The sequence below is a fragment of the Thermoactinomyces vulgaris genome (assembly GCF_003688725.1).
Lineage (GTDB): Bacteria > Bacillota > Bacilli > Thermoactinomycetales > Thermoactinomycetaceae > Thermoactinomyces > Thermoactinomyces vulgaris.
In genome coordinates this window covers 173,015-229,659 of the sequence record NZ_REFP01000007.1, presented here as the reverse complement: position 1 = coordinate 229,659, position 56,645 = coordinate 173,015, and the positions used below count along the sequence as shown (strand labels likewise).

Below are 56,645 nucleotides of genomic sequence, written 5' to 3'. Positions count from 1 at the left end.
AAATAGTAATTTTCTCTGGCATCCAACTTCCGCACAAACTCTTCGATGGAATCCGCAATGATTATCCCGGCATAGTCCACCGGATGAATTCCAGCCCTTGTTTCTTGACTCAAATCCAAAAAGATCAGGCTGTCATTGCCCAACTCAAAAAAAGGGAACCGGTGTGGTCGCTCCGCAATTTCATCCACCAAATCATAATCTTCCCAGAAGTCTTCTCCCAAGATCAAATCTGCAATGGAATGGAGATCCATGATCCGAGTTGTAAAACTAACTTGGTTATTACACAGAAAGCCGTAGCCAATCTGGAAATAAAATTCCCTCAACTCTTTTGGAAACGTTCGATTGAGCCTTTGTTCCGCTTCTTCCACTTCACGTTTATTAAGGGGATAAAATACATGCTTTTGCCCTGGTGGTGCTTCCACATGTTCAGATGGAAGGACATACTTTTTCAAAAAAGAAAAGTCATTCATTGCTCTGATCACCTCCTTAGGATTTATATAGCTCAAAAAAAGGATTCCCCTTCAAGGTGATCAAGCCAAAACGAAAACCCGCTCCTTTTTACCGGTGCGGGCCGTTTTATCATCGAAACAATGTCCATGGATTTATGAAATCAACTTCAACAATTCATCTCTTTTGATCTTCTTGTCACTTCCGGTCGGGTGATTTTCCAACAGGTACTCTTTTAAGCGTTCGGACCATTCTTCTTTATACCCATTTACCTTTTTTATTTTCTGGTTAAACTCTTCATCCATAAATTCATCATCATTAATTCCAACGGGTTGCGGGAATGCTTCCCCTCTCATTTCATACGCCTGTCGAGCGGTATATAACACAGCATCGACCGCACAGGACCAAATTAGTTCTGCTTGAGGACCGTATGCATCATCACCTACAAAAGACAATCCTTCAATATAAATCAATCCATCTTCCTCTTCATTATCTACTGTTTCATAAAGATCATCGCCACTGTACTGTTTTTCCTCTACCCACTTCCAACACATATCAATTGCCTCTCTGACCATCATAAACCAATCATATTTTTCAATCTCAATCATATATTTTTCCACCAAAGCTAAAGCATAAGCTGCCTTAGCATCTGAACTAACATTATTCACCCATTCTATCCATTTCATTAAAATATACCTCCTAAATCACTTATTGTATTTGTATTCATATTGTTTACCATTTTTTATAATAAAAAAATGCTTTTTAGTAACCTTATTTCCTTCTTTTATTTCACTTGACACTACAATTTCTAGATTGGGATATTTCTTGCTAAATTGATATAATATTCCTTTTCTTGGGCTTTTCCCAAAACCTGACTTACACGCTGCACATACACCAGTCGTATTAGATTGATGGATAAAAAATTTTCCCTTCACATCTTCAGGATTTGCATATTTTTTTAGTTTTTCAATACGGGCAATAAATTTGTTGATAACCATTTCTTCAGCGTGATTTTTAAATTGAGATGATTTGAATGGAGCCTTAATTGGTCTGTCAGGCATTTCCTCATCCAAGGATTTCAATCCAGCTTCTTTTTTTGCTGCTTTTATTACCTCCGGAGACGCACCTTTAAACACTTCACCTTCCAAACCTTCAATATCCGTTCTGGCAACAGCAATCGTATCCAAATCATTTCCTACTTCTTCTCTCCACTTTTTTAAATCACTTTTCAGAATGTCTGTTATGCCTGAATAATCACATTTAATATTTGTCGCCAAGAACAAAGCATGGTACCCTCTGGTTGGCTGTACAGCAAAACAATCGTCAACTTTGTTGAAAATATTTTTGACAATCGGGGTTTTGGCCAGAACCGGTTCCAATTGCTGAACGGCTTTATTGATCGCTGGTTGGGCAAAGTGAACCACGGCGACGGAGCCGGCTCCAAAAACTCCTGCCAAAATGGCATTTTTCCAATTGATCTTCCGCCCATGCAGGATATCGTCTGTCACACTGGTTCCGGCACCCTCAACCGATCCGAGGAATCCGCCTTTGCCAAACACTTTTTGCAGAGGTGCCGGCAATTTGGAGACCAGTTTCTGTCCTCCTTGCAGAACAGACCCCAATACTTTGGAATTCTTAGCACCCATGACCAGCTTTTGCCCGATGCCGCTCGTCAATGCCCGGGAAGCTCCTGCCGTGATACCTCCTCCAACCAATCCCAAAATGCCGCCAATGGCCGCCTCCAAGAAAGTGTTCTTATTAATCCCGCCATTTAAAACGGCACTGACTAAGAAGGATATACCCATTCCCCACAGAATGGCCGCACCCAATCCAGACGTGAGCGGAAAAAGACATAATACAACACCAACCACTAAAACGACGGAAAAAGCAATATATTCTTTATATTTTTTCACCCATTCCCAAGCCGATGACAGCGTATCAATCACAACTTCTGCCATTTTGGAGCAAATCTTGGTGAACCAATCCCAAAAGGCAGCCGCTTTCTCTTTGGTCCATTCCCATGCTCCTGAAATTTTGCCCTTGAACCAATCTCCAACCTTTGACAATGATTCGGTAAACTTATCCACAATTCCTTTCTTTTTTTCAACCGGAGGGGATGAGACCGGTTGTTCCTTCTGAACCGGGTCTTTTTGTTCGAATTGATCGAAATCTTCGTTAATTTCAGGAATATTAATTCCCCCGTCAGCATAAACAAGGGTATGAACCCAGAAGGCTGTTCCCACCGAGACGATCAGCAACAAAAGGAGAAACCGTACAAAATATTTTCCCATATCTTCGACGGGTACGAAAATCCGTAACCCCGTTTCCTCCTTTCTTATTTCTCTAAATATATTGTACAGGAAACAATTAATAATTTTAAAAAATATTAGTCTATTTGGCAATTGTATTTATAAATAATTTTTTATAAATAGTGCATGAATTTGTTTATGACAATTGCGATAAAAAATAAACCTGCTTGATGCAGGCCAGTTCAATCATTGGGCAAAATTTCCATTACACGATTTAAAGGTCACTTCTGTAAAACAAAAATCCGTCATTCTAAAACCTTAGAAAAAAATAAATTCCGCTCCGGTTAAGAGAACGGGATTCTTTTCATTTATGCAATCAACTTCAACAATTCTTCTTTTTGGATCTTCTTGTCACTGCCTGCCGGGTGATTTTTCAGCAGGTACTCAATCCACTTAAAAATTAATGATGTTGTGGATAACGAGGAATTCATCAAATTTATCAAAAAACTGTCTATTGATGATCGAATAAGCGTGGAAAACGCGAAATTAATTATCGATAAATATAAACAAGAAAAGGATGGGAATTAATGGACATTGGATTTTATGGAGTTTTTATTATTGCTGGTGTTTTAGCCGTTCAATTCTTCTTTTCAACCAGGAATAAAGCATATTGGGGAGCAATTCTACCAGTTGCTTATATTGTGTTATTAACATGGATGTTAATATCAAATCGAATTGAAAGTACTATTGGTTATGTCCTTTATTTATTGCCAGGTTTGCTTTTTCTGATTGCGGAATGGAACGGTGGCCGAAAATATTTTCATGAGAAAAGAAAAAAGAATTAGATAAAATGAAAACTCGTGATATAAAATAAAAATAAAGATAATTCACGTATATTCTAAAGGAGCATTCCTGTAATGAAGAAATCAGGGCGGATTGACAACTAGTTGGATCGTTATTTTCCGGAATTCCGTACCATCTTTCAAGACTGGGATGGCAAGACGGATTTGTACACGCTCACCCATTTTCCGCTGCCGGAGAAGATCACCGCGATGTCGACTGAAGATCTGTTGAACAAGTGGAAAGATGTCGTAAAGCGAGGCGTCGGAATCAAGAGAGCAAACGAGCTGCGACAAGCAGCCGAACGCTCTGTCTGACTGACCGTGGGGACACGCATGGCCAAACGCGTACTCCTAAGCCTGCTCAAGCAATATGAGCATCTTCAAGCCAGAATCATGGAGATTGATGACGAGATTGAGAGGCTAGTCAAACCGATTCCGGGGAACGAAGAGATGATCGCGATGAAAGGTCAGCGTGCTAACCGTGGTGACCTTCTTCGGTGTATCACAAACTATGAGCATCCGCGTCAGATCCAAAACCTTGCCGGGCTGGTTGACCCACAAAGTCGTTCGACACTCAATGACATGGGAAGACAATCGAAGCGCAGAGCCGACCAAATTTTATCCATCAGGGCATAGCCCCCGCAAAGGAGCATTTTCGGCTTCTATCTCATGGACACGCCGGACGCAGGAATGTGAGGAAATGTGAGGAAACGAACCCGCGAGACATGGGAGGGGAAGCGGCCATGAATCGTGTGGAGAAAAAAACGCACGATCATAAAAAAAATTCAGAAATCCCCCCCGGAGGAGGTTTGAATCGCCGTCCCCCATTATATTGAAAAATTCCGAAAGAAAGGGTTCTGTCCAAAAGGTGCGTGAAGAAGCTTCGAACAAATGACCATGAAATTTTGATAAAGAACAAACTTGTTGAAGAAAATCATTTATTTCAAGAGGGAGATAAAATAACATACTATCGATTCTAATTACAGAACTGAAGTATTTATCTTAGACAAGTTAAGGGGGGTATAAATTATAATGTTTACTGTGAGACTTGAAGCAAATAAAGTCATATTAAAAAGAGCTAGTTATTTTTTAATATTAACAGCTGCTATAACCTTTATTGCGACAATAATAACCTACATGGTTAATCCAGATTTAAAAGTAGTAATGGAAAGGATAGGGAATAGTTCACCAAGCCAAATAAAAGAATCTACAGGTATTGATAAAGTATGGTCGTATATTGTTCATAATGGTTTTGCAGTACCTTTGCAAATGTTTATCTTAGCTTTAGTGCCAATACAATATCTATATTTAGTAAATATTATTTCAACAAATTCTTTGCTTGGTGTAGTCTTTGGGATTGCATTACAAGTTGATTTTAACAAAGGCTGTGAGCTAATAATTTCTTCCATCCCTCATTCTATTTTCGAAATTTCCGCCTATTGTTTACTAGCGGGCGTCCTATTTGAATTAAATCAGGTTATTAGAACGAAAATTATAAATATGTTTAAAAAAGATAGAGAAGGAGACTCCATTATTAAAAAAATTCTAAAAGTATTAAGAACTTATATTGCTTTTGTTTTGCCACTAATCATTATAGCCGCGTTACTTGAAACATACGTAGCTGATATTATACTCAATTTATTTCAATAGCAAATGAAGTGCCTTTATCAGTCCAAATGAAACAATAATTGTTAAGGATTGTTCTTAAGAGATTGTCGGATACCAATTTTCACGATTTTGTCGTACAGAAGAGCTGCTTTTGGCTGTTGACCAGGCTTTAAACAACCGATTTCCTTTTGGTACAAAAGACAAGGGTCTGACTATTCCGGAGTGACAATGGGTGCCAAATGACGAGCCGCTGCTATATGAAAGCACTAAAAGATGCAGGCATCAAGCAAGAAAGAACGGGATACAACAATCCTGACGCAGATGCTTATATTGAGCGATGGTTTCGCACCCTGAAAGAAGAAACGGTTTGGGCTTCAGGAATATTCTTCTTTCTTGGAAGCTAAAAACAACATTGATCAATATATAAAATTCTACAATGATGAGAGGCGCCACATTCTGCTTTGGGCTATTGATCCCCTAAAGAGTTTCGCAAATCTATAACTTCAATTGTTGCTTAAATGTCTGGACAATGAGTTCATTAAGTCGGCACACCCATTCCCAACACATCTTCAATAATCTCCGAATAAGTCTGTACCATTCATAATCTTTTGTTTGTTCCGCAATCTCTTCTGTCAAAGACAATACATAAGCCACTTTGGCATCGTCAGTTATGTTTTCATACCAAATCATCATAAGCCCCTCCTCAACCAGCATTATAAAAACAAATTCCGCTCCGGTTAAGAGAGCGGAATTCTTTTTATTTATGCAATCAACTTCAAGAACTCTTCTCTTTGGATCTCTTTGTCACTGCCTGCCGTGTGATTTTTCAACAGGTACTCTTTTAAACGTTCGGCCCATTCTTCTTGATAGCCGTTTATTTTTCGGACATTTTGCATAAATGCTTTCTCCATATATTCATCATCAATGGGTTGTATTTCCCGAGGGGTTTCATGTTCTTTTTTTCAAAGAGAAGTGCTTGCTTTACGGTATAAGAAACAGCAAAAAACAGGCACCAATAGACAAAATCTTCCTGTGAGCCTTCTTCGAGATCGTCATATTCCAGTCCGATGATATAAAATCCCTCATCTTCGTCAGCCAATTCCAAGTACATGTGATAGGAATCACCCTTTTTATTCTCTGTCCACTCCCAACACATATCCATGGATTTTCTCACAGTGGAAAACCAGTCATATCCGGCTAATTTATCGAGGACCTTCTCAGATAAGGCCAAATAATAAGCCGCTTTCGCATCCATATTTACTTTCTTATACCATTTCGCCATTGTTTATCCTCCGATTTATTAAAAACCCGTCGTTTGTTCTCTGCTTCTCACCTTGAGATTCCCATGATCTTCTTCACTTGTTCCATGTCCATGTGTTCACGGATCCATTGCGCCAGAAAAGCGTAAATCTTTTCCCTTTCTTCCCTTCTTCGTTTCATCGTTCGTTTCCGTTTTGGCAACCCTTTTTTCAAGCGGAGATGGCAGATCCAATGCCCAGTAAAGGAAGGATTGTCAAAAACGCCGTGAAGTCCGGTTCCCCACACTTCTCCGTCTTCGGAAACCGCGCCGTCGAACCGGCCGTCGGACAGCTCAAACAGCGGAGAAACTCCCGCGGCTTTCCGGGGGCGGACTGAATGAATCTCATATCCTTCCACCGGGTCCGGTCCTCCCCAACCGGCCAAAGGTTTTGCTTGGCTCCGGCTGGTTGGTGTGTTGAAATTCCATTGTATTTCCATGGGAAGAAGCCCCAAACCGGCCTCTTCGCGTTCGGACTCACAATCAGGATAAACCCATTTCGTCCCCAAAATGGGAAAGCCTCCGCCGATCCCGACAACCGAACTTCCTTGTTTTTTTAACACCCGGATTTTTTCTCCCAGTCCGGTCTTTTTCAGCCAAGCAAAATCTTCTTTCGGATTTTCTGTCCCGGGCAGAATGATGACATCCGGTCTTCCCAGTTCCCGGGCCGCTCTTACAAACCGGACCGACAAATCCGGATAATCCATGAGCGGGGAAAAATCCGTGAAGTTGGCAATACGGGGAAAACGGATCACGGCCACATCCAGATCAGCCGCTTCTTTTTGGTTTCCTTTTAACGCCAGTTCGGTGAGCGACAGGGAATCTTCCGGATCGATGCCAACCTCCATAAAAGGAAGGATACCCAAAACCGGAATCCCGGTTCGCTGTTCCAGCCATCGGATTCCCGGCTCCAATAATGCTTTGTCTCCACGAAACTTATTGATGATGATGCCTTTCACCCGCCGCCGCTCGTCCGGTTCCAGCAATTCCAAGGTGCCCACAACCGAAGCGAACATACCCCCGCGGTCAATGTCGGCGATCAGCAAAACCGGCGCATCCGCCATCCGGGCCGTCCACATGTTCGCGATATCCCGTTCTTTCAAATTGATCTCCGCCGGACTCCCCGCTCCTTCTATCACCAGAACGTCATATTCCCAGGATAACCGGTTCAAAGACTGTTGCACGGAGGCCAGAATCGAATCGCTTGCGTGATGGAACGAACCGGCACGAAGTTCAGCAAAAAGGTGCCCGTGCAAAATCACTTCCGACACCATTTCCCCTGTGGGCTTCAAAAGCATTGGGTTCATATCGACCGTGGGTTCAATTCCCGCTGCCTCCGCCTGAACGCCCTGCGCCCGGCCGATTTCCCCTCCATCCCGTGTCACATACGAATTTAGAGCCATGTTTTGCGACTTAAACGGAGCCACCCTGAAACCTTCTTCAAAAAAATAACGGCAAAAAGCCGTGCATATTACACTTTTCCCGACATCGGAAGCCGTTCCTTGCAGCATGATGGCCTTCATCTTGTTACACCTCTCTTTTGCGATCCTGTTTCGTTTCATTATTGCACATTTTCATTCTTTTTCCCTTTTATAAAACGATGCTCTCTTCGCTCCCGCCAATGAAAACAGACAGAAAATGCTGTGACGGCACTGAATGTGCAAAGAAAAAAATTCCCCCAACGCAAGCCGGCATATTGATCCGAAAATCCGTAAACGGCCGAGAAAACCGGCTGCAGAAAAAAAGCATTTCCTCAACCTTGTTGAAGAAATGCTTTTTAATGTTACTCCTATGGAAGGCACTTGATTGCCATGGATTCAACGGGCAAGCCCTTTTGATATCGTTCGATAAAGGCTTCATATCCGGAAACTCCTTCAGGCTCCGGAGATAAGATGGTGCTTTCAAGGTTCGCAAAAACTTCCCGGTCCAAAAAGTCCTCCAAATTTTGATACTGATCTTTTCGTTTGGCGTAAATCGCCAGCAAAGCCATCCCCCAAGCTCCGCCTTCCCCCGCTGTACTCATTACCGCAATAGGTGTATTTAAGGCGTTGGCCAGAACTTGCTGGGCAATGCCCGGCGTTTTAAACAGACCTCCTTGGGCAATAAAGAATTCTGTTTCGATTTGCTCTTCCTTTTTCAGAATATCCATCCCGATTTTTAACGGGGCCAAGGCTGCATACAACTGAGCCAGAACAAAATTTGGCAAGGTAAACGTGCTGTCGGGATTCCTGACAAAAAGCGGGCGTCCGGCAGGCATTCTGGTAATATTCTCCCCCGACAAATAACTGTAATTGACCAATCCCCCTGCATCGCAATCCGCCTTGGCTGCAGCCTGAAACAATGTTTCATATAATTTATCCGTATTTATATCCACACCCAAGCATTCTGCAAACTCTTTAAACAGATTGGCCCAAGCATCAATATCCGATGAGCAATTGTTCGTATGGACCATCGCCACAGGGGTGCCATCGGGTGTCATGACGATGTCGACATCTCTGTAAACTTTTTTCAATGGTTTATTCAATACAATCATGGAAAAAGCAGAGGTTCCGACTGATATATTTCCTGTCCGTTTACGAACACTGTTGGTGCTGACCATCCCGGTTCCGGCATCCCCCTCCGGAGGAACCATCAAGCTGCCTTCTTGAAGCTTGCCGCCGGCATCCAGCAACCGGGCCCCTTCCTTGGTCAATCTCCCTGCGCACTCACCTGCTTTTAAAACTTCCGGCAAAATCTCTTTTATCTTCCATGGATAAGACGCCACATTTTCCAGACTCTCAAACCGTTTTAAAAGGCCGGCAGAATAAGTTCCGGTCACTTCGTCGATGGGGAAAACCCCTGAAGCATCTCCGATTCCCAACACCTTTTTTCCGGACAGCCTCCAGTGAACATAACCAGCCAAGGTGGTAATAAAATGAATGTCTTTTACATGGGGCTCTTGGTTTAAGATGGCTTGATACAGATGGGCAATGCTCCATCGTTCCGGAATATTAAATTGAAACAAGTCGGTTAATTGGCTGGCGGCTCGTTCTGTGATGTTATTACGCCAGGTTCGAAACGGGGTTAACAAATCTCCGTTTTTCGAAAAAGCCAAATATCCGTGCATCATGGCACTGACACCGATGGCGCCGATCTTGGTGAGAGGGACCTGGTACTTGCTTCGGACTTCTTTGGCAAGTTGCGCATAACTGCTTTGAATCCCTTCCCATACTTCATCCAATGCATACGTCCATATTCCATTTTCAAATTTATTCTCCCAGACATAACTTCCCGTCGCAATTGTATGAAAATCATCCGTTACCAATACAGCTTTGATACGCGTCGATCCCAATTCAATGCCTAACGTGACATCCCCCTGTTTAACGGCCTCTGAAACTTTAACCAAATCCACTTCATTCACCCCAATCTATTCGTACCCTTCTCAAATTTCTCAATTTCTTCCAAAGTATGGCCACGTGTTTCCGGAACGCGTGTGCGGATAAACAAAACACCGAGTAAACAAATAATACCGAAGATTGCAAATACTGCTTCTTGAGACATTGAAGCCGTCATAATCGGGAACAACAGTCCCACCAAAAAAGAACCGATCCAGTTAAAAGACGAAGCCAATCCGGACGCCCGCCCACGGATTAACAGCGGGAAAATTTCCCCTACGATTACCCAGGTCAACGGAGCCCAAGTAAATGAATAAAAAGCGACATAAATACTCAAAAAAACAACGATCATCATCGGGCTTGCATCTGGAATCAACACATTCATCACAGCCGGGAAAATAAAAGACAATCCCATGATGGTTCCGCCTATGGTCAATAAAGCCCGGCGGTTAAATCTATCCGCAATCAACAGGAACACAAGGGAACCCAACACCAGAATGATCCCTTGAATTATCGGCCACATCAATGCGGATTTTGCCGCATGCCCTGTTGCTTTTTCCACAATCAAGGGAATGTAATAGAAAATGGCGTTCGCTCCCTGAAATTGTTGAAAAGCGGCAATCCCGACACCGGCAATGACCAAATAGCGATATTTGCTCTGAAAAAGCGTACTCCATGATGCTTTTTGATTTGCCTTTTTTTCCTCGATCACGGTTTCTTGAATTTGTTTTATTTCGGATTCGATTTGTTCCGGGTCCTGACGAATATAGCCCAATACTTTGCGGGCTTCATTCAGTTTGTTGTTTTTTATCAGAAAACGGGGAGACTCCGGCAGCCGCAAAACACCGATAAACAGAATCAAAGCGGGCAGGGCGGCCATTCCCAACATCATACGCCAAGCCATGGTTACGGATAAATCTTTCAATAAATAATCAACAATATATGATAGCAACATTCCGGAAACGATCATGGTTTGGTTAATTCCTGACAAACGGCCGCGCAATTTTGCCGGTGCCATTTCCGACATATAAGCCGGGACCAGCGCTGAAGCGGCTCCGACAGCCAGTCCCAATAAAATCCGGACACCGGCCAAAAAATAGATTCCATTGTGCGGGGCAATCCCTGACAAAACAGAACCAACAACAAAAATCAGGGAAGCAATTAAAATCATTTTTCGTCGTCCCAAACGGTCTGAAAGTTGTCCGGCCAAAGCCCCTCCGAAAATCGCCCCAAACATCAGAGAAGAAGTGATCCAACCAATTGCACCGGCATTGTTCTGCAGATTCCAATCATGTTCCAAAAAAGGCAATGCCCCCGTCATCACACCGATATCATAGCCAAAGAGGATACCGCCAAAAGCCCCGAAAAAATAGATAAATCCACTGGGAATTTTCTTATCATTAGCCATTCCTGTCCCTCCTCGTGTTGACAGCTTACTGACTTGCCCTTCTTTCATGTAACAATATCGGACAAACAAATAAAACGTTTTCAAAAATGTGTTTGGCCCTGTTTTCCCTGAAACCATGAACGGGAAAGTGACCAAGATCCCCTTTTCCAAGAAGGATCCCTTCCGGGGAATCCGATTCCCCGGAAGCTGTGATTACTTGATCACCACGTATTCTGCACCGACAAGTTTTGCGTAAGTGACGATCTGATCCGTTGACAAATCCAATGAAACCACGGTATGATGACCGCCTCCGTTCTCAATCCAGGCCTGAACCCCGTCATGAAAATTCGGCTTGACGCGCCAAAGCACACGGGCCACCGGAAGTTTTGGCGCAGGAACGGTCGGCTCAAATGCGGAAACTTCATTGATCAACAATTTGAAATGCGTACCGAAGTCCGCCATTGAAACAACAACGCCATCCCCCGCCTTTCCGTCAAACACCAAGCGGGCCGGATCCTCACGATTGCCTATCCCCAAGGGAGATACAACAATTTTCGGTTTGTTCTTTGCCAGCGCGGGATCCACTTCCAGCATATGGGATTGAAGCACATACTCTTGACCACTCGCCAATTCATACGTGTAATCTTCCATGAAACCGGTTGAACCGTTGCGGCTCATGATTTTGAGCAACCGGTTGAGTGCCGCCGTCTTCCAATCCCCTTCGGCGGCAAAGCCGTATCCTTGGGCTGTCAAACGCTGCACGGCAAGCCCCGGGAGTTGTTTCATGCCGTGCAAATCTTCGAAATTTGTTGTGAAAGCATTGTAACCCCGCTCATCCAAAAAGCGCTTGATGGCGATTTCATAACGCGCCTGAACTTTCACGCTTTTCTCCCAATCTTCCTTGCTGTACGTCCCGTAATCAAATTCATAAAGGTTTGCATACTCTTCAAATAAGGCATCAACTTCCTCATCTTTGACGGCATTCACCTCTTGAACAAGATCGCCGATGCCATAGTAATCAACAGTCCACCCAAATTGAATCTGCGCTTCGATTTTATCCCCTTCGGTTACCGCAACATTGCGCATGTTGTCGCCAAAACGGGCTACTTTAATCTGGAAGCTTTCGTTATAAGCAACTGCCACATCCATCCATTCCGCAATTTGCTTCTGTACTTCCTCGCGTTTCCAGTATCCGACAACCACTTTATTTTGTTTTTTCAAGCGGGCATTAATGAAACCATATTCACGGTCGCCATGCGCCGCCTGATTCAGGTTCATAAAATCCATGTCAATCGTTTCCCAAGGAATGCTTTCATTGAATTGTGTTGCTAAATGAAGCAATGGTTTTTGCAATAATTTTGTCCCGCGAATCCACATTTTTGCGGGCGAAAACGTATGCATCCATGTGATGACTCCGCAAACTTCGTCCCGATAATTGACTTCTTTCATGATGTTCGTGATTTTGTCGGCACTCACGGCCAGGTCTTGCAACACAATCGGGTACGGCAATAAACCGCTTTCATTTAGTTCATCAGTTATGGTTTGTGCATGCGCTTTCACCCTGGCCAACGTTTCTTCCCCATAGAGATGTTGCGAACCCACGACAAACCAAAATTCCCGTCTTTTCGGCGTTGACATCGTACCCCTCTTTTCTTTATTTTCTTTTAATTTTGTCCGTAATAGGCATTTTTTCCGTGTTTTCTATAATAGTGCTTATCTAAAATATGTTTCGGCAATTCTTTTGCAAAGTGATTTAATTCTTGTGTAAAGAAATTCATTTTTGAAATTTCTTCAAGCACGACACTATGCATGACCGCCGATCTTACATCTTTCCCCCATGTAAACGGACCATGTCCTTTTAACAAAATCCCGGGAACGGCCAAGATATCCAATCCCCGTTCTTCAAATGTTTCAATAATCACGTTTCCCGTTTCTGTTTCATATCCGCGTTCAATTTCTTTTGGCGTCAGATAACGGGCGCATGGAATGGAACCGTGGAATGTATCTGCATGCGTGGTTCCCATCGCGGGAACATCCAAACCTGCCTGAGCCCAGATGGTTGCCCATGTCGAATGCGTATGCACAATCCCGCCAATTTCCTCATAATGCTTATAGAGCACCGCGTGAGTGGGTGTGTCCGATGAAGGCTTCAGCTTACCTTCAACCACATTGCCTTCCAAATCAACCACCACCATGTCACCGGGCTTCATCGTTGCATAATCAACACCACTGGGTTTAATCACAAATAAACCGCTTTCACGATCAATCGCACTTGCATTCCCCCAGGTATATTTCACCAGCCCGTGTTCAACCAATTGCAAATTGGCTTGAAACACTTCTTCTTTCAGCTGTTCCAACAATTTCATCCCTCCGGTTTCCGACTTAAAATCAATGGTTAAAAACAACCACCGGGGAGCGCTTTTAAGGTAAGTATATTTTTTATACGTACATATGTCAATCTTAAACAAAATATGTGCATACATCTTCTACAAAATAAATGATATTCTCATTTATATTTATGTATTAACAAACGAAATGAATGACATCGATTACGATTATTGGAAATTTGTCTGCGTCAATTGTTTAACCGCTTTCGATTCATTTCACAACATGTTAAGATATGTCCATACAAATTTTTAAAGCGGAAGTAAAGAACAAACAACTTTCAGGAGCAGTGGTAATATGAAACCAAAGTATCAAGCAATCATCGATGACATCAAAAGTAAAATTCTTTCCGGGGAATACAGTGTTGGAGAACAAATCCCCACGGAGTCAGCCTTGCAGGAAATATACAAAGTCAGCCGGCACACCGTGAGAAAAGCCATTTTGGAACTGTCAAAGGAAGGCTTTTTAAGAAGCAGCAAGGGGTCCGGAACTTATGTCAGCAATCAGTTCCAAATAAAGTCGGGGGCCCACTCAAACCAAAAAACCATCGGGGTGATCACAACCTATATTTCGGATTATATTTTTCCTTCCATCATTCGGGGCATTGAAAGAAGACTGAATGAGGATAACTATTCATTGCTGTTGGCCAGCACCAATAATGAGATCGAACAAGAAAAAAAGGCTTTGGAAATGATGTTGTCTTCCGGCATCGACGGGTTGATCGTCGAACCCACCAAAAGCAACTTGTACAATCCCAACATTTCATACTACTTGTCATTAAAAAAGCAAAACGTTCCGTTTATTATGATCAATGCTTATTACAATGAATTGGATGTCCCTTTTCTTTGTCTGGATGATGTACAGTCCAGTTATCTTGCAACCAATGAATTGATTTCCAAAGGACACACGCAAATCGGACTCATTGCAAAAATGGATGATTTACAGGGTAAGCACAGAATGAAAGGGTATATCAAAGCGCTTGAGGAAGCCCGACTCCCTTTTCAACCGGAGTTGGTTCTTTCCTTCAATACAGAGACAAAACCGGCTTTGGGCATGAACTTAAAAGATTTCCTGAACAAACATCTGAACGAATTGACAGCCATTGTTTGCTACAATGACGAGGTCGCTTTTGAATTGGTGAATGTATGCAGACAACTTGACATCCCGGTTCCGGACAAATTGTCAATTATTGGTCAGGATAATTCTTTTCTCGCCAAAACCTCTTTTATCAAGCTGACGACATTGACACACCCGCAAGAACAAATGGGTTGTGACGCCGCCGATTGGATTATTAAAAAACTACAGGGTAAAAAGGATTTACCTTACCAAACCTATTATCAACCCAGATTAATCGAAGGCGAAACGGTGAAAGAATTAAATAAAGAGAACCCCTGATGATTTTCCATAAACATAAAAACAGACCCGCTTGAAACTTCACTGAGTCGGGTAAATTAAGCGGGTCTGTTATGTTTCAGTGCACACACCTTGCCAGATTTGGCAACAATCCATACAGCTAAACGGATCCTCTCCAACCGTGACATGGACAAATAAAAAAGAGGGGATGTTCCCTCTTTTAATACGGCCGGTCGCCAACAGTTCGGCTTGTTTTTTCTCCAATTCTTCTTTTGTCATGAAATCGCTGAAAGCCGGGGTAAAGTCGTGAACAGCGGACAGCCCGTTGATGCTTTCCTTATGAAACGTTTACCCCCTCTTGCCATCCCTGTAATTCCGGCAAGCCGCAATGAAACGTTTGGCCATGGAAGGGTTGGAAGCAAAATGGAGATGGGTATACCCGGCCAAAAGATTTCTCCGTGCATATCCTTCCCGGTGTTTGCCGGCATGCCCGCTGATTTCATAAGCCCAAGCATCCTGCTCTTTTCGTATCGCCAGCGTGGAATAATGAAATTCATGTCCACGCGCTTTCTCCCCTTGCTTGAGCAGCAGATTGTCCGTCACGGCTTCCACTTCCCGGTACCCCAGCGCCGTCAGCCGGTCACTCATCCGGACCACAGCCGGGATCACGCCCGTCATCGGATGAAGTTTCCCTTTTCGATCGATGATCGCCTCGGTCAGATACATGTATCCGCCGCACTCGGCATAAGCCGGCATGCCTCTTGTGATGTTTTCCCGGAAAGAACGTTTCACTTCCTCATTTGCAGATAATTCCCGGACAAACTCTTCCGGGAACCCGCCACCCACGATCAAGCCATCGGCTTCTTCCGGCACCGGTTCGCCTTTGAGCGGGCTGAAAAACCGCAACCGGGCTCCGTACTGCTTCAGCAACTCCAGATTTTCCGGATAATAAAAATGAAAAGCCGCATCTTTTGCCACCGCGATGATGACGGGATGTGGTTCCATCCGTTTTTGTGAAAAAAGCCGACGCCCGGGACCGGCAAGCAAAGGGGCATTCCCGGCAACCTTCTTTAAACCGTCCAAATCCACTCCTTTTTCCATGAGCTCTGCCAACCGGTCAAACAGGGGAACCATTTCCCCCCGTTCAAGGGCAGGGATTAAACCCAAATGGCGTTCCGGGATGTCAACGGACGGATCCGGGGGAAGCCAACCGAAAACCGGAATGCCGCACTCTTTTTCAATTGCAGATTTGACAAGCTGAAAATGTCCTTCCCCTCCGGCCCGGTTGGCAATCACTCCGGCCACGGGCACAGACGGATTCAACCCCTGATAACCCTTCACCACCGCCGCCGCACTGCGCGCCAAACTGTAAACATCCACCACCAGGATCACCGGGCTTTGCAACAAAATGGCTATCTCCGCCGTGCTCCCCTTGTCGCTCAAAGGATCTTTGCCGTCATACAGTCCCATGACCCCTTCTACGATGGAAAGATCGGCATCCCGGCTGCCATTGAGAAAAATCTCCACCATGTCCTCCGCCGGCACCATCCAAGTATCCAGATTGCGGGAAGGGCGCCCGGTGATCGCCGTATGGTAACCCGGATCAATATAATCCGGCCCGGCCTTAAATCCCTGCACCTTGAGCCCCCGCTTTTGAAACGCCGCCATCAAACCAAGGGTCACCGTCGTTTTGCCCACTCCGCTCCCCGTTCCGGCAATGACGAGCCTCGGTCTTTTTTCGTTCATGGCACATCTCCCCCGTTCCTTCCCATTTCATAAGAAATCCCCTGCCACTTTATTTGCAGCAGGGTGCATTCCGTTCATTAATAAGACTTGGCAAACCAGACGGTGTATTTGGCTTTCTCTCCGCATGCGACACATGTTTTCATGGTTTCCGGGGGATCAAAAGGAATGTTGCGGCTGACGGCACCGCTTTCTTCTTTCACTTTGGCTTCACAACGGTCATCGCCGCACCAGCCGGACAAGACAAAACCGCGCTTGGTTTGGATAATATCCGTCAATGCTTCAAGGGTTTCCGCCATGTGGGTGTTCCGGTCAAAATTGGCTTTCGCTTGTTGATACAAGTTCTCCTGAATCTCATTGAACAGACGATCGACCGTCTCCAAAACTTGTGCGGCAGGAACCGTGATTTTTTCCAACGTGTCCCTTCGTGCGAGCACGACCTGATCTTGATTTACATCCCGGGGCCCGATTTCCATGCGAAGCGGGATGCCTTTCGCTTCATATTCGTTAAATTTCCATCCGGGACTGTAGTTATCCCGGTCGTCCAGTTTCACCCGGATTCCTTTCGCTTTGAATCGATCCAGGATTTGTGCGGCATAAGACAGCACACGCTCCCGTTCGCCTTTTGCACCGATCGGGATGATGATGACCTGTGTCGGGGCAATGCGCGGCGGCAGCACCAATCCTTGATCGTCGCCGTGAACCATAATCAATGCCCCGATCAAGCGGGTGCTCACTCCCCAGGAAGTAGTGTATGCATACGCCAATTGGTTGTTTGCATCCGTAAATTGGATATCAAAACTTTTCGCAAAGCGTTGCCCCATATAATGGGAAGTTCCTGCTTGGAGCGCCTTTCCGTCTTTCATCATGGCTTCCACGGAATAAGTGTGGACTGCCCCTGCAAACTTTTCCGAAGGTGTTTTCTCTCCGCGGACAACGGGAATCGCCAAAACGCTTTCAATAAACTCCGCATATAAATCCAAGATTTTAAACGTTTCTTCTTTGGCTTCCTGTTCAGTGGCATGAGCGGTATGCCCTTCCTGCCACAAAAACTCGCTCGTCCTCAAAAACGGCAACGTGCGTTTTTCCCAACGGACCACGTTGCACCACTGGTTCATGAGCAAAGGCAAATCCCGGTACGATTTCACCCATTTGGAAAACATGTGTCCGATCATGGTTTCCGAGGTCGGGCGGATCGCCAGCTTTTCCTCCAGCGGATCACCCCCGGCTTCCGTCACCCAAGGCAATTCCGGATTAAACCCTTCCACATGCTCCTTTTCTTTCTCGAAAAAACTTTGCGGGATAAACAAGGGGAAGTAGGCATTTTCATGGCCCGTTTCTTTCAGCCGGGCATCCAGTTCTTTTTGAATCGCTTCCCAAAGCGCATATCCGGCCGGTTTAAAAACAATGCACCCCCGGACCGGCGAATAATCCATTAAATCCGCTTTTTTGATCGTCTCTATGTACCATCCCGAAAAATCTTCGCTCTGCGACACAGTCTTCTTGGAACTCATCCGACATCATCCCCTTCCGGTACTTCAATTCATAATTTTCTGCCCGAGTGGATTCATGTTACTATATTTCATTTCTTTCTTCAACGCGTTTGTTTTATTTCCATTCTTTCATTCCTGAGAATTAAAAATTCCACGCATCCTGCAAGAAAGACCCCTGCCACTTCCTGTGCAGCAAGGGTCTTTCTTTATCTGCTCAAGATTGAACTTCTGCTTTCTCAACGCTTCTTTCAGCTTCCAAACCGGCTTCATCCTTTGACAAACGCGCTTTCTTGCGGACCGGTGATCCAGTAAAGTTTTTGAGTATTGTATCTGAAATCGGCATTGTATCTTCCTCATTCGATATCGTTTTCTCATTACAGGGAATGGGTTCGCACCGGCCCCCGTTCTTGCGGGCATAACACGTTAAAGACCCATTAATCCACTGCACGAATCCCTTTTATGACAGCGATAATCAGCCCTTGAAAGAGCGCAATGCAACTTCCGCAAATAATCAGCATCAAGGAAACAGGCAATCCCTCATTCAAAAAAATGGTAAACACGCCGTGGGATACCGGTGTCAAACCGATCGAAAACGTGGTCATAAACCCCATGATCCGCCCCCCAAGATCTGCCCGCACCGGTTTCCTTCACCACATACCAGCTGACGGTCAAGGTATACATGGAACCGGCCAAACTGGTGCTTCCGTGGCCATTTTGCCAACTGTTCACTTGCTTATTTTCTCCTCGACCATTGAACCACGATATATCACATATGTACCGGATTGCACGCACATGGCAGGTTCTTTCGTTTCTTCATATGGATCGCCGGTCTGTACTTTTTGTCACAAAACCATTAAAATTTATGGTCTATACCACAAACACAAAGGGTGAAAAGATTGGAACCCCGCATGATCCATTCCTGGGATTTAGACGAATCCGAAGCGTTACGGATCCAAAAGCATTTGGCCTCCAAAGTGATAAAAAAAGACCAACTGGATGCAGTCAGGTATGTTGCCGGTGTGGATGTCGCATATGATGAAAAATCCGGGCAACTGGTTGCCGCTGCTGTGGTGCTGGATGCCGGATCACTGGATGTCGCAGAAACAGCGATCGCCGAAGACGTTGCCCGCTTCCCTTATATTCCGGGTTTATTTTCGTTCAGGGAGATCCCTCCCCTTGCCAAAGCATTAAAAACATTAACCATCGCACCGGATTTGATTGTTTGTGACGGACAAGGGATCGCCCATCCGAGACGATTTGGGATCGCAAGCCACTTAGGCGTTTTATTTGATGTCCCCACGATCGGCTGTGCCAAAACAAGATTGACGGGTGAAGCCGGACAGCCGGGAATTCAAAGGGGCAGCCATGCTCCCCTGACCGATCACGGTGAGGTGATTGGCAACGTATTGCGGACTCAGAACAATGTAAAACCGATCTATGTTTCGATTGGTCACCGTATCTCCTTATCGACAGCCTGCGACTGGATTTTAAAGCTTTCTCCGCATTACCGCCTGCCGGAAACAACACGGAAATCCGACCAAACCGTTCGCAGGGCTTTAAAAAACCGCCTTTCCTTCTGAAATTATTCAACAAAAACAAACCCCTGCCACATGCATAAAGGCAGGGATCATCCCATTAAATTTTCAATTCGCCCAACCGGACCAACTCGACGACAGCTTAGGAACGCCCTTTTACATTTAACTTCTGCATCACATTACTGATGCGTACCTTTTGCCGAAATCGAACCATCATGGGTTAATCCGAAAAATTTCTTTCCCCCACTCACCTGCTTCATTAGAAGCGAGAAAAGTCTTAACCGCTCCCGTGATCCGCCCGCGTGCCCCTTGAATTAGCCGAGCAATGACATAAGGCATCTTTAACATCGTTTTTGGTTGGAGAATTTTCCTCAAGTTCCTTCATACGATGAACATGAAACGGATTGACCACGACTACTTTGATTTGGTGGCGTTTCAAAAAGTAAGCTAGGTTCAACCAATAGTGCCCGTTGGCTCCATTCCAAACAACACGTGTTGTTTGGAATAAGATTTTTGGATCGTTCAGATCCAAAACAAAGGCTGCTCAAATCCTTTTCTCGTATTGGTAAAGGACAAGGGTTTTCTTAGTTCAATTCCTCGGTCATCCACTGCTCGCGCGATATGTTTTTCTTTGCCCTTTGTCCACTCCTACAATGAGCAGCCAAAATGAATATGATCTATTTTTTCGTTTTGGTTAAAATTCGTATTAAGTACCTCCTTGGTAAAAATGAGCGATCAGTGCGCGCAACCTGACACCCCGTATATTACAGGAGGTAGGTACTCTTTCTTTTTCAAAGCTAATATTAATTCATCACAAGAATGCTGGTTTTTCCGCAATACTATTTAGACATTATTTACATGAAACCTAATGAATCTAGATATCATTTGAAGTAACTTCTGCCCCTTGGTTATGATTGTACCTCTACTTTCTCATCGCTTCCGTTAGGTTCAGACTTTACTTCAACCTTTGATGGATTCTTTTTTTTGCGGACAGGGAACAGGATTCCAAGTAAAGAGATAACCGCACAGCCCCAAAAAATCTCCGAAATCCCCCACTTGGAAACAACAGCCAACGAACCTATAAAAATGACATCAAAAACGGAATCAAGAATACTCAACATAGATAACGTGGTCGCACGGCTTCCCGTTGAGATATATTGGTTTCCAATATTGGAAGAAATCGGCCAGCGAATGGATCTGGCCGCTCGAATCATCAGACCAGACATAATAAAAACAGCCAACGAATGATCGAATATCACTGTAGAAACATAAGAAGCGATGATCAAAGCACCGGATATATACATCCAAGCCACTTCCGACACCTTTTTCGTCAGCCAACCGACATAGGTGGAAACCAAATAAGAAAGAAGATAACCAATAGCAAAAACAATCCCCAAAGCCTCAACCGGAAATCCCAATCTCTTAAACCATGGCTGCTCAAAATTTGTAAATATATTTGTTCCAATAAAAATGATGGTGACATTGGCAAAGAGGAACAGCAAATTGGGGTTCTCTATAATTTCCCTCGTCCCTTTTTTCACATGGCTCCACGGGTGATCACGATAATTATCCAAGCTGGCTGGCTCGATAATTCGAAGAACGAAAAAGATTTGAAGCAAAACAAACAACAAATTCAGCCCGATCAGGATATGGAATTGCAGCAGAGTCAAATCTTTTGCCAACCATGCTCCCAGTATAAGCCCCACCATTTTGGGAAGCATGCCGGCCCCTTCAATTTTTCCGTAAACTTTCGCCATATCTTCTTCCCGGCGATCTTCTTTTAACGATTCATAAAGAATGGCTTCCACAGTTCCTGAAAAGAAAGCGGCAGACATCCCGGACAAAACTTGGCTCGCATAAACATACCACTCATTAGTTGCCAGTAATAACAAAATAAGTGACAAGGCTTTAACCAAAGTTCCAGCTAAAAGCGACTTCTTGGCGCCATATCGGTCAGCAAATACCCCTGTTGGTATTTCAAAAATCAAAATCGATACGCTAAAGCAAAGCAAAACAACAAAAATATTTGTATAATTCAAACCAACCGACAAATAAAAGAATGTCATAATGGGCTCTAATAGATTAAATCCACTAAGTAAACTAACCCAGTATAGTTTTTGTGTATTGTTATTAGAGATCGACATCATATCATCCTCATTCTATATAATATTTATTATTATATGGGGAGAGGTATGCTGATTTTCATTTTGTACCAACATACCTCAATATACAATCACGCTTGGGGGAGTGGAAACTTTGCAATTTCCCAATCTCTCGCATGAGCCACGTGCTCGGTTAAATCTTTGAAATCTTCGATAATCCGGATCATTTTACTCTTTTCGAAATATTGGTCCAGATAAGAAATCATCAATTTCAACGGCTGATCTGGGATGACAATTGCTTTAAGCGGAATGTCCGAATCCGGCACAAAAATGGGATTCGTTAATTTCCCAGAGCGAAATCCTTCCAAAAGTATTTCATTCTGTTGGACATTTTCAAATACGAGACAGTTATTGAGCAACTTTTTCTCCTGACCCAATTTATTCCATACAATAATTTGCCCCAAGGGAATGTGTTGATTTTGAAGAATGTCAAAATGTTTTCCTTGCTGTTTTTTAATCCAATCGAAGAAATTCCCCCTTTGAGCAACATTCATTCGAAAAGGCAACATATTGACAAATCGGCCAACAATTTGGTCGGACCGATCCAAAGAAGCTGGTCTTCCCGAATAGATCATGCCGAACAGAACGGGGACAGGTCAAATACCAGTTCAAATGTTCCATGCGTATCCAGCAAACGTTCCAATCGTTCTTCCGTTAGTGTGGCCAACGGAAAATCTGATACAGCCAACACCTTTTTTTCCTGCATCTCATGGCAAAGCACTTTTAATTGTGCGATCAAATAATCCGCAAGCGCTTGAATCCGTTCTTTTCGATGGATATTTTGATTGTAACTCCAAACAACCCTCAATTTTTCCTGCACGATCATCGCATTGACATCCAACAAATACATACGGGGTGAACTTGGCGCATGCATATTCCCGTGCGGTTCCAGTATAGACTCAAATAAGGAAGTTTCTCGATTCACATTCTCAAAATGCCCTAAATAGTTAAAGCTGATTTCCGCATGATGCTTTCTCTTTAATTCCTTACCATAAAAACCAAATCCCTTATTAGGAACAGAACGCAATTGTTCCCTTATTTTTTCAATACCGCCAAGGGCATTTGACCAGGATCGGCTTCCAACAGGATGGGGTAAACTGTGGTGAACCACCCAACCGTTCTAGATAAATCAAATTTGCCAACCAACTGCTCTTCACGGCCATGCCCTTCAAGATCGATAAGCACCTTTGATTGCCCGGTCCATTCGGAAATCGTCAGGAATAAAGCGGCCAATAGCAATTCATTCATCTGGACCCGATTTGAATGAATGGTTTGGATGAGCCAATCCGTTTCATTTTGATCCAATTCGACATTAAGACGTTGCACCGAACGAACCAAATTGGATTGGTCCTTCCAGTCGACAGGAAGTGCCGGAACTTCTGTGTCCAATTGTTCTCACCAATAAGCCAATTCTGTCAACAGCGACTCTTCCTTCGCATATTGGTAAAGGGCTTGTGCCCATTCTTGGTATGAAGTGGTTTTCTCCGGCAATGCTGGGGTCTGTCCAGTCTCCAATCCACAAACAAGCATTTCTAAATCCTCAAGAAGGATTCTCCAGGAGACCCCATCCATGACCAAGTGATGTACTACGATCAGCAGACGGGATGATCCACCGCTTCCGTGATCGAAATAAACTGCCCTTATTAGGGGACCTTCCGAAAGATTCAGCTTTCTCTGCGTTCTTTCCCCGATTTCTTCAACTTTTTTCAATCTCTGCTCTTCTGAAAACTTGGATACATCCACATATTCAACAATTTGGTGCAACTCCTTTGGCGCATTGCTTTGCTTCCATCCCCCCTCTTCCTTGTGGAACCGAAGCCTAAGAGCGTCATGATGTTCGAGCAGCTTCTTGAAAGCCGTCGTTAACACGCTCATTTTCAATGGCTTCAATACTTTGAGTAGCACCGATTGGTTCCAATGGTGCAGCTCGGGGATTGAACGCTCAAAAAAACCGGTGTTGAATCGGAATGAACATGACTTCCCCGGACACTGCTTCTTGTTGCGCCTTGACCTGGGAAGTGCTTCCCATGATTTTAACCAGCTCAGATACCGTCTGGTATTGGAAGAATTGTCCTGGAGTAAGGTGAAGATTGGATCGTTTGGCGAGCGAAACCGCTTGGATAATCATAATCGAATCTCCACCCAACGCAAAAAAGTTGTCATGTATTCCCACTTGATCGACACCGATCACTTTTTGCCAAATTTCGCATAAGATCCTTTCTTCAGGTGTGCTAGGGGGGACAAAATTCGCATTCGCGGCCAATTTGTTCTCTTCGGGTGACGGTAAAGCCCTGTAGTCGATCTTTCCGTTAGTGGTTAACGGCACCTTCTCCAATTTCGTGAAAGTGGCTGGTACCATGTAATCTGGCAAACATTGTTTCAAAAAGCTCCTTAATTCCTGCAATTCCAGGTTCCGTCCCACTTTTGGCACAAAATATGCGGCTAAACGTTTTTCCTCTTGGTTGCCATCATCAATCCCTATCACAACGGCTTCCTGAATGGATGGATGCAGACACAATGCCGCTTCAATTTCACCAAGCTCCACACGGTGCCCCCGCACCTTCACCTGATGATCATTTCTTCCTATATACTCGAGTGACCCATCTTCCTGAAATCTTACCAAAACGGTCACCCGGTTTGTTGGAATAAGGATGGGGAACAAAACGTTCATTGGTCAATTTTGGATCATTAAGATAACCGCGCGCCAGTCCAGCTCCCCCTATATAAAGTTCCCCCGTGGCGCCGAATGGCACTATTCTCAATTTTTCATCTAAAACGAACACCTGTGTATTGGCAATGGGATAGCCAATGGATGGAAGCCGTTTCTCCCGGATGCAACAGACTGTCGCATCAACTGTACATTCGGTCGGACCATATAAATTATAAAAAACGGTTTTCTCATCATTGTGTAGTTGCCGCCACATATCGGGACATATGGCCTCTCCCCCCACCAAAACATAGTTGGGACGTTCCTCCAATTCCAAAAATCCGGCTTGAATCCACACTGCCAACTGTGAGGGCGTACAATCAATCACATTCACTTTGTATTCCCGCAAATACTGAAACAATCTCTCCGTTTCAAATCGAATTTTCGGGGACAAAAGGTGCAAAGTATGGCCATCGAGCATCTGGATTATTTGTTTCACCGAAGTGTCAAATACAAACGGACCATTCAACGCAACTTGCAAAGAGTCGTGTGCATCTTGATAAATCTTCTCCCGTAACGCTTCCAACAGGTTCACTACAGAACGATGCTCAATTAAAACTCCCTTTGGTTTCCCTGTTGTGCCAGAGGTATAAATAATATAAGCCAAGTTTTCAGGACCTGCTAATGGTGTCGGATTTTCCCTTGACTCCTTTTTTATTTCCTTCCAATACATAGGTCTGGCTTGAGGAATGTTTTGGAATTTTCCGTGCTCAACGCTTCGATTTCGACCGGTTTGGGATCCGGTGCAGCCAATGCCTAGTAAACCCAGTCTGGCCACAAGGTGAGGATCAGGGTGAGAATGACGGCCAGAAAGACCATTCTGCGATGAGGCAAGTAACGCCCGGAATAGAAGAACTGCAAACTCATCCCTCTTTCCTTCAAAGAATCGCCTTTCTTTTGTAACAATATTTTCAGATTTACGAAATAAATTTACCTCTGCCTCTGAACAATTGCAAGATGGTTTCGATTACATTTATATTGCAAACTTTATATTTTAAATAAATATTCCTTATAAATGGGTAATTTTACTTTAGATATAAAATATAGTATTTATTCGATTGTATTTATTGGAAAATATCGGCGATCCTTCCTACTCATCCTTATCGTAAATCAGCATTTTTTCTGTCTTGAGGGGAAAAAGGGGCTTGAATCCCCCTTCCATACAACAAAAACCCCTGCCACATGCATAAAGGCAGGGATCATCCCATTAAATTTTCAATTCGCCCAACCGGACCAACTCGACGACAGCTTGGGAACGCCCTTTTACATTTAACTTCTGCATCACATTGCTGATATGGTTACGAACGGTTTTTTCGCTGATAAACAGTTGTTGGGCGATTTCTTTGGTTGTCTTGTCTTGCACCAAAAGCTCAAACACTTCCCTCTCCCGGTTGGTCAACAAGGAGTTGCCTCTTCGGTTACTCAAATGATGCCACCCTTCCTTGCTCGAGCACTTGATTTACAAGGGTCAGGGACCAGTCAAGTTATATTATGTCGGGGTTCCGCTAATGGTGAGTATTTATCCGCTATTTAGGCGCGTATCCTGTTATTTTCAAAGCGCTGCGTCACTTTTCTCCATCATCATATTCAACATCCCCTGTAACGGTTCCGGAAACTTCGGAAGGAAGGGATGAAAAACGGGAGAGGGAAAAATTTTATTCCGGAATGTGGATGATGTCTTCCGGGGCGGTGGTCAACGATTCCAATCCATTTTTGGTCACCAGATATGTGTTTTCAATGCCGACGACCCCGCGTCCCGGGAAGGTAAACTTCGGTTCAATGGCGATCACCATTCCTTCTTGCAGCGGCTGGTCAAATCCCTTTGCCAAAACGGGAAGTTCGTCCATTTCCAGACCGACGCCATGTCCCAGGAACTTGGCCTGATCCGGCCCAAATCCCATGAAATGCTCCGCCAAACCGGCTTCCTTTGCCATTTCCAGCGAACGGAGATACAATGACTTCCAGGAAACCCCGGGTTTTCCCATCTCTTCGGCTTCTCTGATGATGGAAACGGCCACCTTGTAAGCCTGCTTTAAATCGTCATCCAAATCTCCGATCACTGCCAGCCGCGTTTGGTCAATCAGATAACCTTCCACTGTTGTGGCAATGTCCACCAGAATCGGTTCATTGGCTTTAATCGGTTTGGCACTCGCCCCTTGCGGACTGGCCAGTTGCGCACCCAATCCGCCGGCAGGTCCGTCAAAATAAGTGGGCGTGGCCGCAGCGGAACCGGAAGCCACCATTCCCAGGCAAAGTTCCTGGTTGTATCCCCGCATCCGGAACAATCCGATGCTTCCTTTTAACCGCAAGGTGTATTCAATTTCTGCCGACAGTTCCAATTCGGTTTTGCCTTCCCGGATCAAACGGGGAAGGGATTCCACGATTTCTTTGACATGGGAGGCCGCCTGGCGCATTTGCCGGAGTTCATATTCGGACTTGACCGCTCTTTGGAGCCTTAAATCAAAGGAGATGTCCACCGGTTCGGCCCCGGGAAACAAACCGATATATCTTTGGGCGAGGCCGTAAGGAAGTACATCCCATTCCAGCCCCAACCGTTTGACCGGCCCGAAGGCCGATTCGATTTTCCCGCCCAACTCGCGTAATCTTCCCAAAGGTTGCACAGGAAGAACCGTCTCAAATTCGGCTCGGGTTACACTTTTTTTTACATAAAAACAGGGTTCTCCTTTTTGTGGCACATACAAGACCCCGTTTTGCATCGTCCCGGTCAAGTAATAAAGATCGATGTTCTGGGTGATCAAAGCACCGTCTGTTTCCTTCTCTTGAAGCATGGATTGAAAACGGGCAATCCGTTCCCTGATTTCCGTTTCCGGCACTTTTGAAAGCGTATGCATTTTTGCGCGATCCCCTTTCTGACTTACGCCTGAAATGTTAAAATCCTCACTCTTTTAAGGTACAATGTTTTTTTCCCCACCGTCAAACCCGGGCATAATTGCCCCGAGTCCGAGCCAAACTACTTGCAAACAACCAAGAGAAAGGAAACCACGGAATGATCCTCATGGGAATAATCCTCATTGCACTTTTCATTGTCATCCTGGCTGTCGGATCGGGGCTTTCCGGTTCCAAAGAGCGTCGTAAGCAACAGCAGGAAATGCAATCCTTGAAATATTCCCCGGCGCAAAAGCCGGTGGTTTTGATCATCATTGATTCTTTGATGCACATTCCATTGAAAGAAGTGCTGGATTTTGGCAAAGCACCGGCAATGAAATATTTGGTGGAAAACGGGCAATATCATCCCAAGGTGGTGACCAGCTTTCCAACCATGTCCGTGAGCATCGACACAACCTTGCTCACGGGAGCAACCCCCAATGAACATCATATTTACGGCCTGGTTTATTTTCACAAAAAAGAAAACCGCATCGTCAACTTTGGCACGGGTTTCAAAGAAACGTTTATTTTCGGCTTGAAAACCGTGTTGCAAGACAGCCTCTTGAATCTGAACCAAAAATACATCAGCCAAAAGGTGAAAACCATTCATGAAGAAACGGACTTGCCCACCGCATCCATCAACGGATTGATTTACCGGGGTAATTATCAAAGAACGTTGTTTCCTCCTTTGTTGGCGCGATGGACCGCCCTTTTGCCCAGTCGCATTCAGACCAAAGCCCCGTTTCTTTTTTCATTTGGTGCCATGTCCAAAATCTCGAAGTCTGGTAAATATGATTCGCTTTGGAGACGTTTCGGGTTTAATGACTCCTTTTCGCGAAAGGAACTGGCTTCGCTTATTAAAAAGGGCAATTTGCCGGCGTTTACCATTGCCTATTTCCCCACCAATGACGATGCGGTTCATCGGGAAGGCCCGTCGCAAATCAAGGGGATTGAAAAAGCGGACAAAGAACTGCAAAAGGTTTTGGATGCCTTCGGTTCCTGGGAAGAAGCCATCCGGCAAGTCACTTGGATTGTCATGGGCGACAGCGGACAAACCCCGATTCTTCCCAATCATCAAGCCGCTTACATCGATTTGCGAAAACTTCTCAGTGACTACAAAATCATGCCCATCCGGCAAAAAACGCCGCGAAAAGAAGACCAACTGGTGTTATGCGTCAATGAACGGATGGCTTACATTTATTTAACAGACCCCGACCTTAAGATGAACGAAGTGGTTCAGGCATTGAAAAAGGAACCCAAACTGGACCTGATTGCCTGGCAAGAAAAAGATTGGATTCACGTCATCAGCGGTAATGTCCCGGAAGCCCGTTGCCGGTTTCAAAAAGAAGGCCCGTATGCGGACGAATACGGCCAAACCTGGAAGCTGGAGGGAGACCTGTCCGTCCTGGACCTGAAACCGGATGAATCAAACCGGATCCGCTACGGCATTTTTCCTGATGTGTTATTCCGTTTATCCGGTGTCATGAATACTTGGGACCGGGTGATCATAGTCACTGCTTCGCCGGGATATGAGTTGACGGGGGAAGGCTCTCCGACACATAAAGGCGGATCTCACGGTTCCCTGCATTATCTGGATTCGGAAGTGCCCATGATTATTTGCGGGACAAACTCCAAGCCCGAAACGCTGCGCTTTATCGACATCAAAGACTGGATCCTTCAATTAATCTCGAAAGAAACAAATCTCTGATTGGTTGGAATGAGTCAAGCCCGGTATCGCATAAAAGTAACTGTAAAATAAAAATATCGGGGAGAAACCAATATGAGCCGCGTGGCGAATCCGGACAAAACCTTGATGAATTTGGATGAGCGGTGTCCGACACTGCCTCCGAAATGTTTGTTTGTTTTGGAACTGGAGCAAGATGAGTATTTTCCCCATCTGTCTCCATCCGAAGTTCCTTTGTTGATTGACCAGGCCATTCAAAAAGGAATCCTTGCATCCGGCAAATGGGCGGAACAAAAACAATCGCTCAAGGATATGATCAATCTGCTCATAAGACAAGGAATCACCGTGCGCTTTTTGGACCGGCATCCGGAAAAACCCGCCATTCGCGCCGAATATAACAAGAAAACCAAAACCATCCGCATTTACCGCAAATCCATGCATCAAATCCAGCGGTTCTTCGAAGAACTCAACATCCCGGTAACGGAAGAAGATCTTTTCTTGCTGCATTTATACCATGAATGGTTTCATCACTTGGAAGAAACCAAAATCGGGCGGACCGATGATGAATTGCCCCGTGTTACCATCAAGCAGAAAGGCCCTTTCGCCATTCGCAAACGATTGAGCCGGTTGCGGGAAATCGCCGCCCATGCGTTTGTCCAACAAGTGTTTGACCTCAACTGGTCCCCTCTGTTACTGGATTATTTGCTTTATTTCAAAGAAAAGGGATGGAGCTTTGGGCAAATCCGCGAATCTTTCCAAAAAGAAAAAGAAAGAATTCAATCGGTTTATCATTTGGGCGGCACATAGATTGGTCGACAAGACCAATCTATTTTCTTGAGAAAGGTGCCAACATCCGGATCATTTGCTAAGATAATAAGAGAGGTGAAAAGCTATGGACCGCTGTATTTGTCCGAAATTTGAAATGGCTGTTGAAATTATTTCCAAAAAATGGACAGGCCTTATCATTCGTGTTTTGATTGAAAAAACAAGCCGCTTTCGGGATATTCGCGAGCAAATTCCTTTGATGAGCGAGCGGATGCTTGCCGAACGATTGAAAGAACTTGAGGCCAAAGGATTGGTGGAACGGAGAGTTTATGCGGAAACGCCGGTGCGGATCGAGTATGCTTTGACCGAGAAAGGAAAAGCACTCACCCCTGTCATTGACGCCATTCAAAAATGGGCGGACGAATGGATCGACTGTGACGAATAATTTTTAAAAAAGCAGGGGACATTAATGGCACCGGAGGTGTCCAACGATGTCATTTCCATATCGATGTCCGGCTTGCGGCACAAACCGGAGTCGTTTTAATATCATTGAACAAGTGGTGCATTCCGTCAAAAAGGATCGGCTGACCGGTGAAATCATTGAGACCGTGCCGGAAGACGATCCTTTTCAAATTCGGTACCGCGGCGAAAAATACCGTGTCCAATGCGGTGTCTGCGGAATGATTGACAAAGAAGAACGGTTTGTCAAATCAGCGCAAAACGCATTGGATCCGGCAAACTGAATTTGCTGTTTACAAATGCCGAAGGGACTTCCCCTCGGCTTTATTTATGGAGAAAAACCCTCTCTTTTTATCATGCTGAGAAATGTTTTAAATATCGTTATAATAGATATTGAATAGAAGATTCTGTTCTTATGCCTTATGATTCTGCGCTTTGTTCTCACAGCGCTTTCATCATTCAGATCATGCGTTACCAATTCATAAAAGAAGAAGGGGTTTACATGCAAGCGTTCAAAGAGTCCATATTACAACTGATCACCGAAACATCCACCAATCTTCCGGCAGATGTGCGCAAAGCCATTAAAAAATCCAGAGAACTGGAAAATGCGGGGACGCGTTCCGCTTTGGCTTTATCCACCATTTGCGACAACATTCAAATGGCTGAAGAAAACGTTTCCCCGATTTGCCAGGACACCGGCATGCCGACTTTTAAAATCAAAGTTCCCGTCGGCGCCAATCAGATTGAAATGAGCAAAGCCATCCGGGTAGCGATTGTCGAAGCCACGCAAAAAGGGATTTTGCGTCCGAACTCCGTGGACTCCCTCACCGGGGAAAACAGCGGAAACAACCTGGGAGAAGGCGTTCCGGTCATTCACTATGAACAATGGGAAAAAGACGAAGTGGAAGTACGCCTGATATTAAAAGGCGGCGGCTGCGAAAACAAGAATATTCAATATAGTTTGCCTTGTGAATTGGAAGGTTTGGGACGGACCGGACGCGATTTGGACGGAATCCGCAAGTGTATTTTGCATTCGGTTTACCAAGCCCAAGGGCAAGGATGCAGTGCCGGCTTTATTGGCGTCGGGATTGGCGGCGACCGGACCACCGGCTATGAATTGGCCAAAAAACAATTGTTCCGTCATTTGGATGACACCAACCCGAATCCAAAACTGGCTGAATTGGAAGAATATATTCTCGAAAAAGCCAACACGTTGTCCATTGGAACCATGGGCTTCGGCGGAGAGGTGACTTTGTTGGGCTGTAAAATCGGCGCCATGCACCGGATTCCTGCCAGCTTTTATGTATCGGTCGCATATAACTGTTGGGCTTTCCGTCGCCAGGGTGTCACCATCGATCCCAAAACCGGAAAAATCACCCGCTGGCTGTACCAATCCGATGAAAAAGTGGATCTCCAAGTGAAAGAAGAAAACCATGCCGTTTCTTCTGCAAACACACGCACCGTGGAACTTCACACCCCGATCACCGAAGAACAGGTCCGTCAGCTGAAAGTGGGGGACATCGTCATCATCAACGGTCCGATCTACACCGGCCGTGACGCCATCCACAAACACTTGATGGATCACGACGCTCCGGTCGATTTAAACGGCAGCGTCATTTACCACTGCGGTCCGGTCATGCTCAAAGATCAGGACGGCAACTGGCATGTCAAAGCCGCCGGCCCCACCACCAGCATCCGCGAAGAACCGTATCAAGGGGATATCATCAAGAAATTCGGCATTCGCGCCATCATCGGAAAAGGCGGCATGGGCAAGAAAACCTTGCAAGCCTTAAAAGAACACGGGGCGGTTTACCTCAACGCCATCGGCGGAGCGGCCCAATATTATGCCGACTGCATCACCAGCGTGGACGGCGTCGACTTTATGGAATTTGGCGTTCCGGAAGCAATGTGGCATCTCCAGGTGAAAGGCTTTGCCGCCATCGTCACCATGGATGCCCATGGCAACAGTTTGCATGAAGACGTGGATAAAACTTCTCTGGAAAAACTGGCTGAACTGAAAGATCCGGTCTTTTAACCGGATGTATGACACAGGAAGCGTTTGCCGTTTGAAAATATGTCCGTCCTGCCGGCAAACGCTTCTTCCCAATCCCGCATTATTTTTCTGATTTTTCAGCAAAATAAATGATAAATTTTGATTTCCTGCCTGCTTTTTACTGTTCACAGAATCCACGGAACAAGTTAAAATAAGCTTGAGCCACTTTACCTCAATGGAAAATGAAGGAAACATCTGGATTGTCACATGTTTCTTTTCATGAAAAGGGGGATTTCATTACGGATGAAAAATATTAAATTGTGGAGCATCCTTGCCCTTGTGGCAATGACGGCTTTCTCCTTGATTGTACCGCAACCGGCTTCCGCCGATGCCATTAAAGGAGAAACCGTCGTCACCTTGGGGAAAGATTTGACCGGAACCCAACGTGATCAAATTTTGAAAGAAATGGGTGTCAGTGAAAACGCGGATACTGTCACCATCATTGATGTAACCAACGAAGAAGAACATCAATACCTTGGAAAATATTTGGGGGCGGATGTCATCGGACGCCGGGCCATCTCCTCGGCAAAAATTGTACTTACTTCTTCCGGGGAAGGTATCTCGGTGAAAACCAACAAAATCACCACCATTACCCCCAGCATGTATGCCAATGCTGCCATTACAGCCGGAATCAAAGATGCGGACATTTATGTCACCGCTCCGTTTGAAGTTTCCGGCACCGCAGGTTTGACCGGGATTATCAAAGCTTTTGAAGCAGCAACCGGAGAAAAAATTGATGAAAATAAAAAACAAGTGGCTAACGAAGAAATTGTCCGGACGCAAGAGCTCTCCCAAGAGATCGGCGATCCCAACAAAGCTGTTCAATTCATCAACGAAGTGAAAAAGCAAGTCTCTGAAGAAAAACCAAAAACTCCGGAAGAATTCCGGGATATCATTATCAACGTTTCCAATGATTTTGATATCAACTTGAATCAGCAAACCATCAACAATCTGGTTCAATACGCCCAAAACTTCGATAAATTGGGCATCGACTGGGATCAATTGAGCCAGCAATTTGAAAGCTTGCGTGGAGATATCAAAGACATTTTAAACTCGGAAACCACGCAAGGAATCATCGACACCATTTTTGAATGGTTGGGCAATCTCTTTAAAGCAATTGGTGAATTCTTCACCTCTGCCTCTTCACGGCAATAATTTTTAAAAAAAGAACCGCTGGAATCTTTCCAGCGGTTCTTTTTTGTTTAAATGGACAACCACTTTTTAAACAAATATTTTGTCGCATCGCGGTTTGATTTGGCAATCGCTGTTGTCAGCGGGATGCCTTTCGGACAAGCTTGCACGCAGTTTTGCGAGTTTCCGCACTCTTGCAAGCCGCCTTTGTCCAAGAGGGCTTCGAGACGTTCTTCCTTGTTCATGGCCCCTGTCGGATGTGAGTTAAATAATTGCACTTGTCCCACCACAAAGGGTCCCATGAAATCCGATTGGCTGTTAACATTCGGGCAGGCTTCCAGACAAACCCCGCAGGTCATGCATTTTGACAATTCATAACGCCATTGCTGTTCATTTTCGCTCATCCGCGGTCCCGGGCCGAGATCGTGAGTTCCGTCAATCGGAATCCATGCTTTCACCTTTTTCAAGGCATTAAACATCCGGCTGCGGTCCACAATCAAGTCCCGAATCACCGGGAATGTTTTCATCGGTTGAACCCGGATGGGTTGCTCCAATTTGTCAATGAGTGCGGTACAAGCTTGGCGTGGCTTTCCGTTAATTACCATCGAACAAGCTCCGCACACTTCCTCCAGACAGTTGGACTCCCATTGAACCGGAGAAACGGCTTTTCCTTCGCTGTTTACAGGATTTCGTTGGATTTCCATCAATGCGGAAATGATATTCATGTTTTTGCGATAAGGAATTTTAAACTCTTCTTCATAAGGTTTATCATCAGGTCCGTCTTGGCGTGTTATGATGAGGTGCACTGTTTTTTGTTCACTCATTTTTTCGCACCTCCTTTATCCACATCATAACGACGCGGGCGAGGCTTAATCAAAGAAACATCAACCGGTTCATATTCAAACACAGGGCCTTCCGGTGTAAATTTCGCTTTGGTGGTTTTCAACCATTCTTCGTCGTTCCGGTCGGGGAATTCCGGTTTATAATGGGCACCGCGGCTCTCATTCCGGTTGTAAGCACCCAGCGTGATCACACGGGCCAATTGCAACATGTTCCACAAATGGCGGGTGAACGGTCCGGCCTGGTTGCTCCATTTGCTGGTATCCACCATATTGATGTTTTGATAACGTTCCATCAGCTCCTGGATTTTCTCGTCGGTTTTCTTCAGACGGTCATTGTACCGGACTACCGTGACATTATCCGTCATCCATTCACCCAACTCTTTGTGCAAGAGATAGGCATTTTCATTGCCGCTGTCCATTTTCAGGATGCTTTCATATTTTTCTTCTTCCGCTTTGCGTTGCGATTCGAACTGATCCACGGACATGTCTTCAACGCTGTGATTCAGTCCGCGCACATACTCAATGGCTTTCGGCCCGGCCACCATTCCACCATAGATACTGGAGAGCAAGGAGTTCGCCCCCAGGCGGTTGGCTCCGTGATATTGGTAATCACACTCTCCGGCGGCAAACAGTCCGGGAATATTGGTCATTTGATCAAAATCAACCCACAAGCCTCCCATGGAGTAGTGTACGGCAGGGAAAATTTTCATGGGGACTTTTCTCGGGTCTTCTCCGACGAATTTTTCGTAGATCTCAATGATTCCACCGAGTTTGATATCCAATTCGTGCGGATCTTTGTGAGACAGATCCAGGTAAACCATGTTTTCGCCGTTGATTCCCAATTTCATATCAACACAAACTTTAAAAATGGCGCGTGTTGCGATATCCCTCGGAACCAGGTTTCCGTATGCGGGATACCATTCTTCCAGGAAATACCACGGCTTCCCGTCTTTATAGGTCCAGACGCGTCCGCCTTCACCCCTTGCCGATTCCGACATCAAACGCAACTTGTCATCTCCCGGAATGGCCGTGGGATGAATTTGAATAAATTCACCGTTGGCATAATAAGCCCCTTGTTGATACACCGCACTGGCAGCCGTTCCGGTATTGATCATCGAGTTGGTCGATTTCCCGAAGATGATTCCCGGGCCACCGGTTGCCAGGATCACTGCATCGGCCAAGAAAGTGACAAATTCGCTGCTCCTCAGGTTTTGGGCGACAATCCCCCGGCAACGCCCTTCATCATCTTGAACAATCCGGACAAATTCCCAATGCTCGAATTTGGTGACTTTCCCTTCCACCTCAAACCGGCGGACTTGCTCATCCAGCGCATAAAGCAACTGTTGTCCGGTGGTGGCTCCGGCATATGCCGTCCGGTGATGTTTGGTCCCCCCGAACCGGCGGAAATCGATCAATCCTTCCGGGGTCCGGTTAAACGGGACACCCATGCGATCCATCATATAAATAATTCCCGGGGCTGCTTCACACATTGCTTTTACCGGCGGCTGGTTGGCCAAGAAGTCTCCGCCGTAAACCGTGTCGTCAAAATGTTCCCACGGGGAATCTCCTTCACCCTTGGTATTGACAGCACCGTTGATACCGCCTTGTGCACATACAGAGTGAGAGCGTTTCACAGGAACAAGCGAAAAGAGTTGTACATCGGCACCGGCTTCAGCCGCTTTGATGGTTGCCATCAAACCAGCCAAACCACCGCCCACAACGATTATTTTTTCATTCATTGGCAAGTGCTCCCTTCTAATGCTGTGCCAATTGTTGAATAAATTCAGGTCTGGCAAACGCGAATAGTGCTGAAATTCCCAAATAAGAAACAATCACAAAAACTGCGCTCCACACCCATGTGGAAACAAGCTGGGCACGCGGTCCCACCGTCACACCCCAGCTGACAAGGAATGCCCACATTCCATTGCTGAAATGGAAAACGGCGCAAAGGACCCCGATGATATACAGAGCGAAAACAACCGGATTTTGCATAATGTCTGCCATGAGCTGAGCCAATTGTTCAGACGTCATGTCATACAAAGCAACCTTTACCCTGGTTTCCCACACATGCCAGATGACATAAACCAATGTCACAACACCGGTTACCCGTTGCAAAACGAACATCCAGTTACGGAATGTACCAAAGTTTCCCACGTTGTTTTTCGCCTGGAACACAATGTACAATCCGTAAATGCCGTGATATAAGAGAGGCAGAAAAATAAAGAAAATTTCAAGTACAAGCAAAAACGGTAAACCCCAAAGCCATTCGACTTTTTCCACAAACGCATCTGCCCCTCGTGTGGCGTAGTAGTTGGTGAATAAATGCTCAACTAAAAAAAAGCCCACCGGTATTACGCCCAACAACGAGTGAATCCGACGGTTGAAAAAGCTGCGTTGTGTGCTCATCATTTGCCTCCAATCTAGGACATAATCGCAATCAGTGAATGAATTGAAAAGTCTATCAATAATTTTTAAGAAAATAGAAAAGGGTTTCAACTCGCTATATATTTTACTCCCATATTGTTTCCGCCGTCAAGGAACGGTCAAATTTTATCCTCCGTTTAAAAACCGGTGAATCTGCGGACCGAACCGGTTGAACTCGACAAGGAAAGCATCATGCCCGTAATCGGAAGAAAACTCATGATAAACAGACTTGACCCCTTTTTTCAGACAAATTTGGTGGAAATCGCGCTGTTGCCAGACGGGAAAATAAATGTCTTCCTCGATTCCGATGTTCAAAACTTCGGCATGAATTTTCTTAACCGCTTCTTCCACGCCGCCCCGTCCGCGTCCCAAATCATGATGATCCATGGCATCGAGAAACCTGAGATACGTATTGGCATCAAACCGGTTGACCAGCTTGCGGCCTTGATAATGCAAATAACTGTCCACCATTTCCCGCGCATTTTCCGGATTCTGCCGGGAAAAACGTTCTTCAAACAAAAGATCTGTACGGTATGTCACCATTCCGATCATCCGGGCAATGGACAATCCCCGAACCGGACCTTTTGACGGGTAATAATTCCCTCCCTGCCAATCCGGATCACTGACAATCGCTCTGCGCCCGATCGTGTTATAAGCCATGGACATGGCCGACAGCGAGGCGGCGGTTGCAATCGGGATGCACTTTTCCATGAAATCCGGGTACATCACGGCAAACTCCAAAGTCAGCATCCCGCCCATCGATCCGCCGATCACTGCTTTCAAACGATGGACGCCCAGCTTCAAAAGCGCTTCATATTGCGCCCGCACCATGTCGCGAATGGTCACCTTTGGAAACCGGCTTCCATATGGTTTTCCGGTGCGCGGGTCCGTCGAAGCCGGGCCGGTGCTTCCTCCGCATCCTCCGAGCACATTCATCGTGATCACGGTGTATTCGGTCAAGTCAATATATTTGCCCGTGCCAATCAGTCCGTCCCACCATCCCGGATCCGACTCATCTCCCACTGCATGGGCATCCCCGGTCAATGCATGGCAAACCAAAATGACCTGGTCTGATCCGATCCGGCCCACTTTCTCATAAGCCAGCGTCACTTCCGGCAAAATTTCCCCGCATTCCAATTCAAAAGGTCCGATCGACACCGTATCTTTTATCTTGACCAACTGTAAAGTCATTTTTCATTCCCCCAAAAGCTCCTGGATAAAAAGATGAAGCCCTCTCCTTGAGCGAAGAGGGCTTCACGATCCGTCGCACGTTCCGTCAACCTCTTCTCATCTCTCAGGAATCAAATCCTGCAGGAATTGGCACCATCCGCTAATAACTAGCGAGGTTGCCGGGTTTCATCGGGCCAGTCCCTCCACCACTCTGGATAAGAAGCAGTTTCTTATATGGTTTTCCAATCAATTATAGAGATAATTCTATAAATTGTCAACCATCTTGGAAAAATCCGCCGGCGGCGCCTGGGGGTCTTCCAACCAACAGCGCACTTGATGCGTATGGGTGACCGGAGTGACTTCCGGCATTTCTTCAAAACAGATATTCATCGCATGGGAGCAGCGATCCGCAAACGGACATCCCCGGGGAGGAAGGAACAAATCCGGAGGGGATCCGGGAACCGGCCGGAGTGCTTGTTCTTTGGACCGATCCAACCGGGGCATGGATTGAATGAGTCCCCAGGTGTAAGGATGATGCGGTTGATGGAATATTTCCCGCACGGTTCCGGTCTCCACGATCTGTCCCCCGTACATCACCGCAACCCGGTCCGCCGTTTCCGCAACAATCCCCAAATCATGCGTAATCAGCAAAATGGAGGTGCCGGTCTGTTGTTGGATGCTTTTCATCAAATCCAATATTTGCGCCTGAATGGTGACATCCAACGCCGTGGTCGGTTCATCGGCAATCAATATTTCCGGAGAACAGGACAGGGCGATGGCAATCATGACCCGCTGCCGCATCCCGCCGCTGAATTCGTGCGGATATTGCTTCATTCTTCTTTCCGGATGGGAAATCCCCACCCATTCCAAAATCTCCAAGGCTTTTTGACAGGCTTCACGATAACCGCACTGCTCATGCCAGCGAATGCCTTCCATGAGCTGATACCCGATGGTCATGGTTGGATTCAACGAGGTCATCGGATCCTGAAAAATCATTGCAATCCGGGAGCCGCGAATCTGATACCATTCTTCCTCCGGCAAATTCGTCAATTCCTTCGGCCCCAAAAAGATTTTTCCCTGTTTGATCCTTCCGGGAGGAGACGGGATCAGCCGCATGATGGATAAGGCCGTCACGCTTTTTCCGCTTCCGGATTCACCGACGATGGCCAGCGTTTCTTTTTGATTTAACGAAAAACTCACGCCCCTGACGGCCTGCACTTCCCCTCCGGGAATCCGGAAAGATACATGGAGATCCTCGACTTTCAAGATGGTTTCCAACTCAAACCCTCCTTTGTCCTTTGCTACTTCCTCATTTTCGGATCAAGGGCATCACGCAAACCGTCTCCGAAAACATTAAAAGCCAGCATGGTCAAACAAAGAAACACTGCCGGGAACAAAAGGCGCCACCATTCTCCGGACAGAATCGTGATGAGCGAGTCATCAATCATCGTCCCCCAGCTGGCAACGGGAGATTGGACCCCCAAACCGAGGAAACTCAAAAATGCTTCTGAAAAAATGGCAGAAGGAACCGTTAAGGTCAACATGATGATGATGGGGCCGAGCGCATTGGGGATCAGATGCTTAAAAAGCAGTCTCGGCGTTCTTGCCCCCAGGGTTTTGGCGGCAAGCACAAATTCCTGCTCCTTCAACTGTAAAATCTGCCCCCGCACCAGACGCGCCATATTGAGCCAGCCGGTCACCGTCAATGCAATAATGATGGTTGTCACACCCGGCGGCATCACCACCATCAATAAAATCACCGTCAACAGATGTGGCAGTCCCCATAAAACATCCACCACCCGCATCATGATTTCATCCGTGCGTCCCCCGCGATAACCGGCAATTCCTCCGTAAATCACACCGATCACCAAATCAATGAGTGCCGCGGCCAAGCCGATGGTGAGGGAGATTTTTCCTCCTTCACACACCCGCACAAACACATCCCGTCCCAAATCATCGGTTCCAAACCAGTGTTCTTTGGAAGGAGGAAGGTTCCGCCCGTGTTCCAAATCCTGTTGGTGAACATCATAAGGGGAAACGACCGGACCGATGACTGCAATCAGTGCAATCAGCAAGATGGCGGCCAGTCCGGTGATGGCCAGATAATTTTTACGGAGCCGCCCCCATACATCCTGCCAATAAGTTTGGGTGGGACGACGGATTTTTTCGATGGACGCCGGATGGCGCCGGGCAGGTTGAAACCGGGGATTCACTGATGGTTGCATGTCATTTCCCCTCCTTTTTGCCCAGTTGGATACGCGGATCAATCAGTCCGTAGGCCAAATCCACAAGAAAATTGATTCCCACCAGCAAAACGGAATAAAACAACGTAACCCCCATGATCAACGGATAATCGCGATTATGAATGCTTTCCACAAAATATTTGCCGATCCCCGGAATGGAAAAGATATTTTCAATCACAAAACTTCCCGTCAAAATGCCGACCGCAAGAGGACCAATCACGGTCACCACGGGCAAAATGGCATTTCGGATCGTGTGGCGGGAAATCACATAAACGGGTGGCAATCCCTTGGCCCGGGCCGTGCGTATATAATCTTGCGTCAACACTTCCACCATGCTGGAGCGCATCAACCTCGTAATGGTGGCAAGCGGCAAAGCCGCCAGTGCCAGTGTCGGCATGATCGTCGAGGCAAACCCTTCCCAGGTGGCCACCGGCAACAGTTCCCACTCCACGGCAAGATACTTTTGCAATAAAGGCCCCAACACAAAACTCGGGATGGAAATGCCGAGCACAGCAAGCACCATAGCAAAATAGTCTGCCGTCCGGTTCTGTTTGAGTGCGGCAACAACCCCCAGCAACAAACCGGCAATGATTGCGCAAACCAATGCCTGGATTCCCAATTGGAAGGATACCGGAAACCCTTCTTGGATCATGTCATTGACTGAACGGGTTTCAAATTTGATGGAAGGGCCCAAATCCAATTGCAATAATCGCTTCATATAGTTCAAATATTGAACCGGAATGGGGTCATCCAACTGGTAATGGGCGCGCAAATTGGCCAATACCTGCTCCGGCAGTTTCTTTTCATCCGAAAACGGATCTCCGGGAATTGCTTTCATCATAAAAAAGGTAACCGTTGCAATCACCCATAGCGTAATGATCATCTGGATGAAGCGCTGAAGGATGTATTTCAGCAATCCTCTCCCCCCCCCAACCTGCATAAAACTGAAACATTTTCATCTCTTTTTCAATTGCTATTTTTCGGAAAACAAAGTCAATTTCCGGTCACAGCGCAAACCCATCCTCTTCCGCTGTGTTCTTATTTCATGATGAAGAAAAAACTGCATATTAAATATTATTCTATAAAAAACAGAGTAACCCTTTGCACGGGTCATCCGTTCATGAAAAAAGAGAGCCGATCAAGATCAACTCTCTTTGGCCACTCCCTGCAGAACGGGTTCTTTCCCTTCGGTTTGATCCAACCCGAAAGCCGTATGAAGCCGGCGCACGGCTTTTAATGCCACTTCCCTGTCCACCACACAAGAAATTTTGATTTCAGATGTCGAAACCATTTTCACCCGGATTCCGGCTTCACTCAGCGTGGCAAACATTTTCGCGGCCACCCCCGGCTTCGTCATCATGCCCATCCCCACTGCAGACACCTTGGCAAGACCGGACTCGGAAATCAACTGGGCATAACCCAGGGAATCTTTTGCCGATTCTAATAATTCAATCGTTGCATCCTTTTCAGATTCTTGCACACTGAAAGCCACATCGATCTCCTTATGGTCATGTTCACTTTGCACAATAATATCTACATTGATATTCGCTTCACCGATGAGTCCGAATAATTGCGACAACATATTTTCGCGGTTGGGCAGGCCCAGCACTTTGATTCTTGCTACATCGAGATCATGAGCGATGCCCCGTACGTTTAATTCGTTTTCCACGGTTTTCTCCCCTTTCACCCATGTTCCGGGTTCATCCACAAAGCTGGAACGGACCACCAACCGGACTTGATGATGGAGCGCCGTTTCCACCGAACGCGGATGAAGAACGCCGGCTCCCAAGTGTGCCAGTTCGAGCATTTCTTCATAAGTGATTTCATCCATTTTCCGGGCGGCGGGCACCACCCGCGGGTCAGCTGTAAATACCCCGGTGACATCCGTGTAAATTTCGCAACAATCCGCCCCCAGGGCTGCCGCCAAAACAACCGCCGTTGTATCGGAACCGCCGCGTCCCAAAGTGGTGATCTCATGATCTGGGGAAATCCCCTGAAATCCTGCGACCACAACGACTTCACCCTGTTTCAGGCATTCAAGAACGGCTTCGGTGCGGACTTCTGTCACCCTCGCTTTACCATGCGCATCATCCGTTTGGATTCCAGCTTGCCACCCCGTCATGGATCTTGCTTTCAATCCCCGTTCTTTAAGCGCCATCGTCAACAAAGCGATGCTGACTTGTTCTCCTGTGGCCAAGAGCATATCCATTTCTCTCGGTTCCGGATGTGCACTAATCTCATTGGCCAGATGAACAAGCTCATCTGTGGATTTTCCCATCGCAGACACCACGATGACACACTGATGTCCCTGCCTTGCGGTTTCAGCAATCCGGTCAGCCACTTTATGGATTCTTCCCACATCGCCCACCGAAGTACCGCCAAACTTTTGCACAACGATCCCCATGGTTCCTCTCCTCTTTCCTCAGCTGGACTAAACTCGCTCAGAAAAAACAGAAGGCCACAGCAGAGATAGCTTGCTGTCGCCTTGGTTTCCAACGCTCCAGCCCGCATATTCCCTGCGGATTAGCTCTCCACAAAAGCCGTGGCTTCTGTGACAGTGTTGCCCCTGTTCGAGCACAACACCAGCTTGTGTTCAATCGGGATCTCCCACAAGCTTCGGCGGCATTTTCCTTTCCTTGTCCATCCTTGTGTCCCGACACTCCGGACAAGTACTCATAAAAGCCGCGCCTCTAGTCCACATGATCAGCGAGCAATATTTATTCATTGTCCTGATTTTTTACGATCTTACCATAACCGGGTTCCGGATTCAATCCATTCAAACACTTTTTTCTTTAAATCAAAGAAAAATCTTCACGGGAAACGGCTGACCAAAATGCATCACTGGTACAAGCCCGCTTGAAAGATTATAATAAACAACATAAAGGAGTGAAAGTTCATGGCAAACATCGGATTACCCGGACTGATCATTATTCTGGTTGTTGCCTTGTTAATGTTCGGGCCCAAAAAGCTGCCCGAGCTGGGAAGGGCCACCGGACAAACGTTGAAATCTTTCCGCGATGCCTTAAACGGCAAGGAAAAAGAAGAAGAAAAAAATCCTCAAAAGGATTAATCGTTCATTCCTTCTGCTGACTGGAAACCGGTGCCTTGTCAGCAGTTTTTATTTTGGAGGCACGACGGGCTTCTTTCTTTAATTGCTTTGCTTTCCGCTTTTCCTCCAATCCGATGAAGTATTCATGATCATCGCGAAGAATCCGTGCCACATGAAGCCCGCTTAAAGCCGAGGCAGAAACTCCTCCGTGGCCCGGATACGTCGTGGATCCCGTGTAATACAGGCATTGCACTTTTTTATCTTTCATGGGCGGACGGATCAAAGACCGGAAACCGTGAAAAGCCCGGCCGTTTAAGGCTCCGCCCTTGGCACCGGTTAATTCCTCCAGCTCAGCCGGCCCCATGATTTGCTCCGTTTCGATGTGATCTTTCAAATCTTTCAATCCCCATACTTTATCCAGCAAAAACAACAATCGTTCCCGGTAGGTTTCCATATTCTCCCGGCTTCCTGAGGGCACCGGCACCATCACCGTGAGATTGCCGGCTCCTTCCGGTGCGCGGTCCGGTTCGGACACACTGGAATTTCCGACATAGATAAGAGGAGACTCCGGCCATCTTTGTTGTTCAAAAATATCGATATACTGCCGGCCGACATCATCCGGATAAAAATAGTTGTGGTGCAACAATTGCGGATAGCTTTGCTTTACCCCGAGCAACCACAAAATCCCGGAACTGCTCATCCGCTCCGGTTTGTCTTCTTTCCTTCCCAGGAAGTATTTTTTCGTTACTTGCACGTCCACATTGCTGATGACAAAATCCGCTTCCCATTTTTCTCCGCCCGCCTTGACCCCTGACGCTTGTCCTTCTTTGACCAGGATCTCTTCCACCTCGCAAGAGGTATGTATCATCACCCCCACCTTTTCGGCCAACCGGACCAACGCTTCCACCAAACGCCGGTTCCCGCCTTCGACATAGCTTAACCCGTGCACCATCTCCAGATAACTTAAGATCGCCAACGCTGCAGGCGCCTGATAAGGAGAAGAACCCACGTACAGTGCATACCGGTTCATCATGGCGATCAGCCGGTGGTCCTTGAAGTAGCGGCGGTGAAAAGCATCCAGCGATTCAAACGGGCGGGCTTTCAAACCACGCCAAATCGCTTTGTTCCGGAAAAAATCGGTCCAACTGCGGTTGGGTTTTCGTATCACATAATCTTCAATCACTTCATACATCTGCTGCACTTCGGACAAATAATCAAAAAAACGGTTTTGCTCTTCCTGGGAAAAAGCTGTCAATTGTTCCATCATATAATCCGGATCGGCCGACAAATCAATGACCGTTTTATTATAAAAAAAATGGCGGCTGTTGACCGGAAGCGGAATAAAACGCAAGTCGGGATCCATTTCCTCTCCTGCTTCCCGGTAAACTTCCCCGATCACTTCCGGCATCATGACCGGCACGAATTCCCCATCAAAAAAGTAAGAATTCAGCTGAAAAGAACGACATCGCCCTCCCAACTCTTTTTGCTTTTCCAGCAAGGTGATTTCATAGCCATATGCCGCCAGCCGGATCGCGGCCACCAGTCCGGCAATCCCGCCTCCAATGACAATTCCCTTTTTCATGGAGTGTGTCACCCTTTCTTTATTTTCTGTATCCATTGTTCAATTTGCTTTTTCCAATCTTCTACCGGCGGCCACGGATGGTCCCCGGCCATGATTCCTGCCAGTACACACTCAAAATCGCCAAGATTTTCGGAAATGACCTGTTCCTTGACCATATCCAGATGATAGGTGAGTTCCTTGCTGCAGGCGGCAATCCATGCCCGGCGGTTTCCCTGTTCAAAAGTGGAAGGCACAATCGGTGCAGACAATTGGATGCAAGCTTCCGGAGAGGGTCCGGTCATGGAATAATAAAACGCAACCGGCACCACTTGCACATGTTTCACCTTTTCAAGCAATGAGCCCAGTCCCGGCAAAAAACGAAGCGGGCGAAAATCCGGATGTTTCACTTCTCCCTGCCCGAAAACCCAAAGCGAGCCAAATCTTCCATCCAGGATCTCTGCACCGTGTTCCAAAGCTTCTTGAATTTGTTGATAGGAATCCCCGTCAAAAGAGAGCACCTCTTCCTTCCCCAGCCATCCATACGTGTCGGTTTCCTGTTCATTGAGCAAAAAATAAGCATCTTGCCGCAAGTAATTCCGGCTGATCCACATGGCCAGGTAAAGATCCCACCAGCTTGCATGATTGGCCATATATAATGTAGGAATCGAAACGTTGATTTGTTCGCTGCATCGGACATACACACGGGCAAAGTGTTTTTTTAATTTCCTTGTCAAATAAACCTGCCAAACCCAATCGGCCACGAGGTTTTGTTCCCCGGATTTTTCCCTCATACGCATTTCTCCTTTCCCCGATTTTCTTCTGAAACAAACATAAGGATCTGTATCGAAAATGACGCCCTGTATACTTTCTTCGTAAACTCTTGTTCTTTTCGGTCGGGAAGACTTCCTGCCAAGCACCAGACCAATCAAGGATTATAACCGATTCACCCCAAAAAGAAAAAAGACCCCTGCAGGCCTTTTTCATCTTTTTCCTTTTTATTTCATCAGATTAGACAATCGTTTCAGATGTGATTCAATTTGATCCAATTGTTGATCCATGTTCAAAAAGGATTCTTTGATTTCCTTCCGCAACTCATGCAGCTGTCTGGCAAGCAAAGCAATATTGGTCTCCACATATTCCATATTGTATTCCCGGCTTTCCGGGTTGGAGGTGCGCGAAACATCAGGGGATGAAGACGGGTGTTTCCGCTTTTGCAAACTTTTCAAATAATGCAATGCTTCTTTTCCCGTGGAAATGTTTCTCCGGAATAAGTCTTCAGCCAGGTTGAGCACATCGGCACGGATGATCTTATAGTTATTTTCCAACATGCAAAATTCGAGTAAAACGTTGATGACCCCGTTGGAAAAAGAATACCTTTCTTTTAATTCATAAATCAACTGCACCATTTGTTTCGAAACAGCTTGTCCCCTTGAATATTGACGAAGAAAATAAACAGGATCCATGGCTTCAATTTTCTCATGAATGTCACGCACCAAGAAGTCCCCCTTACATCATCAAATGATCGATTGGTAAAAAAGATCCTCACCCTCCCGACGGCGAGGATCTTATTGGTTTAACTCCTTCAGAATGGTCCGGGCCAGCTGATCGCCAATACCCGCCTTCCGAAACTCTTCAATGGAAGCTTTTTTCATGTTTTCAATGGATCCAAAATGTTGATAAAGCAGTTGCTTTCGTTTCGGCCCGACTCCCTGGATTTTATCCAATTCGGATTGGAACATGCTTTTGCCGCGAACCTGCCGGTGAAACGTGATGGCAAAGCGGTGTACTTCTTCCTGAATGCGCTGGATCAGGAAAAAAGTGTCGCTTCCCCGCTCCAGCTTCACTTCCTCCACCGGATCCCCGGCCATCAGTTTGGCTGTTTGGTGTTTGTCATCTTTCACCATGCCGCCGACCGGGATAAACAATCCCAATTCGTTTTCCAACACATCCACGGCCGCATGGATTTGCGCTTTTCCGCCGTCCACCAAGACCAAATCCGGCAACGGACGGTTTTCTTTCAAAACGCGCGTATAACGGCGCCGGATCACTTCCCGCATGGTTTCCACGTCATTGGGGCCGGAAACGGTCCGGATCCGGTATTTGCGGTATTCTTTTTTGGCCGGTTTTCCATCGATAAAACATACCATCGCCGACACCGGATCGGTCCCTTGGATATTGGAGTTGTCAAATGCTTCAATCCGGCGGGGCAACCCGATGCCAAGCGCCCGGCTCAAACCTTCCAACGCATTCCACGTTTTTTGCTCGTCCCGCTCCAACAATTGGAAACGTTCTTTCAAGGCAATCTCCGCATTTTCGGTGGCCATGTTCACCAGATTCTTTTTGTTGCCGCGCCGGGGAACATGAATGTGAACTTCCGGAAGCATTTTTGTGAGAATATCCGGATCCACTCCTCGGGGCAAATGAATTTCTTTCGGGAGTGTAGGCATTTCGTGATAAAACTGGGCGACAAAAGAAACAAAATCTTCTTCTGCCTCGTGGTAGTGCGGAAACACCGATACTTCCCGTTCAATCAATTTTCCCTGGCGCACAAAAAACACCTGGACACACATCCAGCCCTTTTCCGCCGCATAGCCGAAGATGTCCAAATTCTGTTGAGCGGGAAGGACAATGTTTTGTTTTTCAATGGTTGAGTCAATATCCAAGAGCAGGTCCCGGTACTCTTTGGCTTGTTCGAACTCCAAGTTTTCCGCTGCTTCTTCCATTTTTCTTTGCAATTCTTTTTTCAGTTCCGTAACTCCCCCGTTTAAAAAGCGGACGATTTCCTTCGTTATTTTCTCGTAATCGTCCGGATCCACATCCATTTCACAAGGAGCCAGACATTGTCCCATATGGTAATACAGGCATACCCGTTTGGGGATGGTTTTGCACTTGCGCAGCGGAAACAAGCGGTCCAATAACTTTTTGGTGTGTTGAGCCGCTCCGGCATGGGGATAAGGTCCGAAGTATTTGGAACCATCCTTTTTTAAGTTCCGGGTCACTTCCAGGCGGGGATGTTTTTCTTTGGTCAGCCGGATGTAAGGGTACGATTTGTCATCTTTTAACATCACGTTATATTTCGGGCGGTGTTTTTTGATCAAATTCAACTCCAGAATCAAAGCCTCCACGTGATTGGACGTGACAATGTACTCAAAATCGGCGATATCCATCACCAAGCGTTGGGTTTTTCCGTCATGGCTCCCCGTAAAATAAGAACGAACCCGGTTTCGCAAATTTTTCGCCTTGCCGACGTAAATCACTTCCTGGTCTTGATTTAACATCAAGTAACAACCGGGTTTTTCCGGCAACAGAGACAGTTTGTCTTTTATCTCCAAACAAGTCCCCCCTCCTGGATTTAATTTCATTTATATCCATAAACATTTTTCTGTTTGCCAAGTTAACTATTTATAGTTTAGCATATTACCATTCGCTCCTCACGAAAAAAGATTGCGCATCTTCCGCACAGATCATTCATAAAATTCGAAATAAAACTTGAAAAAATACACAACATATTTTAGTATAAAGATCTGTACTGTCTCAATAAATACATAAATTTATGTAGGTGATTTGATATGTTTTTAAAAGACCAAGTCCAAAAAAACCTTTATCTGTCTTATCTGATTGTCTCCTTGCTCTTAGCGGTCTTTACATTTTTTATCAATGTGAATATCGATCCGGTAACCAAAGAACCAACAGCCTGGGCCTTTGTATTTATCATCATTTTAATCATATTAACTCCTGCCCTTAGCGGGGGAATTATGTCGGTGACCATTTCCGCTCACTATAAAAGTGAAGCTTCCGTTCAAGTTTTGCTTCAGGAAATGTTGCCGAATTACTGGAAAATTTTAAGACTCGGTTTATGTATTTATTTATTGTCCATTCCGGCTGTGCTGGTTACTTTTTTAGCGGTTTTTCTCTTTTTATTTTTTCCTCCGTTGGCAGTTTTGGCAGCCATATTGCTTTCAATTGGCTTGATTGCTTTGTTGTCTTATTTGTCTGTTCAATCTTCGGTTCTGGTTTTAAAAGACGGAATGAAGAGCTGGCAATCGATTAAACATGCCTTTGTTATGCTGAAAAAAGCTTTCACAAAAATTTTTCTTTCTCTTCTGACTGCATTTGGGTCCTACCTTGCTCTTTCAATTATTTTCTGGTTGGCGGGATCTTTGCTCATCATCGCCATTTACATGGTGTTTGGATTTTCGGACTCACATCCTGTTATCTTATGGATTGCAAGTTTGGTAGCACAACTTACAATCACCTTCCCGTCACTGTTTGCTTTATCCGTTTATGTCAAAAGATACAAAGACAAAATTGAACCGGAATTCAATCCGGCTGATTGAGAGGCCGTTTAAGATCATAAAAACAAAAGGCGATGCCAACCGGCATCGCCTGATGAACATCCATCAAACATATTCTTTCAACCAGGCTACCAATTGTTCTTTCGGTTGAGCCCCGACCATTTTGGAAACCATTTCCCCGTCTTTGAACACCATCAAAGTCGGCACACTCATGACTCCAAACTTCCCGGCCGTTTCAGGGCTGTTGTCCACATTCACTTTGGCAATTTTCAATTGGTCGCCCATTTCTTCATCCACTTTTTCCAATTCGGGTGCCAACATGCGGCACGGACCGCACCACGGAGCCCAAAAGTCAACCAAAACGGTCCCGGCTTCTTTGCTTTGTACTTCTTTATCAAAATTTTCATCGGTAATTTCCACGATTGCCATAAGTTACTGCCTCCTTATTTTGCTTGCGCATCATGATCCAAACCAAAAATATCTTTGGCTTTCACAGTGTAGTATACCACTTTAGAAAAAAAAGTACCAAGTCATTTTGTAAGTAAACCAAAAAAGAAGAGCACCACCCGTGTGCTCTTCTTTTTAAAACCAATCTTTTCTTATTGTTGTTCACCCAACAACTTTTTAAACTCTTCCGTCAGCATCGGAACCACTTCAAACAAGTCGCCGACGATGCCGTAATCCGCCACTTGGAAAATCGGAGCTTCCGGGTCTTTGTTGATTGCAACGATGACTTTGGAGTTGGACATCCCTGCCAGGTGCTGGATCGCTCCTGAAATTCCGCAGGCAATGTACAAATCGGGGGTCACCACTTTACCGGTTTGGCCGATTTGCAACGCATAGTCACAATATCCGGAATCGCAAGCCCCCCGGGAAGCGCCGACGGCTCCTCCCAATACATCCGCCAGCTCGTACAAGGGTTTGAATCCTTCCTCGCTTTTCACCCCGCGACCGCCGGAGACGACCACGCGTGCTTCGGTCAAATCCACGCCATCCGAAGCTTTTTTAACCACATTTTTAACAATGGTCCGCAATAAATCTTTATCCAGATCCACGCTGAGCGCCTCAACATCCGGCGTGCGGCTGGTATCCGGCTCTTCCTGAGGAATATTGTTGGGACGGAATGTTGCAAAGATCACGCCGTCTTTCACCACTTTTTTCACAAACGCTTTCCCAGCGTAGATGGGGCGGGTGAAGACAATGTTTCCATCTTCCACCTCAATATTGGTGCAATCGCTGATCAACCCGTAACCCAAACGGGCCGCAATCCGCGGGCACAAATCTTTTCCCACCGCCGTGTGGCCGGTAAAAATCACATCCGGGTTGACATGCTCAATCACTTTTTTAAAGGCTTGGAAATATGCATCTGTAGTATATTGATCCAATTCGCCGTTTTCCACAACGATCACTTTATCGGCGCCATGATGAGCCAGCGGTTCGGCCAAATCTTTGGCAAAACTTCCGAATACCGTGGCGGTTACCGTCCCGCCTTCTGCCACCTGTTTTGCCGCTGCCAGCGATTCAAATGTCACATTTCTGAGTTTCCCCTCACGCACGTCTGCAAGAACCAATACATGTTTGCTCATGATTCGCTCCTCCTCGCTGTTAAATCACCTTTGCTTCAGAGTGCAACAATTGAACCAATTCTTTTACCTGATCTTCCAACTCGCCTTCCAAAATTTTTCCTGCTTGTTTTTTGGGCGGCAGGAATACTTCCGTCGTTTCGGTTTTGGCCTGAATTTCTTCTTCTTCCAGGTCCAAATCATCCAAATCCAAACGGGAAAGCGGTTTCTTTTTGGCTTTCATGATTCCGGGAAGCGAAGGATAACGAGGATCATTCAATCCTTGCTGTGCCGTCACCAAAATCGGGAGGGTTGATTCGATGTATTCAACATCCCCTTCCACGTCTTTTTCCACTGAAACTTTTTCGCCCTCAATTTCCAATTTGGTAATGGTGGAAATATGGGGAATCCCGAGCAATTCAGCCAGTCTGGGCCCCACTTGGGCAGACCCGTCATCCACAGCCATGTATCCACACAAAATAAGGTCATATTCCAGGTCTTCTTCTTCGATCGTCGCAGCCAGGATTTGAGCAACGGAATGTTCATCCAGTTCTACATCCAGATCTTCGGTATCGACAATGACTCCTTTGTCCGCCCCCATGGCCATGGCGGTGCGAAGTGCTTGTTCAGCCCGTTCCGGACCAATGGTGATGACCGTCACTTCCCCGCCGTGTTCTTCTTTCAGGCGGACGGCTTCTTCCACCGCATATTCATCATAAGGGTTGATCACAAACTCGACGCCATCCTCACTGATCTGACCATTTTCAATCGTGATTTTTTCTTCGGTGTCAAACGTCTGCTTGAGACAAACGAGAATGTTCATCTTCCACTCCCCCTTGTTGTCGGCTGTTTTTTATTTCTTCATCCCATGAATGAATAAACGGTGAATCTCGTTGATCTGGTCCAACAGGCTGTATTTAAAACCATTCATAATCCAAGATGTCACCGTTTCATCCAAGGTTCCAAACACCATTCTGCGGGCAATCCGCACATCCAGATCTTCGTGAAACACACCTGTCTTTTTACCGTTTAAAATGACATTGTCAATGATATCCAAGTACCTTTTTAAAATATTGTTGATTCCTTTTCGCACTTCCGGATTGGACTGCCTCAGTTCGATTTGGGTAACCAGTGCCAATTTGCGGTCTTTTTCCAAGTTTTCGAAATGGAGTTTGATCAAATGGTACAGTTGCTCTTCAGGGGATGTGATTTGGCTCAATTCTTTTTCGGCCTGGCTGATAAAAGAACCCATTTTTTCATCAAACAGTGAAACCAAGACATCATCCTTGTTTTCAAAATAAAGATAGATGGTACCGTCAGCCACCTTGGCTTCACGGGCAATTTTAGATATCTGGGCATTATGATAACCATATTCGGCAATCACTCTTACTGCAGCATCAATGATTGCTTCATATTTTTCCCCGGTTCTTTTTGCCATCTTTCCATATCCTCTCCGGCTTTTATGAATGACTATTCATTCAATTTTTAGTTTAGGATAACCGCTTTCAATTGTCAATTGATTTGAACAGATTTTATTATATCAAATTAATCCTATTATAGAAATTTTCAAGATAAATTTATGCATTTTTCTTGGTTAATTGGGAAGACCGTTCTTTTTCTTCATCCATCAACACCCGCCGCAACACTTTTCCGATGGAGCTTTTGGGCAATTCCTTGCGGAACTCATACAAGCGGGGGACTTTAAATTTGGCCAGCCGTTCGCGGCAGAACCGGTCCAATTCCTTTTCGGTCACCGAATACCCTTCTTTTAAAACGATGAATGCTTTCACCGTCTCGCCCCGGTAATCATCTTTCACGCCGATGACCGCTGCTTCTTTGACCGCTTCATGTTCGTACAGGATATCTTCGACTTCCCGGGGATAAATGTTAAACCCGCCTGCAATGATGACATCTTTCTTCCGGTCAAGAATATAGAAATAACCGTCTTCATCCATTTTGGCAATATCCCCTGTACACATCCATCCGTCTTTCAACACTTTCTCCGTTTCATCCGGACGGTTCCAATACCCTTTCATCACTTGCGGACCTTTGACTTGCAATTCCCCCTCATGTCCGGGAGGAAGCACTTCTCCTGTTTCAATGTCAACAATTCTCGCATCGGTATCCGGCCAAGGCAAACCGATGGTTCCGCTTTTTTTGCGGTCCCACAACAAATTGGCATGGGTTACCGGGGAAGTTTCCGTCATTCCGTATCCTTCCACCAACAAGCCACCGGACAACTCTTCAAACTTTTCCTGAACCTCCAGCGGAAGCGGTGCCGAACCGCTCAAGCAAGCATCCACCGAGGACAAATCGTATTGACTGATCTTGGGATGATTGATCAGCCCCACATACATCGTGGGAGCCCCGGGGAAAAAGGTGGGTTTGTGTTCTTGAATCTTTTTCAACACGAGATCCGTGTCAAACTTAGGAATCAAAATGATTTTTGCTGCCATTTTCATTCCCAGGTTCATCACGGTGGTCATGCCATACACATGAAAAAACGGCAAAGCCCCGACAAAGGATTGCGGCTCGGTTCGTTTGGTCTTATACAACCACGCTTCGGCCTGGCAACAGTTTGCCACCAGATTGCGATGGGTCAACATCGCCCCTTTCGCAAACCCTGTCGTCCCTCCGGTATATTGGAGCAACGCAATGTCATCCACTGACTCAAAAACCGGCTCCATCGGCTCGGGATCCGACTTTTTCAAAAGAGAAACAAAAGAATACGTGTCCCCGCCATAGTTAACGCTTACACTTTCGCCCGCAAGTTTGGATTTAAGCTGAAACAGCCAGTTTTTCGGAACAGGCAGATAATCGCACAACCGGGTTACGATCACCCGTTTCAGTTTTGTTTCCGGTTTTACTTCCTGCACCCTCGGCCACACCAAATCCAGGCAGACAATCGTTGTGGCCCCGGAGTCAGCCAATTGGTGCTTCAGTTCTGTTTTCATATATAACGGATTAATTTGAACCACAATTCCGCCGACCATCAAGACCGCATAATAAGCAATGATTCCCTGAGGCGTGTTTGGGAGCATGATGCCCACACATTCCCCTTTTTGCACTCCCAATTCTTTCAAAGCGGCGGCAAACCGATAAACTTCATCCAACAACTCCCGAAACGTCATACTTTTCCCCATAAAATCAAAGGCATCCCGCTCTGGATAATCTTTTGCGGCATCAAGCAGAAACTGTGTTAACGGAACTTCAGGATAGTCCAAAGTTGCTGGAACTTCCGGAGGATAATGACGAAGCCATATTTTTTCTTTTTCAGCCATCTGAACTCCTCCTTTTTCGACTGAATAGTCATTCATAATTTTATATATTTTTATAATAAAAAATAATTAACTAAAAGTTATTTTATCTAATTTCACGTTATTTTTAAAGATTAGTTTTTTGGAAATATTCGATATCTGTGTGTTTTTTTGCCATAAAAAAGGCAAGGCGTCCCCCTGCCTTGCAAAATTTCTTTGTGTTTGAGCCAAAACCCCCGTCATGTTTCCGTCTTTGCCTGCCGATCCGGATCTTGCGGAGCAATGCCGCTGGGTCTTTTCGTTTTGTTGGGCATGGGTGTCCGGATCAAAATATCCAGCATGGCCTTTCCGTTAAACGGAATCAACGGCCATAAATAAGGGGTTACCAATACTTCAATCCGTGCCAGCCAGACAATCCAGGCGATGCAGGCAATGATAAATCCGGCCCATCCAAAGAGTGCCGCTGCGACCAACAATCCGAAGCGGACCATTTTGTTTGCCATCCCCATCTCATAACTGGGGGACGCAAACGTTCCGATCACTGCCAATGAAACATACAGAACCACTTCCGGAATGAACCATCCGATTTTGATCCCGATCTCTCCCAATAAAACGCCGGCTATCAATCCCATCGCTGTCGCCAGCGGAGAAGGGGTGTGGATGGAAGCCATCCGCAAAATTTCCACCCCGGTCTCCGCAATGAGAATTTGAACAAAAAGCGGAATGTCCGCGGTGTTTTGCACGGCAAGAAATTGAAGAAAAGAAGGAAGGGATTCGGGACGCGTGGAAAGCAAATACCAAAGCGGCAACAAAAAAATCGAAACACCCATCGCCAGAAACCGGATCAAGCGTAAAAATGCACCGACCACCGGTTGTTGCCGGTACTCCTCTGCATGCTGCAGATGATGAAAAAATGTGGATGGGGTGATCATCACACTGGGAGACGTATCCACATAAATCAGCACATGCCCTTCCATCAGGTGAACCGCCGCCACATCGGGGCGCTCCGTAAAGCGCACCATCGGATAAGGATTCCAATAACGTTTAAACAAATGCTCTTCCAATGTTTTTTCCGCCATGTGCAAACTGTCTGTATCAATCTTTTGAATCGCCTCCCGCAACTCATTCACCACGCGGGGATCCGCCAAATCTTCCACATACGAAAGGCAGACATCGGTTTTTGACCGTCGCCCGACTTGCATGTGTTCCATCCGCAATCCGGGATCCCGCACATGCCGGCGTGTCAAAGCCGTGTTAAAAATCAGCGTTTCGACAAACCCGTCTCTGGCGCCCCTGACCACTCTCTCAATATCCGGCTCCTCGGGACCGCGTGCCGGATAAGTCCGGGCATCAATGATGACGGCTGACGATTCGCCTTCAATCAACATGGCGGTGGCACCGGACAACACCGAAGTGACGATTTGCTTCACCTGATCGGTCAATTCCGCTTCCACATAGGCGATTTCCCTCTTCAACAGCCGTTGCAAAGCATCGGTCTTCAAATCTTCCGCCCTCAAATCGGCGAGGCGGTCCATGATGTAATTCATGATTTCATCCTTCACAAAACCGTCCACAAAATAGAAGGCGCATGCTTTTTTTCCATAAGTCATCGGACGGCAAATCATATCAAAACTTTGACCGACTCCCAAAATCTCATTCAACATTTCGGTGTTTCGTTCCAAATCCTTATGAAGCGATGCATGCTCCCACCACTGGGTTTTGAGCTCACTCATCCGAAATCCACCTTTTCGATTGTCTGCATCCAGTCTCCATTATTGCCCGGCTCCGAAAGAGTTAGACCCCGGCGGAATCCAAAGATTTTTTAACCCGGATGACTGGATTCCCGGATCTAAAAATCAACCGATACGGAGCGTTTGAGCTGCACGATGATCCGTCCCGCATCCGATTAAGCGAAGCTCATTCAGCTTATCAGTGGATCTCCGAAGGGGAAGTCCAACATTACCTCCTGAGCGAGGAAACCAAGGATTCCATCTTGCGGGGCTTTCATCTGTCCGGGTGACAAGCGGTCTTTCCGGCACATCACGGATGAAGCCCGGATTCGTTACAACATCGTTTATTTCATTAAAGTTCCATGATTTTTAAATGAGTGCCATCCCGCAAAAACCGCATGAACTCCTCCATCGAATAAAAAAGCCATTGATTAAACCTTAAAAATTTATACCCCTGCGAAGAAAATATATAGACAAATATGATATTTCAAAATATGATAGAGGCAAGAGGTGATCTTTTTGAACGAACTTGATTTAAAAGTTTTGGGAGAAGCTTTGCGAAAAGTCCGCAAAAAGCGGGGACTCAGACTGGTGGATTTGGAGGATGATCAAATTTCATTCGCCACCATCTCCAGCATTGAGCGCGGCGTTCCCACCGTCAAACCGCAGAACCGGCTTTATTATTGCCAAAAACTCGGATTTGACGTTTCCCAACTTCCCTCCCTGATTCGTCAGGAAAACGGCGAGCGCAATAAAACGGAAAACTTGCTCTTTTTAATTGAAACCTGTATACGTTTGGATTGCGATGCAGCTTTGGAACAGCTCCGCAAATTGCAATCCCAAGGAAAAGAATATTATTTAGACAAGATTTATTATTTAAAAGGCTTGTGCTATGTGAAGAAAAATAAACTAAAAAAAGCGGAACATTTTTTTCTCCAATCCATCCATGCCA

General features: G+C 45.9%; 61 protein-coding genes, 2 pseudogenes and 2 riboswitches (1 of these 65 cut by a window edge). Of the genes and pseudogenes, 19 read left to right on the top strand and 44 right to left on the bottom strand.

Annotated features, from left to right (window positions below):
• The 3 genes from ATH33_RS01485 to ATH33_RS01475 form a co-directional block, all read right to left on the bottom strand.
• Nucleotides 1-470 (bottom strand): SMI1/KNR4 family protein (locus ATH33_RS01485; protein ID WP_121873969.1); only part of this gene is annotated, 470 nt, incomplete at its 3' end.
• A gap of 132 nt (nt 471-602) precedes the next feature.
• Nucleotides 603-1,133, bottom strand: a complete 531-nt coding sequence (locus tag ATH33_RS01480; protein ID WP_062842905.1) for an Imm6 family immunity protein — start codon at nt 1,131-1,133, stop codon at nt 603-605.
• 18 nt (nt 1,134-1,151) lie between these two features.
• On the bottom strand, nt 1,152-2,708 hold the full coding sequence (locus tag ATH33_RS01475; protein WP_147437057.1) for a hypothetical protein: 1,557 nt from the start codon (nt 2,706-2,708) through the stop codon (nt 1,152-1,154).
• Between the two features lie 441 nt (nt 2,709-3,149).
• Here ATH33_RS01475 and ATH33_RS13925 point away from each other — a divergent pair.
• The 7 genes and pseudogenes from ATH33_RS13925 to ATH33_RS13920 form a co-directional block, all read left to right on the top strand.
• A pseudogene (locus ATH33_RS13925) lies at nt 3,150-3,284 on the top strand (SHOCT-like domain-containing protein); the annotation flags it as partial.
• A pseudogene (locus tag ATH33_RS01470) lies at nt 3,284-3,570 on the top strand (hypothetical protein). The pseudogenes ATH33_RS13925 and ATH33_RS01470, both read left to right, overlap by 1 nt.
• Before the next feature lie 73 nt (nt 3,571-3,643).
• A complete protein-coding gene (locus tag ATH33_RS01465) occupies nt 3,644-3,853 on the top strand; it encodes a hypothetical protein (protein ID WP_052186632.1) in 210 nt (69 codons plus the stop codon).
• An 18-nt stretch (nt 3,854-3,871) separates the two neighbouring features.
• Nucleotides 3,872-4,174: a hypothetical protein gene (locus tag ATH33_RS01460; RefSeq protein WP_052186633.1), complete on the top strand. Its 303-nt coding sequence runs from the start codon at nt 3,872-3,874 to the stop codon at nt 4,172-4,174.
• A gap of 396 nt (nt 4,175-4,570) precedes the next feature.
• The gene (locus ATH33_RS01455) at nt 4,571-5,188 is read left to right on the top strand and encodes a stage II sporulation protein M (RefSeq protein ID WP_121873967.1); all 618 of its coding nucleotides are present in this window, start codon (nt 4,571-4,573) and stop codon (nt 5,186-5,188) included.
• Nucleotides 5,189-5,403: 215 nt separating this feature from the next.
• The gene (locus ATH33_RS01450) at nt 5,404-5,550 is read left to right on the top strand and encodes a hypothetical protein (protein ID WP_220214882.1); all 147 of its coding nucleotides are present in this window, start codon (nt 5,404-5,406) and stop codon (nt 5,548-5,550) included.
• Nucleotides 5,540-5,647, top strand: a complete 108-nt coding sequence (locus ATH33_RS13920; protein WP_121873965.1) for a hypothetical protein — start codon at nt 5,540-5,542, stop codon at nt 5,645-5,647. Before ATH33_RS01450 ends, ATH33_RS13920 begins: the two co-directional genes overlap by 11 nt.
• On the opposite strand, the gene ATH33_RS01440 is transcribed toward ATH33_RS13920, so the two are convergent.
• The 8 genes from ATH33_RS01440 to ATH33_RS01405 all read right to left on the bottom strand — a co-directional run bounded on the left by ATH33_RS01440 (nt 5,642) and on the right by ATH33_RS01405 (nt 13,564).
• On the bottom strand, nt 5,642-5,836 hold the full coding sequence (locus ATH33_RS01440) for an Imm6 family immunity protein (RefSeq protein WP_037993742.1): 195 nt from the start codon (nt 5,834-5,836) through the stop codon (nt 5,642-5,644). The genes ATH33_RS13920 and ATH33_RS01440 overlap by 6 nt on opposite strands.
• 71 nt (nt 5,837-5,907) lie before the next feature.
• On the bottom strand, nt 5,908-6,042 hold the full coding sequence (locus ATH33_RS13800) for a hypothetical protein (protein WP_258558499.1): 135 nt from the start codon (nt 6,040-6,042) through the stop codon (nt 5,908-5,910).
• A complete protein-coding gene (locus ATH33_RS01435) occupies nt 6,021-6,428 on the bottom strand; it encodes an Imm6 family immunity protein (RefSeq protein WP_037993744.1) in 408 nt (135 codons plus the stop codon). Before ATH33_RS01435 ends, ATH33_RS13800 begins: the two co-directional genes overlap by 22 nt.
• Before the next feature lie 47 nt (nt 6,429-6,475).
• A complete protein-coding gene (locus ATH33_RS01430; RefSeq protein WP_062842903.1) occupies nt 6,476-7,966 on the bottom strand; it encodes a cobyric acid synthase in 1,491 nt (496 codons plus the stop codon).
• A 266-nt stretch (nt 7,967-8,232) separates the two neighbouring features.
• Nucleotides 8,233-9,834 (bottom strand): xylulokinase, encoded by a 1,602-nt coding sequence (locus ATH33_RS01420; RefSeq protein WP_037993813.1) that lies wholly within the window; start codon nt 9,832-9,834, stop codon nt 8,233-8,235.
• Between the two features lie 5 nt (nt 9,835-9,839).
• Nucleotides 9,840-11,225, bottom strand: a complete 1,386-nt coding sequence (locus tag ATH33_RS01415; protein WP_121874118.1) for a sugar porter family MFS transporter — start codon at nt 11,223-11,225, stop codon at nt 9,840-9,842.
• Nucleotides 11,226-11,417: 192 nt separating this feature from the next.
• Nucleotides 11,418-12,842, bottom strand: a complete 1,425-nt coding sequence (gene araA / locus ATH33_RS01410; protein WP_037993750.1) for an L-arabinose isomerase — start codon at nt 12,840-12,842, stop codon at nt 11,418-11,420.
• 26 nt (nt 12,843-12,868) lie between these two features.
• A complete protein-coding gene (locus tag ATH33_RS01405; protein ID WP_037993814.1) occupies nt 12,869-13,564 on the bottom strand; it encodes an L-ribulose-5-phosphate 4-epimerase in 696 nt (231 codons plus the stop codon).
• Between the two features lie 322 nt (nt 13,565-13,886).
• Here ATH33_RS01405 and ATH33_RS01400 point away from each other — a divergent pair, with 322 nt between their 5' ends.
• Nucleotides 13,887-14,984, top strand: a complete 1,098-nt coding sequence (locus tag ATH33_RS01400) for a GntR family transcriptional regulator (RefSeq protein ID WP_062842900.1) — start codon at nt 13,887-13,889, stop codon at nt 14,982-14,984.
• A gap of 306 nt (nt 14,985-15,290) precedes the next feature.
• Here the strand turns inward: ATH33_RS01400 and ATH33_RS01390 are convergent, their stop codons facing one another.
• The 4 genes from ATH33_RS01390 to ATH33_RS13465 form a co-directional block, all read right to left on the bottom strand.
• Nucleotides 15,291-16,688 (bottom strand): cobyrinic acid a,c-diamide synthase CobB, encoded by a 1,398-nt coding sequence (locus ATH33_RS01390; protein ID WP_121873963.1) that lies wholly within the window; start codon nt 16,686-16,688, stop codon nt 15,291-15,293.
• Nucleotides 16,689-16,765: 77 nt separating this feature from the next.
• Entirely contained in the window at nt 16,766-18,199 is a 1,434-nt protein-coding gene (proS, locus tag ATH33_RS01385) for a proline--tRNA ligase (RefSeq protein WP_121873962.1), read from the bottom strand.
• Between the two features lie 193 nt (nt 18,200-18,392).
• A complete protein-coding gene (locus tag ATH33_RS13795; protein ID WP_255359647.1) occupies nt 18,393-18,521 on the bottom strand; it encodes a hypothetical protein in 129 nt (42 codons plus the stop codon).
• 91 nt (nt 18,522-18,612) lie between these two features.
• On the bottom strand, nt 18,613-18,789 hold the full coding sequence (locus ATH33_RS13465) for a hypothetical protein (RefSeq protein ID WP_156473312.1): 177 nt from the start codon (nt 18,787-18,789) through the stop codon (nt 18,613-18,615).
• A 285-nt stretch (nt 18,790-19,074) separates the two neighbouring features.
• On the opposite strand from ATH33_RS13465, the gene nfi reads away from it, so the two are divergent.
• Nucleotides 19,075-19,758, top strand: a complete 684-nt coding sequence (nfi, locus tag ATH33_RS01380; RefSeq protein ID WP_181729128.1) for a deoxyribonuclease V — start codon at nt 19,075-19,077, stop codon at nt 19,756-19,758.
• Nucleotides 19,759-19,990: 232 nt separating this feature from the next.
• Here the strand turns inward: nfi and ATH33_RS13710 are convergent, their stop codons facing one another.
• The 11 genes from ATH33_RS13710 to ATH33_RS01325 all read right to left on the bottom strand — a co-directional run bounded on the left by ATH33_RS13710 (nt 19,991) and on the right by ATH33_RS01325 (nt 27,434).
• Entirely contained in the window at nt 19,991-20,152 is a 162-nt protein-coding gene (locus tag ATH33_RS13710; RefSeq protein WP_231855179.1) for an IS110 family transposase, read from the bottom strand.
• Nucleotides 20,153-20,621: 469 nt separating this feature from the next.
• On the bottom strand, nt 20,622-21,857 hold the full coding sequence (locus ATH33_RS01370; protein WP_170151208.1) for an MFS transporter: 1,236 nt from the start codon (nt 21,855-21,857) through the stop codon (nt 20,622-20,624).
• Nucleotides 21,858-21,946: 89 nt separating this feature from the next.
• Nucleotides 21,947-22,450, bottom strand: a complete 504-nt coding sequence (locus tag ATH33_RS01365) for a condensation domain-containing protein (protein WP_121873961.1) — start codon at nt 22,448-22,450, stop codon at nt 21,947-21,949.
• Complete coding sequence (locus ATH33_RS01360; protein ID WP_082813506.1) at nt 22,447-22,986, bottom strand: condensation domain-containing protein; 540 nt, start codon at nt 22,984-22,986, stop codon at nt 22,447-22,449. Before ATH33_RS01360 ends, ATH33_RS01365 begins: the two co-directional genes overlap by 4 nt.
• A complete protein-coding gene (locus ATH33_RS13790; protein ID WP_121873960.1) occupies nt 22,911-23,264 on the bottom strand; it encodes a condensation domain-containing protein in 354 nt (117 codons plus the stop codon). The genes ATH33_RS01360 and ATH33_RS13790 overlap by 76 nt, the downstream gene beginning before the upstream one ends.
• 6 nt (nt 23,265-23,270) lie before the next feature.
• Entirely contained in the window at nt 23,271-23,780 is a 510-nt protein-coding gene (locus tag ATH33_RS01350) for a condensation domain-containing protein (protein ID WP_062842893.1), read from the bottom strand.
• Nucleotides 23,781-23,817: 37 nt separating this feature from the next.
• Nucleotides 23,818-24,420: an AMP-binding enzyme gene (locus ATH33_RS01345; protein ID WP_170151206.1), complete on the bottom strand. Its 603-nt coding sequence runs from the start codon at nt 24,418-24,420 to the stop codon at nt 23,818-23,820.
• Between the two features lie 28 nt (nt 24,421-24,448).
• Nucleotides 24,449-25,360 (bottom strand): AMP-binding protein, encoded by a 912-nt coding sequence (locus ATH33_RS01340; protein ID WP_181729129.1) that lies wholly within the window; start codon nt 25,358-25,360, stop codon nt 24,449-24,451.
• Entirely contained in the window at nt 25,339-25,449 is a 111-nt protein-coding gene (locus ATH33_RS01335; protein WP_121873959.1) for an OapA N-terminal domain-containing protein, read from the bottom strand. Before ATH33_RS01335 ends, ATH33_RS01340 begins: the two co-directional genes overlap by 22 nt.
• A 340-nt stretch (nt 25,450-25,789) precedes the next feature.
• Nucleotides 25,790-26,008 carry a helix-turn-helix domain-containing protein gene (locus tag ATH33_RS01330; RefSeq protein WP_037993760.1) on the bottom strand — a complete coding sequence of 73 codons (219 nt, stop codon included), beginning with the start codon at nt 26,006-26,008 and terminating at the stop codon, nt 25,790-25,792.
• Between the two features lie 229 nt (nt 26,009-26,237).
• Nucleotides 26,238-27,434: a M24 family metallopeptidase gene (locus tag ATH33_RS01325; protein WP_062842890.1), complete on the bottom strand. Its 1,197-nt coding sequence runs from the start codon at nt 27,432-27,434 to the stop codon at nt 26,238-26,240.
• A gap of 164 nt (nt 27,435-27,598) precedes the next feature.
• On the opposite strand from ATH33_RS01325, the gene ATH33_RS01320 reads away from it, so the two are divergent.
• The 6 genes from ATH33_RS01320 to ATH33_RS01295 all read left to right on the top strand — a co-directional run bounded on the left by ATH33_RS01320 (nt 27,599) and on the right by ATH33_RS01295 (nt 33,584).
• Entirely contained in the window at nt 27,599-29,176 is a 1,578-nt protein-coding gene (locus ATH33_RS01320) for an alkaline phosphatase family protein (protein WP_170151205.1), read from the top strand.
• Nucleotides 29,177-29,248: 72 nt separating this feature from the next.
• Nucleotides 29,249-29,959: a hypothetical protein gene (locus ATH33_RS01315; protein ID WP_037993323.1), complete on the top strand. Its 711-nt coding sequence runs from the start codon at nt 29,249-29,251 to the stop codon at nt 29,957-29,959.
• Nucleotides 29,960-30,044: 85 nt separating this feature from the next.
• The gene (locus tag ATH33_RS01310; RefSeq protein WP_037993325.1) at nt 30,045-30,362 is read left to right on the top strand and encodes a winged helix-turn-helix transcriptional regulator; all 318 of its coding nucleotides are present in this window, start codon (nt 30,045-30,047) and stop codon (nt 30,360-30,362) included.
• A 46-nt stretch (nt 30,363-30,408) separates the two neighbouring features.
• Nucleotides 30,409-30,660, top strand: coding sequence for a hypothetical protein (locus tag ATH33_RS01305; protein ID WP_037993328.1), 252 nt, complete (start codon nt 30,409-30,411; stop codon nt 30,658-30,660).
• A 218-nt stretch (nt 30,661-30,878) separates the two neighbouring features.
• A complete protein-coding gene (locus tag ATH33_RS01300) occupies nt 30,879-32,411 on the top strand; it encodes a fumarate hydratase (RefSeq protein ID WP_121874117.1) in 1,533 nt (510 codons plus the stop codon).
• 261 nt (nt 32,412-32,672) lie between these two features.
• Complete coding sequence (locus ATH33_RS01295; protein WP_037993329.1) at nt 32,673-33,584, top strand: DUF1002 domain-containing protein; 912 nt, start codon at nt 32,673-32,675, stop codon at nt 33,582-33,584.
• A 47-nt stretch (nt 33,585-33,631) separates the two neighbouring features.
• On the opposite strand, the gene sdhB is transcribed toward ATH33_RS01295, so the two are convergent.
• The 8 genes from sdhB to ATH33_RS01255 form a co-directional block, all read right to left on the bottom strand.
• Nucleotides 33,632-34,384 carry a succinate dehydrogenase iron-sulfur subunit gene (sdhB, locus tag ATH33_RS01290; protein WP_037993331.1) on the bottom strand — a complete coding sequence of 251 codons (753 nt, stop codon included), beginning with the start codon at nt 34,382-34,384 and terminating at the stop codon, nt 33,632-33,634.
• The gene (sdhA, locus tag ATH33_RS01285; protein WP_037993332.1) at nt 34,381-36,141 is read right to left on the bottom strand and encodes a succinate dehydrogenase flavoprotein subunit; all 1,761 of its coding nucleotides are present in this window, start codon (nt 36,139-36,141) and stop codon (nt 34,381-34,383) included. The genes sdhB and sdhA overlap by 4 nt, the downstream gene beginning before the upstream one ends.
• A 16-nt stretch (nt 36,142-36,157) precedes the next feature.
• Entirely contained in the window at nt 36,158-36,808 is a 651-nt protein-coding gene (locus ATH33_RS01280) for a succinate dehydrogenase cytochrome b558 subunit (RefSeq protein WP_037993334.1), read from the bottom strand.
• Between the two features lie 144 nt (nt 36,809-36,952).
• The gene (metX, locus tag ATH33_RS01275) at nt 36,953-38,017 is read right to left on the bottom strand and encodes a homoserine O-acetyltransferase MetX (RefSeq protein ID WP_037993336.1); all 1,065 of its coding nucleotides are present in this window, start codon (nt 38,015-38,017) and stop codon (nt 36,953-36,955) included.
• 93 nt (nt 38,018-38,110) lie between these two features.
• A riboswitch (SAM riboswitch) is annotated at nt 38,111-38,218 on the bottom strand.
• Between the two features lie 42 nt (nt 38,219-38,260).
• Complete coding sequence (locus ATH33_RS01270) at nt 38,261-39,274, bottom strand: ABC transporter ATP-binding protein (protein ID WP_049719810.1); 1,014 nt, start codon at nt 39,272-39,274, stop codon at nt 38,261-38,263.
• Nucleotides 39,275-39,297: 23 nt separating this feature from the next.
• Nucleotides 39,298-40,221, bottom strand: a complete 924-nt coding sequence (locus ATH33_RS01265) for an ABC transporter permease (protein WP_062842886.1) — start codon at nt 40,219-40,221, stop codon at nt 39,298-39,300.
• A gap of 1 nt (nt 40,222) precedes the next feature.
• Nucleotides 40,223-41,155, bottom strand: coding sequence for an ABC transporter permease (locus ATH33_RS01260; RefSeq protein WP_156473311.1), 933 nt, complete (start codon nt 41,153-41,155; stop codon nt 40,223-40,225).
• Between the two features lie 228 nt (nt 41,156-41,383).
• Nucleotides 41,384-42,643: an aspartate kinase gene (locus ATH33_RS01255; RefSeq protein ID WP_062842884.1), complete on the bottom strand. Its 1,260-nt coding sequence runs from the start codon at nt 42,641-42,643 to the stop codon at nt 41,384-41,386.
• Between the two features lie 112 nt (nt 42,644-42,755).
• Nucleotides 42,756-42,940, bottom strand: a riboswitch (Lysine riboswitch).
• 195 nt (nt 42,941-43,135) lie between these two features.
• Here ATH33_RS01255 and ATH33_RS01250 point away from each other — a divergent pair.
• Nucleotides 43,136-43,309 (top strand): twin-arginine translocase TatA/TatE family subunit, encoded by a 174-nt coding sequence (locus ATH33_RS01250; protein ID WP_121873957.1) that lies wholly within the window; start codon nt 43,136-43,138, stop codon nt 43,307-43,309.
• 4 nt (nt 43,310-43,313) lie between these two features.
• On the opposite strand, the gene ATH33_RS01245 is transcribed toward ATH33_RS01250, so the two are convergent.
• From ATH33_RS01245 to uvrC, 4 genes are all read right to left on the bottom strand, one after another.
• Nucleotides 43,314-44,870 (bottom strand): phytoene desaturase family protein, encoded by a 1,557-nt coding sequence (locus tag ATH33_RS01245; RefSeq protein WP_170151204.1) that lies wholly within the window; start codon nt 44,868-44,870, stop codon nt 43,314-43,316.
• Between the two features lie 8 nt (nt 44,871-44,878).
• Entirely contained in the window at nt 44,879-45,640 is a 762-nt protein-coding gene (locus ATH33_RS01240) for a lysophospholipid acyltransferase family protein (RefSeq protein ID WP_170151203.1), read from the bottom strand.
• Nucleotides 45,641-45,844: 204 nt separating this feature from the next.
• Nucleotides 45,845-46,342, bottom strand: a complete 498-nt coding sequence (locus ATH33_RS01235) for a DnaD domain protein (RefSeq protein WP_037993345.1) — start codon at nt 46,340-46,342, stop codon at nt 45,845-45,847.
• A gap of 72 nt (nt 46,343-46,414) precedes the next feature.
• Nucleotides 46,415-48,181, bottom strand: a complete 1,767-nt coding sequence (uvrC, locus tag ATH33_RS01230) for an excinuclease ABC subunit UvrC (protein WP_255359646.1) — start codon at nt 48,179-48,181, stop codon at nt 46,415-46,417.
• A gap of 237 nt (nt 48,182-48,418) precedes the next feature.
• Here uvrC and ATH33_RS01225 point away from each other — a divergent pair, with 237 nt between their 5' ends.
• Entirely contained in the window at nt 48,419-49,186 is a 768-nt protein-coding gene (locus ATH33_RS01225) for a hypothetical protein (protein ID WP_062842882.1), read from the top strand.
• Between the two features lie 63 nt (nt 49,187-49,249).
• On the opposite strand, the gene trxA is transcribed toward ATH33_RS01225, so the two are convergent.
• The 6 genes from trxA to ATH33_RS01195 all read right to left on the bottom strand — a co-directional run bounded on the left by trxA (nt 49,250) and on the right by ATH33_RS01195 (nt 55,696).
• Nucleotides 49,250-49,573, bottom strand: a complete 324-nt coding sequence (trxA, locus tag ATH33_RS01220) for a thioredoxin (protein WP_049719804.1) — start codon at nt 49,571-49,573, stop codon at nt 49,250-49,252.
• 170 nt (nt 49,574-49,743) lie between these two features.
• The gene (locus ATH33_RS01215) at nt 49,744-50,730 is read right to left on the bottom strand and encodes an electron transfer flavoprotein subunit alpha/FixB family protein (protein WP_037993353.1); all 987 of its coding nucleotides are present in this window, start codon (nt 50,728-50,730) and stop codon (nt 49,744-49,746) included.
• A gap of 19 nt (nt 50,731-50,749) precedes the next feature.
• On the bottom strand, nt 50,750-51,529 hold the full coding sequence (locus tag ATH33_RS01210) for an electron transfer flavoprotein subunit beta/FixA family protein (protein ID WP_037993355.1): 780 nt from the start codon (nt 51,527-51,529) through the stop codon (nt 50,750-50,752).
• 30 nt (nt 51,530-51,559) lie between these two features.
• The gene (fadR, locus tag ATH33_RS01205; protein ID WP_037993357.1) at nt 51,560-52,144 is read right to left on the bottom strand and encodes a fatty acid metabolism transcriptional regulator FadR; all 585 of its coding nucleotides are present in this window, start codon (nt 52,142-52,144) and stop codon (nt 51,560-51,562) included.
• A gap of 139 nt (nt 52,145-52,283) precedes the next feature.
• Nucleotides 52,284-53,987, bottom strand: a complete 1,704-nt coding sequence (locus ATH33_RS01200) for an AMP-binding protein (RefSeq protein WP_037993359.1) — start codon at nt 53,985-53,987, stop codon at nt 52,284-52,286.
• A gap of 215 nt (nt 53,988-54,202) precedes the next feature.
• On the bottom strand, nt 54,203-55,696 hold the full coding sequence (locus ATH33_RS01195) for a spore germination protein (RefSeq protein WP_121873954.1): 1,494 nt from the start codon (nt 55,694-55,696) through the stop codon (nt 54,203-54,205).
• 98 nt (nt 55,697-55,794) lie between these two features.
• Here ATH33_RS01195 and ATH33_RS01190 point away from each other — a divergent pair, with 98 nt between their 5' ends.
• Together ATH33_RS01190 and ATH33_RS01185 are read left to right on the top strand one after the other, a co-directional pair.
• Complete coding sequence (locus tag ATH33_RS01190) at nt 55,795-55,983, top strand: hypothetical protein (RefSeq protein WP_037993363.1); 189 nt, start codon at nt 55,795-55,797, stop codon at nt 55,981-55,983.
• A 229-nt stretch (nt 55,984-56,212) separates the two neighbouring features.
• Nucleotides 56,213-56,645: the start of a helix-turn-helix domain-containing protein gene (locus ATH33_RS01185; protein WP_170151202.1), read on the top strand. 887 nt of this gene lie beyond the right edge of the window; 433 of the gene's 1,320 nt are visible here — the first part of the coding sequence; it begins with the start codon at nt 56,213-56,215; its stop codon lies beyond the right edge, outside the window.

Bases quoted from the DNA above. Each gene is read 5' to 3' on its own strand.
- ATH33_RS01400 (WP_062842900.1), top strand. From the start codon at position 13,887: ATGAAACCAAAGTATCAAGCAATCATCGATGACATCAAAAGTAAAATT.
- ATH33_RS01455 (WP_121873967.1), top strand. From the start codon at position 4,571: ATGTTTACTGTGAGACTTGAAGCAAATAAAGTCATATTAAAAAGAGCT.
- ATH33_RS01245 (WP_170151204.1), bottom strand. From the start codon at position 44,870: ATGAAAAAGGGAATTGTCATTGGAGGCGGGATTGCCGGACTGGTGGCC.
- ATH33_RS01240 (WP_170151203.1), bottom strand. From the start codon at position 45,640: ATGAGGGAAAAATCCGGGGAACAAAACCTCGTGGCCGATTGGGTTTGG.
- ATH33_RS01215 (WP_037993353.1), bottom strand. From the start codon at position 50,730: ATGAGCAAACATGTATTGGTTCTTGCAGACGTGCGTGAGGGGAAACTC.
- ATH33_RS01280 (WP_037993334.1), bottom strand. From the start codon at position 36,808: ATGAGCACACAACGCAGCTTTTTCAACCGTCGGATTCACTCGTTGTTG.
- ATH33_RS01265 (WP_062842886.1), bottom strand. From the start codon at position 40,221: ATGCAACCATCAGTGAATCCCCGGTTTCAACCTGCCCGGCGCCATCCG.
- ATH33_RS13795 (WP_255359647.1), bottom strand. From the start codon at position 18,521: ATGCCGATTTCAGATACAATACTCAAAAACTTTACTGGATCACCGGTC.
- ATH33_RS01430 (WP_062842903.1), bottom strand. From the start codon at position 7,966: ATGAAGGCCATCATGCTGCAAGGAACGGCTTCCGATGTCGGGAAAAGT.
- ATH33_RS01365 (WP_121873961.1), bottom strand. From the start codon at position 22,450: ATGATCTATTCGGGAAGACCAGCTTCTTTGGATCGGTCCGACCAAATT.
- ATH33_RS01450 (WP_220214882.1), top strand. From the start codon at position 5,404: ATGAAAGCACTAAAAGATGCAGGCATCAAGCAAGAAAGAACGGGATAC.
- ATH33_RS01195 (WP_121873954.1), bottom strand. From the start codon at position 55,696: ATGAGTGAGCTCAAAACCCAGTGGTGGGAGCATGCATCGCTTCATAAG.
- ATH33_RS01310 (WP_037993325.1), top strand. From the start codon at position 30,045: ATGGACCGCTGTATTTGTCCGAAATTTGAAATGGCTGTTGAAATTATT.
- ATH33_RS01325 (WP_062842890.1), bottom strand. From the start codon at position 27,434: ATGCATACGCTTTCAAAAGTGCCGGAAACGGAAATCAGGGAACGGATT.
- ATH33_RS01370 (WP_170151208.1), bottom strand. From the start codon at position 21,857: ATGTCGATCTCTAATAACAATACACAAAAACTATACTGGGTTAGTTTA.
- ATH33_RS01440 (WP_037993742.1), bottom strand. From the start codon at position 5,836: ATGATTTGGTATGAAAACATAACTGACGATGCCAAAGTGGCTTATGTA.
- trxA (WP_049719804.1), bottom strand. From the start codon at position 49,573: ATGGCAATCGTGGAAATTACCGATGAAAATTTTGATAAAGAAGTACAA.
- ATH33_RS01315 (WP_037993323.1), top strand. From the start codon at position 29,249: ATGAGCCGCGTGGCGAATCCGGACAAAACCTTGATGAATTTGGATGAG.
- ATH33_RS01435 (WP_037993744.1), bottom strand. From the start codon at position 6,428: ATGGCGAAATGGTATAAGAAAGTAAATATGGATGCGAAAGCGGCTTAT.
- ATH33_RS01225 (WP_062842882.1), top strand. From the start codon at position 48,419: ATGTTTTTAAAAGACCAAGTCCAAAAAAACCTTTATCTGTCTTATCTG.
- sdhB (WP_037993331.1), bottom strand. From the start codon at position 34,384: ATGAGTGAACAAAAAACAGTGCACCTCATCATAACACGCCAAGACGGA.
- ATH33_RS01390 (WP_121873963.1), bottom strand. From the start codon at position 16,688: ATGAACGAAAAAAGACCGAGGCTCGTCATTGCCGGAACGGGGAGCGGA.
- araA (WP_037993750.1), bottom strand. From the start codon at position 12,842: ATGTCAACGCCGAAAAGACGGGAATTTTGGTTTGTCGTGGGTTCGCAA.
- ATH33_RS01305 (WP_037993328.1), top strand. From the start codon at position 30,409: ATGTCATTTCCATATCGATGTCCGGCTTGCGGCACAAACCGGAGTCGT.
- sdhA (WP_037993332.1), bottom strand. From the start codon at position 36,141: ATGAATGAAAAAATAATCGTTGTGGGCGGTGGTTTGGCTGGTTTGATG.
- ATH33_RS01480 (WP_062842905.1), bottom strand. From the start codon at position 1,133: ATGAAATGGATAGAATGGGTGAATAATGTTAGTTCAGATGCTAAGGCA.
- ATH33_RS01415 (WP_121874118.1), bottom strand. From the start codon at position 11,225: ATGGCTAATGATAAGAAAATTCCCAGTGGATTTATCTATTTTTTCGGG.
- ATH33_RS01295 (WP_037993329.1), top strand. From the start codon at position 32,673: ATGAAAAATATTAAATTGTGGAGCATCCTTGCCCTTGTGGCAATGACG.
- ATH33_RS13800 (WP_258558499.1), bottom strand. From the start codon at position 6,042: ATGCAAAATGTCCGAAAAATAAACGGCTATCAAGAAGAATGGGCCGAA.
- ATH33_RS01300 (WP_121874117.1), top strand. From the start codon at position 30,879: ATGCAAGCGTTCAAAGAGTCCATATTACAACTGATCACCGAAACATCC.
- fadR (WP_037993357.1), bottom strand. From the start codon at position 52,144: ATGGCAAAAAGAACCGGGGAAAAATATGAAGCAATCATTGATGCTGCA.
- ATH33_RS13465 (WP_156473312.1), bottom strand. From the start codon at position 18,789: ATGGGGTTTATGACCACGTTTTCGATCGGTTTGACACCGGTATCCCAC.
- ATH33_RS01190 (WP_037993363.1), top strand. From the start codon at position 55,795: ATGACTGGATTCCCGGATCTAAAAATCAACCGATACGGAGCGTTTGAG.
- metX (WP_037993336.1), bottom strand. From the start codon at position 38,017: ATGACTTTACAGTTGGTCAAGATAAAAGATACGGTGTCGATCGGACCT.
- ATH33_RS01255 (WP_062842884.1), bottom strand. From the start codon at position 42,643: ATGGGGATCGTTGTGCAAAAGTTTGGCGGTACTTCGGTGGGCGATGTG.
- ATH33_RS01250 (WP_121873957.1), top strand. From the start codon at position 43,136: ATGGCAAACATCGGATTACCCGGACTGATCATTATTCTGGTTGTTGCC.
- proS (WP_121873962.1), bottom strand. From the start codon at position 18,199: ATGAGTTCCAAGAAGACTGTGTCGCAGAGCGAAGATTTTTCGGGATGG.
- ATH33_RS01335 (WP_121873959.1), bottom strand. From the start codon at position 25,449: ATGAGTTTGCAGTTCTTCTATTCCGGGCGTTACTTGCCTCATCGCAGA.
- ATH33_RS01460 (WP_052186633.1), top strand. From the start codon at position 3,872: ATGGCCAAACGCGTACTCCTAAGCCTGCTCAAGCAATATGAGCATCTT.
- ATH33_RS01210 (WP_037993355.1), bottom strand. From the start codon at position 51,529: ATGAACATTCTCGTTTGTCTCAAGCAGACGTTTGACACCGAAGAAAAA.
- ATH33_RS01320 (WP_170151205.1), top strand. From the start codon at position 27,599: ATGGGAATAATCCTCATTGCACTTTTCATTGTCATCCTGGCTGTCGGA.
- ATH33_RS01200 (WP_037993359.1), bottom strand. From the start codon at position 53,987: ATGGCTGAAAAAGAAAAAATATGGCTTCGTCATTATCCTCCGGAAGTT.